General features: G+C 60.7%; 51 protein-coding genes and 5 tRNA genes (1 of these 56 cut by a window edge). 36 read left to right on the top strand and 20 right to left on the bottom strand.

Annotated features, from left to right (window positions below):
• Window positions 1–46 precede the first annotated feature (46 nt).
• Window positions 47–122 (bottom strand) — tRNA-Val (locus ENGE1_RS00005).
• 43 nt (window positions 123–165) lie between these two features.
• Window positions 166–241, bottom strand: a tRNA-Val gene (locus tag ENGE1_RS00010).
• A gap of 258 nt (window positions 242–499) precedes the next feature.
• Between ENGE1_RS00010 and gltX the strand changes: the two genes are divergently transcribed.
• On the top strand, window positions 500–1915 hold the full coding sequence (gltX, locus tag ENGE1_RS00015; protein ID WP_045290889.1) for a glutamate--tRNA ligase: 1416 nt from the start codon (window positions 500–502) through the stop codon (window positions 1913–1915).
• 46 nt (window positions 1916–1961) lie between these two features.
• Here the strand turns inward: gltX and ENGE1_RS00020 are convergent, their stop codons facing one another.
• The gene (locus ENGE1_RS00020; RefSeq protein ID WP_048254136.1) at window positions 1962–2357 is read right to left on the bottom strand and encodes a YfeC-like transcriptional regulator; all 396 of its coding nucleotides are present in this window, start codon (window positions 2355–2357) and stop codon (window positions 1962–1964) included.
• A complete protein-coding gene (locus tag ENGE1_RS00025; RefSeq protein ID WP_043082624.1) occupies window positions 2354–2719 on the bottom strand; it encodes a YfeC-like transcriptional regulator in 366 nt (121 codons plus the stop codon). The genes ENGE1_RS00020 and ENGE1_RS00025 overlap by 4 nt, the downstream gene beginning before the upstream one ends.
• 219 nt (window positions 2720–2938) lie before the next feature.
• On the opposite strand from ENGE1_RS00025, the gene ENGE1_RS00030 reads away from it, so the two are divergent.
• Both ENGE1_RS00030 and ENGE1_RS00035 read left to right on the top strand, forming a co-directional pair.
• Window positions 2939–3014: transfer RNA gene (locus tag ENGE1_RS00030), tRNA-Ala, on the top strand.
• Window positions 3015–3054: 40 nt separating this feature from the next.
• A tRNA-Ala gene (locus tag ENGE1_RS00035) sits at window positions 3055–3130 on the top strand.
• 121 nt (window positions 3131–3251) lie between these two features.
• On the opposite strand, the gene ENGE1_RS00040 is transcribed toward ENGE1_RS00035, so the two are convergent.
• Window positions 3252–4454, bottom strand: a complete 1203-nt coding sequence (locus ENGE1_RS00040; protein WP_043082625.1) for a NupC/NupG family nucleoside CNT transporter — start codon at window positions 4452–4454, stop codon at window positions 3252–3254.
• Window positions 4455–4800: 346 nt separating this feature from the next.
• Here ENGE1_RS00040 and ENGE1_RS00050 point away from each other — a divergent pair, with 346 nt between their 5' ends.
• On the top strand, window positions 4801–6039 hold the full coding sequence (locus tag ENGE1_RS00050) for an Nramp family divalent metal transporter (RefSeq protein ID WP_048254137.1): 1239 nt from the start codon (window positions 4801–4803) through the stop codon (window positions 6037–6039).
• 35 nt (window positions 6040–6074) lie between these two features.
• Here ENGE1_RS00050 and ENGE1_RS00055 read toward each other — a convergent pair whose 3' ends face one another.
• Complete coding sequence (locus ENGE1_RS00055; RefSeq protein ID WP_048254138.1) at window positions 6075–6389, bottom strand: DUF2502 domain-containing protein; 315 nt, start codon at window positions 6387–6389, stop codon at window positions 6075–6077.
• Window positions 6390–6508: 119 nt separating this feature from the next.
• A complete protein-coding gene (mgrA, locus tag ENGE1_RS00060; protein WP_048254139.1) occupies window positions 6509–7501 on the bottom strand; it encodes an L-glyceraldehyde 3-phosphate reductase in 993 nt (330 codons plus the stop codon).
• Window positions 7502–7674: 173 nt separating this feature from the next.
• Here mgrA and ENGE1_RS00065 point away from each other — a divergent pair, with 173 nt between their 5' ends.
• On the top strand, window positions 7675–9336 hold the full coding sequence (locus ENGE1_RS00065) for an alpha-keto acid decarboxylase family protein (RefSeq protein ID WP_048254140.1): 1662 nt from the start codon (window positions 7675–7677) through the stop codon (window positions 9334–9336).
• Window positions 9337–9490: 154 nt separating this feature from the next.
• A complete protein-coding gene (gene glk, locus ENGE1_RS00070; RefSeq protein ID WP_043082631.1) occupies window positions 9491–10456 on the top strand; it encodes a glucokinase in 966 nt (321 codons plus the stop codon).
• Window positions 10457–10480: 24 nt separating this feature from the next.
• On the opposite strand, the gene ENGE1_RS00075 is transcribed toward glk, so the two are convergent.
• Window positions 10481–11221 carry a LytR/AlgR family response regulator transcription factor gene (locus tag ENGE1_RS00075; protein WP_043082632.1) on the bottom strand — a complete coding sequence of 247 codons (741 nt, stop codon included), beginning with the start codon at window positions 11219–11221 and terminating at the stop codon, window positions 10481–10483.
• Window positions 11218–12927 carry a sensor histidine kinase gene (locus ENGE1_RS00080; protein WP_043082633.1) on the bottom strand — a complete coding sequence of 570 codons (1710 nt, stop codon included), beginning with the start codon at window positions 12925–12927 and terminating at the stop codon, window positions 11218–11220. Before ENGE1_RS00080 ends, ENGE1_RS00075 begins: the two co-directional genes overlap by 4 nt.
• Window positions 12928–13313: 386 nt before the next feature.
• Between ENGE1_RS00080 and alaC the strand changes: the two genes are divergently transcribed.
• Entirely contained in the window at window positions 13314–14555 is a 1242-nt protein-coding gene (gene alaC, locus ENGE1_RS00085) for an alanine transaminase (RefSeq protein ID WP_043082634.1), read from the top strand.
• A gap of 63 nt (window positions 14556–14618) precedes the next feature.
• Here alaC and ypdK read toward each other — a convergent pair whose 3' ends face one another.
• The 4 genes from ypdK to nfrB form a co-directional block, all read right to left on the bottom strand.
• Window positions 14619–14690 carry a membrane protein YpdK gene (ypdK, locus tag ENGE1_RS28200; RefSeq protein WP_077777854.1) on the bottom strand — a complete coding sequence of 24 codons (72 nt, stop codon included), beginning with the start codon at window positions 14688–14690 and terminating at the stop codon, window positions 14619–14621.
• Window positions 14691–15009: 319 nt separating this feature from the next.
• Entirely contained in the window at window positions 15010–15891 is an 882-nt protein-coding gene (locus ENGE1_RS00090) for a DUF4434 family protein (RefSeq protein ID WP_048254141.1), read from the bottom strand.
• Window positions 15891–18848, bottom strand: coding sequence for an NfrA family protein (locus tag ENGE1_RS00095; RefSeq protein WP_048254142.1), 2958 nt, complete (start codon window positions 18846–18848; stop codon window positions 15891–15893). Before ENGE1_RS00095 ends, ENGE1_RS00090 begins: the two co-directional genes overlap by 1 nt.
• Window positions 18845–21082, bottom strand: a complete 2238-nt coding sequence (gene nfrB, locus ENGE1_RS00100) for a cyclic di-3',5'-guanylate-activated glycosyltransferase NfrB (protein ID WP_048254143.1) — start codon at window positions 21080–21082, stop codon at window positions 18845–18847. Before nfrB ends, ENGE1_RS00095 begins: the two co-directional genes overlap by 4 nt.
• 957 nt (window positions 21083–22039) lie before the next feature.
• On the opposite strand from nfrB, the gene ENGE1_RS00105 reads away from it, so the two are divergent.
• From ENGE1_RS00105 to ENGE1_RS00115, 3 genes are read left to right on the top strand one after another with little or no spacing between them, the layout of a single operon-like run.
• The gene (locus ENGE1_RS00105; RefSeq protein WP_043082638.1) at window positions 22040–22717 is read left to right on the top strand and encodes a CsgG/HfaB family protein; all 678 of its coding nucleotides are present in this window, start codon (window positions 22040–22042) and stop codon (window positions 22715–22717) included.
• Between the two features lie 12 nt (window positions 22718–22729).
• A complete protein-coding gene (locus ENGE1_RS00110; RefSeq protein ID WP_043082639.1) occupies window positions 22730–23089 on the top strand; it encodes a DUF4810 domain-containing protein in 360 nt (119 codons plus the stop codon).
• Window positions 23086–23751: a DUF799 domain-containing protein gene (locus ENGE1_RS00115; RefSeq protein WP_048254144.1), complete on the top strand. Its 666-nt coding sequence runs from the start codon at window positions 23086–23088 to the stop codon at window positions 23749–23751. Before ENGE1_RS00110 ends, ENGE1_RS00115 begins: the two co-directional genes overlap by 4 nt.
• Window positions 23752–23838: 87 nt before the next feature.
• Here the strand turns inward: ENGE1_RS00115 and ENGE1_RS00120 are convergent.
• Both ENGE1_RS00120 and ENGE1_RS00125 read right to left on the bottom strand, forming a co-directional pair.
• Window positions 23839–23913, bottom strand: a tRNA-Arg gene (locus ENGE1_RS00120).
• A 70-nt stretch (window positions 23914–23983) separates the two neighbouring features.
• Complete coding sequence (locus tag ENGE1_RS00125) at window positions 23984–24904, bottom strand: formate/nitrite transporter family protein (protein ID WP_043082641.1); 921 nt, start codon at window positions 24902–24904, stop codon at window positions 23984–23986.
• A 170-nt stretch (window positions 24905–25074) separates the two neighbouring features.
• Here ENGE1_RS00125 and mlaA point away from each other — a divergent pair, with 170 nt between their 5' ends.
• Window positions 25075–25833, top strand: a complete 759-nt coding sequence (gene mlaA, locus ENGE1_RS00130; protein ID WP_043082642.1) for a phospholipid-binding lipoprotein MlaA — start codon at window positions 25075–25077, stop codon at window positions 25831–25833.
• A gap of 64 nt (window positions 25834–25897) precedes the next feature.
• Here mlaA and fadL read toward each other — a convergent pair whose 3' ends face one another.
• On the bottom strand, window positions 25898–27217 hold the full coding sequence (gene fadL / locus ENGE1_RS00135) for a long-chain fatty acid transporter FadL (protein ID WP_043082643.1): 1320 nt from the start codon (window positions 27215–27217) through the stop codon (window positions 25898–25900).
• Between the two features lie 371 nt (window positions 27218–27588).
• On the opposite strand from fadL, the gene ENGE1_RS00140 reads away from it, so the two are divergent.
• The 4 genes from ENGE1_RS00140 to sixA all read left to right on the top strand — a co-directional run bounded on the left by ENGE1_RS00140 (window position 27589) and on the right by sixA (window position 32166).
• Window positions 27589–27873 carry a YfcZ/YiiS family protein gene (locus ENGE1_RS00140; RefSeq protein WP_043082644.1) on the top strand — a complete coding sequence of 95 codons (285 nt, stop codon included), beginning with the start codon at window positions 27589–27591 and terminating at the stop codon, window positions 27871–27873.
• 160 nt (window positions 27874–28033) lie between these two features.
• Entirely contained in the window at window positions 28034–29344 is a 1311-nt protein-coding gene (gene fadI, locus ENGE1_RS00145) for an acetyl-CoA C-acyltransferase FadI (RefSeq protein WP_048254146.1), read from the top strand.
• Window positions 29344–31506 (top strand): fatty acid oxidation complex subunit alpha FadJ, encoded by a 2163-nt coding sequence (gene fadJ, locus ENGE1_RS00150; RefSeq protein WP_043082646.1) that lies wholly within the window; start codon window positions 29344–29346, stop codon window positions 31504–31506. Before fadI ends, fadJ begins: the two co-directional genes overlap by 1 nt.
• A gap of 174 nt (window positions 31507–31680) precedes the next feature.
• Window positions 31681–32166, top strand: a complete 486-nt coding sequence (sixA, locus tag ENGE1_RS00155; protein ID WP_043082647.1) for a phosphohistidine phosphatase SixA — start codon at window positions 31681–31683, stop codon at window positions 32164–32166.
• A 42-nt stretch (window positions 32167–32208) separates the two neighbouring features.
• Here sixA and smrB read toward each other — a convergent pair whose 3' ends face one another.
• Window positions 32209–32760 carry an endonuclease SmrB gene (gene smrB, locus ENGE1_RS00160; RefSeq protein WP_048254147.1) on the bottom strand — a complete coding sequence of 184 codons (552 nt, stop codon included), beginning with the start codon at window positions 32758–32760 and terminating at the stop codon, window positions 32209–32211.
• Window positions 32761–32913: 153 nt separating this feature from the next.
• Between smrB and prmB the strand changes: the two genes are divergently transcribed.
• Genes prmB through ENGE1_RS00190 form a run of 6 tightly spaced genes read left to right on the top strand, consistent with a single transcriptional unit; the run spans window position 32914 to window position 37444 of the window.
• Window positions 32914–33846: a 50S ribosomal protein L3 N(5)-glutamine methyltransferase gene (gene prmB, locus ENGE1_RS00165; RefSeq protein ID WP_048254148.1), complete on the top strand. Its 933-nt coding sequence runs from the start codon at window positions 32914–32916 to the stop codon at window positions 33844–33846.
• A 22-nt stretch (window positions 33847–33868) separates the two neighbouring features.
• Window positions 33869–34954 (top strand): chorismate synthase, encoded by a 1086-nt coding sequence (aroC, locus tag ENGE1_RS00170; protein ID WP_048254149.1) that lies wholly within the window; start codon window positions 33869–33871, stop codon window positions 34952–34954.
• A 19-nt stretch (window positions 34955–34973) separates the two neighbouring features.
• Window positions 34974–35798, top strand: a complete 825-nt coding sequence (gene mepA, locus ENGE1_RS00175) for a penicillin-insensitive murein endopeptidase (protein WP_043082651.1) — start codon at window positions 34974–34976, stop codon at window positions 35796–35798.
• Window positions 35798–36607, top strand: a complete 810-nt coding sequence (locus ENGE1_RS00180; protein ID WP_043082652.1) for a sulfite exporter TauE/SafE family protein — start codon at window positions 35798–35800, stop codon at window positions 36605–36607. The genes mepA and ENGE1_RS00180 overlap by 1 nt, the downstream gene beginning before the upstream one ends.
• Window positions 36607–37152 (top strand): elongation factor P hydroxylase, encoded by a 546-nt coding sequence (locus ENGE1_RS00185; RefSeq protein WP_048254150.1) that lies wholly within the window; start codon window positions 36607–36609, stop codon window positions 37150–37152. The genes ENGE1_RS00180 and ENGE1_RS00185 overlap by 1 nt, the downstream gene beginning before the upstream one ends.
• Before the next feature lie 13 nt (window positions 37153–37165).
• Window positions 37166–37444, top strand: a complete 279-nt coding sequence (locus ENGE1_RS00190; protein WP_048254151.1) for a YfcL family protein — start codon at window positions 37166–37168, stop codon at window positions 37442–37444.
• Here ENGE1_RS00190 and ENGE1_RS00195 read toward each other — a convergent pair.
• Window positions 37437–38000, bottom strand: a complete 564-nt coding sequence (locus tag ENGE1_RS00195) for a DJ-1/PfpI family protein (RefSeq protein WP_048254152.1) — start codon at window positions 37998–38000, stop codon at window positions 37437–37439. The two genes, ENGE1_RS00190 and ENGE1_RS00195, sit on opposite strands and share 8 nt — an antisense overlap.
• 118 nt (window positions 38001–38118) lie before the next feature.
• Here ENGE1_RS00195 and ENGE1_RS29095 point away from each other — a divergent pair, with 118 nt between their 5' ends.
• Together ENGE1_RS29095 and ENGE1_RS00205 are read left to right on the top strand one after the other, a co-directional pair.
• On the top strand, window positions 38119–38244 hold the full coding sequence (locus ENGE1_RS29095; RefSeq protein WP_255265507.1) for a hypothetical protein: 126 nt from the start codon (window positions 38119–38121) through the stop codon (window positions 38242–38244).
• Window positions 38245–38365: 121 nt separating this feature from the next.
• On the top strand, window positions 38366–39976 hold the full coding sequence (locus ENGE1_RS00205) for an OFA family MFS transporter (RefSeq protein ID WP_048254154.1): 1611 nt from the start codon (window positions 38366–38368) through the stop codon (window positions 39974–39976).
• A gap of 38 nt (window positions 39977–40014) precedes the next feature.
• Here the strand turns inward: ENGE1_RS00205 and mnmC are convergent, their stop codons facing one another.
• Window positions 40015–42015 (bottom strand): bifunctional tRNA (5-methylaminomethyl-2-thiouridine)(34)-methyltransferase MnmD/FAD-dependent 5-carboxymethylaminomethyl-2-thiouridine(34) oxidoreductase MnmC, encoded by a 2001-nt coding sequence (gene mnmC / locus ENGE1_RS00210; protein WP_048254155.1) that lies wholly within the window; start codon window positions 42013–42015, stop codon window positions 40015–40017.
• A 158-nt stretch (window positions 42016–42173) separates the two neighbouring features.
• Here mnmC and fabB point away from each other — a divergent pair, with 158 nt between their 5' ends.
• A complete protein-coding gene (fabB, locus tag ENGE1_RS00215; protein ID WP_045288613.1) occupies window positions 42174–43391 on the top strand; it encodes a beta-ketoacyl-ACP synthase I in 1218 nt (405 codons plus the stop codon).
• Between the two features lie 74 nt (window positions 43392–43465).
• Window positions 43466–44644, top strand: coding sequence for an MFS transporter (locus tag ENGE1_RS00220; RefSeq protein WP_048254156.1), 1179 nt, complete (start codon window positions 43466–43468; stop codon window positions 44642–44644).
• Here the strand turns inward: ENGE1_RS00220 and flk are convergent.
• Window positions 44641–45642, bottom strand: coding sequence for a flagella biosynthesis regulator Flk (gene flk / locus ENGE1_RS00225; RefSeq protein ID WP_048254157.1), 1002 nt, complete (start codon window positions 45640–45642; stop codon window positions 44641–44643). The genes ENGE1_RS00220 and flk overlap by 4 nt on opposite strands.
• A gap of 106 nt (window positions 45643–45748) precedes the next feature.
• Here flk and pdxB point away from each other — a divergent pair, with 106 nt between their 5' ends.
• From pdxB to argT, 11 genes are all read left to right on the top strand, one after another.
• Window positions 45749–46885, top strand: coding sequence for a 4-phosphoerythronate dehydrogenase PdxB (gene pdxB / locus ENGE1_RS00230; RefSeq protein ID WP_045288610.1), 1137 nt, complete (start codon window positions 45749–45751; stop codon window positions 46883–46885).
• 63 nt (window positions 46886–46948) lie between these two features.
• Window positions 46949–47962: an aspartate-semialdehyde dehydrogenase gene (locus ENGE1_RS00235; protein ID WP_045288609.1), complete on the top strand. Its 1014-nt coding sequence runs from the start codon at window positions 46949–46951 to the stop codon at window positions 47960–47962.
• A complete protein-coding gene (truA, locus tag ENGE1_RS00240; RefSeq protein ID WP_043082665.1) occupies window positions 47962–48762 on the top strand; it encodes a tRNA pseudouridine(38-40) synthase TruA in 801 nt (266 codons plus the stop codon). The genes ENGE1_RS00235 and truA overlap by 1 nt, the downstream gene beginning before the upstream one ends.
• Window positions 48763–48788: 26 nt before the next feature.
• Window positions 48789–49445: a DedA family protein gene (locus ENGE1_RS00245; RefSeq protein WP_043082666.1), complete on the top strand. Its 657-nt coding sequence runs from the start codon at window positions 48789–48791 to the stop codon at window positions 49443–49445.
• Between the two features lie 177 nt (window positions 49446–49622).
• Window positions 49623–50537: an acetyl-CoA carboxylase, carboxyltransferase subunit beta gene (gene accD / locus ENGE1_RS00250; protein ID WP_043082667.1), complete on the top strand. Its 915-nt coding sequence runs from the start codon at window positions 49623–49625 to the stop codon at window positions 50535–50537.
• A gap of 85 nt (window positions 50538–50622) precedes the next feature.
• Complete coding sequence (gene folC, locus ENGE1_RS00255) at window positions 50623–51891, top strand: bifunctional tetrahydrofolate synthase/dihydrofolate synthase (protein WP_048254158.1); 1269 nt, start codon at window positions 50623–50625, stop codon at window positions 51889–51891.
• On the top strand, window positions 51881–52570 hold the full coding sequence (dedD, locus tag ENGE1_RS00260) for a cell division protein DedD (RefSeq protein ID WP_048254159.1): 690 nt from the start codon (window positions 51881–51883) through the stop codon (window positions 52568–52570). The genes folC and dedD overlap by 11 nt, the downstream gene beginning before the upstream one ends.
• 265 nt (window positions 52571–52835) lie before the next feature.
• Window positions 52836–53324: a colicin V production protein gene (cvpA, locus tag ENGE1_RS00265; RefSeq protein ID WP_043082670.1), complete on the top strand. Its 489-nt coding sequence runs from the start codon at window positions 52836–52838 to the stop codon at window positions 53322–53324.
• A 32-nt stretch (window positions 53325–53356) separates the two neighbouring features.
• The gene (gene purF / locus ENGE1_RS00270) at window positions 53357–54874 is read left to right on the top strand and encodes an amidophosphoribosyltransferase (RefSeq protein WP_043082671.1); all 1518 of its coding nucleotides are present in this window, start codon (window positions 53357–53359) and stop codon (window positions 54872–54874) included.
• 94 nt (window positions 54875–54968) lie between these two features.
• On the top strand, window positions 54969–55538 hold the full coding sequence (locus ENGE1_RS00275; protein WP_048254160.1) for a UbiX family flavin prenyltransferase: 570 nt from the start codon (window positions 54969–54971) through the stop codon (window positions 55536–55538).
• 274 nt (window positions 55539–55812) lie between these two features.
• On the top strand, window positions 55813–56287 hold the 5' portion of the coding sequence (argT, locus tag ENGE1_RS00280; RefSeq protein ID WP_043082673.1) for a lysine/arginine/ornithine ABC transporter substrate-binding protein ArgT. The gene runs 308 nt beyond the window's last position; the window shows 475 of its 783 coding nt (coding positions 1–475); the start codon lies at window positions 55813–55815; the stop codon falls past the right edge of the window.

Raw genomic sequence — 56287 nt, forward strand, 5'->3', positions numbered from 1 at the left:
ACTTCGGTACTGCATATTGTAGTAAGAGATCCAGCTGGTGAGAAAGTGGTGGGTGATGACGGGATCGAACCGCCGACCCCCTCCTTGTAAGGGAGGTGCTCTCCCAGCTGAGCTAATCACCCACTTCTCAATATCTCTTACTTTACTGCTTCACACGGCGGAGTTTGGTGGGTGATGACGGGATCGAACCGCCGACCCCCTCCTTGTAAGGGAGGTGCTCTCCCAGCTGAGCTAATCACCCCCGCTGTGTGGAGTCGCATTATAGGGATACGCGGAAATGAGTCAACGCATTTTCCAAAGTTTTTGCGCGTTCGTCGTAAATTTAGGCAATGCGATCGTAAAACGATCCGTGACGTTTGATTTGTAAACAAAAACCGCTATGGAGACGCTTTAGCAGGCAACAACATTGAGGAATCAGTGGGGAGTGATAGAATATTGGCCACTCAAATATTCCAGGATTTGCCGGTTGTCGGCATCTTTCTAAACGTAAGGCCAATTCATGAAAATCAAAACTCGCTTCGCGCCCAGCCCGACAGGCTATCTGCACGTCGGCGGTGCACGTACCGCACTCTATTCCTGGCTTTTTGCACGCAACCACGACGGCAAGTTCGTGCTGCGCATTGAAGACACCGATCTGGAGCGCTCAACGCCGGAAGCGATCGAAGCCATCATGGACGGAATGAACTGGCTGAATCTGGAGTGGGACGAAGGCCCTTACTATCAGACTAAGCGTTTTGACCGCTACAACGCCGTTATTGATGACATGCTGGAAGCGGGCACCGCCTACCGCTGCTACTGCTCTAAAGAGCGCCTGGAAAAGCTGCGCGAAGAGCAGATGGAGAAAGGCGAGAAGCCGCGCTACGACGGCCACTGCCGCCACGACCACAGTGAACACGCCGCCGATGAGCCGCACGTGGTACGCTTTGCCAACCCGCAGGAAGGTTCGGTCATCTTTGACGACCAGATCCGCGGCCCTATCGAGTTCAGCAACCAGGAGCTTGACGATCTGATCATCCGCCGCACCGACGGCTCGCCGACCTACAACTTCTGCGTGGTTGTTGACGACTGGGATATGGAGATCACCCACGTGATCCGCGGTGAAGATCATATCAACAACACCCCGCGCCAGATCAACATCCTCAAAGCGCTCAACGCGCCGGTGCCGGTGTACGCCCACGTATCAATGATCAACGGCGATGACGGTAAAAAGCTCTCCAAGCGCCACGGCGCGGTGAGCGTGATGCAGTACCGCGACGACGGCTATCTGCCGGAAGCGCTGCTCAACTACCTGGTGCGCCTCGGCTGGTCCAGCGGCGACCAGGAGATCTTCAGCCGCGAAGAGATGATTAAGCTCTTCTCGCTCGGCGCGGTCAGTAAATCCGCCAGCGCCTTTAATACCGAAAAGCTGCAGTGGCTGAACCACCACTACATCAATACGCTGCCGCCGGAGTACGTGGCAACGCACCTGCAGTGGCACATCGAACAGGAAAATATCGACACCCGCAACGGTCCGCAGCTCTCTGAGCTGGTGACGCTGCTGGGCGAGCGCTGCAAAACCCTCAAAGAGATGGCCGCCAGCTGCCGTTACTTCTATGAAGAGTTTGACGCCTTCGACGCCGACGCGGCGAAAAAACACCTGCGTCCGGTGGCCCGTCAGCCGCTGGAAGTGGTGCGCGATAAGCTGAACGCCATCACCGACTGGACCGCAGAGAATGTCCATCACGCCATTCAGGCGACCGCCGATGAGCTTGAGGTCGGCATGGGCAAGGTCGGGATGCCGCTGCGCGTGGCGGTGACCGGCGCGGGCCAGTCGCCGGCGCTGGACGTTACCGTTCACGCGATTGGCAAGAGCCGCAGCGTAGCGCGTATCGAAAAAGCGCTGGCGTTTATCGCCGAGCGTGAAAGCCAGCAGTAAGCCGATGGCAGAATAAAAAGCGGCGGGCGAGGGCCCGCCGCTTTTTTTATGCCTCGTCGTCGGCGATGTTCAGCCTGGCGAGAAAGCCGCTCAGCCCCTCGCGCACCAGCAGCTTGTGCAGGCGCGCTTTCTCTGCGGGCGTCATCATCACCAGCGCATCCTGGATTTGCCGCCACGTCGGGTCCTGTTCGCGCGCATAATCGGTCACGACCGGCTCGGCGGCGTGCAGCGACAGCGTCAGGTGGCGCAGCTTTGGCGTGGTGGCGAGAAATTCGCGCACCTGGTCATCAATGTGAATGAGGCGGGCTCTGCCGCCCTTTACGCCGGGGATCGGCTCGGTGACCCAGTTCTGCTCTCTGATCCAGCGGTTAATCGTCTGCCGGGCCATGCCAACGCAGTTGGCAAGCTCGTGGGTGGTCATTTTACTGTGCAGTATTTTCATGCTGGCTCTTGCGTACGAATGCCCAGACGTTGAAGTAAACCGGTGATACCTTCCCGCAGCAGCAGGCTGGTCAGCAGCCGCTGTTCCTCAGGCGACATCTCCTTTGCCAGCGAGAGCAGCAGGGCGTCAAAGCCATCCTCTGCGAAGGCACATTCCGGCGTCGGTTCTTCGCTTATTCGCTGGGCGCTGTGAATAAATTCGCGAACATCGTCGTTGATGTGAACCACTCTCGCCTTACCGCCCTGGACGCCCGGACGCGGCGACGTCTGCCATCCCTCTTTTCGGACCCACTTATTAATGGTCTGGCGGCTGTAGCCGGTCAGATGGGCAAGTTCCTCGGGGGTCATTCGTTCCTTGAGCATGCTATTTCCTGAGTACCTGTATGGGAATTAGTGACTTATGTTATAGCACCGTTTTAGGCGAAAACGTGATGCGTTTAACTCCTGACTGCGAGAATGCTCGCAAACTCATCTGGTTGCATGCTTTTTCAGCGGTTAAACAGGGAGTTGATATTTTGCCGTTGACACCCGGCGAGGGAATTCATATTATGCCGCCCGTCAACACGACACGCTTTACGTTACGGGGCTATAGCTCAGCTGGGAGAGCGCCTGCATGGCATGCAGGAGGTCAGCGGTTCGATCCCGCTTAGCTCCACCAAATCCTGTCCCATCAGGAATTGGAAACGTAAAACGACTGTGGGGCTATAGCTCAGCTGGGAGAGCGCCTGCATGGCATGCAGGAGGTCAGCGGTTCGATCCCGCTTAGCTCCACCACATTCGAAACCCTCGCCTCTGGCGGGGGTTTTTGCTTTTCTGCGTTCGTCAAATGCGTTCGTCAAATGCAGGCATAAAAAAGCCGGAGCAGTTGCCCCGGCTGATTCAAAGATGGCTTAAGTTACAGCACCAGCGCCGCAATAGATGCCGACAGTACGCTCACCAGCGTCGAGCCGTAGACCAGCTTCAGTCCGAAGCGCGATACCACGTTACCCTGTTCTTCATTCAGGCCCTTAATCGCCCCGGCAATGATGCCGATAGAGGAGAAGTTGGCGAAGGAGACGAGGAAGATAGAGAGAATGCCGACCGCGCGCGGAGAGAGCTCTGCCGCCACTTTCTGCAGATCCATCATCGCCACGAATTCGTTGGAAACAAGCTTGGTTGCCATGATGCTGCCCACCTGCAGCGCTTCGCCCGCCGGGACGCCCATCATCCACGCCACCGGCCAGAAGATATAGCCGAGAATGCCCTGGAAAGAGATACTGTGACCGAACCAGCCGGTCACCGTGGCGAACAGCGCGTTCAGCGCGGCAATCAGGGCGATAAAGCCGATCAGCATTGCTGCCACGATCACCGCCACCTTAAAGCCCGCCAGAATGTACTCGCCCAGCATTTCGAAGAAGCTCTGCCCTTCGTGCAGGTTCGACATCTGCAGGTTCTCTTCGCTGCCGTCAACATGGTAAGGGTTGATCAGCGACAGTACGATAAAGGTACTGAACATGTTGAGTACCAGCGCCGCTACCACATACTTCGGCTCCAGCATCGTCATGTAGGCGCCCACAATAGACATCGACACCGTCGACATTGCCGTCGCTGCCAGAGTGTACATACGCTGGCGCGACATCTTGCCGAGGATATCTTTATAGGCGATAAAGTTTTCCGACTGGCCGAGGATCAGGGAGCTGACGGCGTTGAAGGACTCCAGCTTGCCCATGCCGTTCACTTTCGACAGCACCGTACCGATCGCGCGGATAACGACCGGCAGAATGCGGATATGCTGCAGAATACCGATAAGCGCAGAGATAAAGATAATCGGGCACAGCACCTTCAGGAAGAAGAAGGCCAGACCCTGTTCGTTCATTTTACCGAAGACAAAGTCCGTACCGTCATTGGCAAATCCGAGAAGTTTTTCGAACATCTCGGAGAATCCCTTCACGAAGCCGAGACCAACGTCCGAGTTCAGGAAGAACCAGGCCAGCAGGACTTCAATGACCAACAGCTGAATAATGTAGCGAATGCGGATTTGCTTGCGGTTATGGCTAACCAGCAGAGCAAGGATCCCCACAACCGCAAGCGCGAGGACAAAGTGTAGGACGCGGTCCATATCTACTCCAAATATGAGGGAGATTAAATTTCCGTGCACATTCTATGTAACAGCACAAAAGAAAACGAGATCTGAAGCGCACTATAGTAACAACCTGTGAGCAAATTCAAAAAAGGGGATCTGTCATACAAAATCATTATGTTATGTAAAAGTTCTAAAAGTTGGTTTTTTGTATTAATCTGACAGAAAGGCGCGCAGTGCTTTGACATCTCCCACCCGCGCGCCGCCATCCGGCTATTGTTCCCGTCTATCGCAGCAATCATTATCATCATTACAAATGCTCTTGATAATCATTCGCATGTTGGTAGCATGAAACATAGCAAAGGCTATATTTCAGAGGCAGAAAATGACAAACGGTCGCGTTGAGAGTAGCAATAGCAGGGCGGCGCGCAAAATGCGGTTTGCATTAATGGGACCTGCGTTCATTGCTGCCATCGGCTACATCGATCCGGGTAACTTTGCCACCAACATTCAGGCGGGGGCCAGCTACGGCTATCAGCTGCTGTGGGTCGTGGTATGGGCCAACCTGATGGCGATGCTTATCCAGCTTCTCTCCGCCAAGCTCGGTATCGCTACCGGCAAAAATCTCGCCGAGCATATCCGCGACCATTACCCGCGCCCGCTGGTGTGGTTTTACTGGGTGCAGGCGGAAATTATCGCCATGGCGACCGATCTGGCCGAGTTTATCGGCGCGGCCATCGGCTTTAAGCTGGTTTTCGGTATCTCGCTGCTGCAGGGGGCGGTGCTGACCGGCATTGCCACTTTTCTGATCCTGATGCTGCAAAGCCGCGGACAAAAGCCGCTGGAGAAGGTTATCGGCGGCCTGCTGCTGTTTGTGGCTGCGGCCTATATCGTTGAACTTGTTTTCTCTCAGCCCGCGCTGGCGCCGCTGGTGAAGGGCATGATTATTCCCGCGCTGCCGACGTCGGAAGCGGTCTTCCTGGCCGCCGGCGTGCTGGGTGCAACCATTATGCCGCACGTTATCTATCTCCACTCCTCCCTGACGCAGCACGCCGGCGGCGGCACCCGCCGGGAGCGCTACAGCGCCACCCGCTGGGACGTGGCGATAGCGATGACCATCGCGGGCTTTGTCAACCTGGCGATGATGGCCACCGCGGCGGCGGCCTTTCATTTTCACGGCCATACCGGCATTGCCGATCTCGATCAGGCCTATCTGACCCTGGAGCCGCTGCTGAGCCACGCGGCGGCGACCATCTTTGGCCTGAGCCTGCTGGCGGCCGGGCTCTCCTCAACGGTGGTTGGCACTCTGGCGGGACAGGTGGTAATGCAGGGCTTTATCCGCTTTCATATTCCGCTCTGGTTCCGTCGCCTGGTCACCATGCTGCCCTCCTTTGCGGTGATCCTGATGGGGCTCGATCCGACCCGAATCCTGGTGATGAGCCAGGTGCTGCTCAGCTTCGGAATTGCGCTGGCGCTGGTCCCGCTGCTGCTGTTCACCGGCAACGCCGGGCTGATGGGCGATCTGGTCAACAGTCGGCGGGTGAAGTGGACGGGCTGGGTTATTGTGGCGCTGGTAGTAGCTCTCAACGGCTGGCTGCTGGTGGGGACCCTCGGCGGGCAGTAGCGGCGCTCCCCGGCACGTCGTGCCGGGGAGCGTGATTAATGGTGGTGGTCGTGATGGTGGTCCCAGCCGCGGCGGTCGCTTCTGTCGTGCCAGCCCTCGCGGTAGCCGCGTTCATAGGCGTTACGCCTGTCGTAGCCTCTGTCATGGTGGCGCCAGCGGGCGTCCCGCCACTCATAGTGCCTGCGCCAGTAGTCGCGGTCCCGCCAGCGGCCGCCGTCCCAGTAGTTGCCGTGGCCGTCGCGATCGCCAACCTGTAATTTTACCGACGGCAGTAGCGTAATCTCACCGGCGTTCGCCACCAGCGGAGCGGAGGCCAGCAGTACTGCGGCCAGAATCAGTGACCTGAACATTTCTCTCTCCTCACGATCGGATCTTATCGACCTTGGGCGAGATATTACGAAATGGTGAAAATGGGCCACATTGGTGCAACTCCTAAAGCGATGCCGACAGCATGATTTGCGAAAAATACCTATTCGCGAAGAACGGCATCGATCGCGGCGCGCTCTTCGGCGCTGAATGTTCTGTTATCCAGCATGCCCGCAGCATCACCCAGCTGCGACGTTTTACTGGCGCCGATCAGCACCGACGTTACGCTGTCGTCGCGCAGCACCCAGGCCAGCGCCATCTGCGACAGCTTCTGCCCGCGCCGCTGCGCGAGAGCATTCAGGCGGCGGATTTTGCCGAGCTTCTCTTCGGTGAGCTGCTCGGGGCTGAGGAAGCGGCTGCCGCTGGCCGCCCGCGAGTCTGCCGGGATGCCGTGCAGGTAGCGGTCGGTCAGCTGTCCGCCTGCCAGCGGCGAGAAGGCGATGCAGCCCACGCCCTGTTCTGCGAGCAGCGCCAGCAGCTCCGCTTCCGGCGCACGCTCAAACATTGAGTATTTCGGCTGGTGGATAAGGTAGGGCGTCCCCAAATCATTGAGAATGGCGAACGCTTCGCGCGCCCGCTCTGCCGGATAGTTGGAAAGTCCGACGTACAGCGCCTTTCCCTGACGCACGACGTGGTCCAGCGCGCGCATCGTCTCTGCCAGCGGCGTGTCCGGGTCCGGGCGGTGGTGGTAGAAGATATCCACGTACTCCAGCCCGGTACGCTTCAGGCTCTGATCGAGGCTGGCAATCAGGTACTTGCGCGATCCCCAGTCGCCGTAGGGGCCGTCCCACATGGTATAGCCCGCTTTCGTGGAAACGATTAACTCGTCGCGCCAGGGCAGCAGATCCTCTTGCAGCAGCCGGCCAAAATTGCGCTCCGCCGATCCCGGCGGCGGCCCGTAGTTATTGGCCAGATCGAAGTGGGTAATGCCGAGATCAAACGCGCGGCGCAGCATCTGGCGGCTGGTCTCCAGCAGCGTTTCATCGCCAAAGTTGTGCCACAGGCCCAGCGAAATCGCCGGAAGCTTCAGGCCGCTGCGCCCGCAGCGGCGATAGATCATCTTCTTATAGCGGTCGGGATCGGGTTGGTAAGACATTGAAATCTCCGATGATGATGAATATGTATGCGTTTACACTAGCCGATCGCCAACAGCAGGTACAGGATGAATGTCTGTAAATTCTACTTTCCACTAAGAAATTTTTATACTTCTGGACAGGCCACAGGCATGCCTGATACTCAGGATGTCTATGCACAAAAAGGATAATAGCTATGCAGACTACCTACACCATCGCAGATTATCTGGTTGACCGGCTGGCGGAGTGCGGTATTGCGGATCTTTTTGGCGTCCCCGGCGACTACAACCTGCAGTTTCTTGACCACGTGATCGCCTCCCCGCGCCTGCGCTGGGTCGGCTGCGCGAACGAGCTGAATGCCGCCTACGCGGCCGACGGCTACGCCCGGCTGAACGGCGCCGGGGCGCTGCTGACGACCTACGGCGTCGGTGAACTCAGCGCCCTCAACGGCATTGCCGGCAGCTATGCGGAATTTGTTCCGGTGCTGCACATCGTCGGCGCGCCGGTCACCTCGTGTCAACAGCGCGGCGACCTTGTGCACCACACTCTCGGCGACGGCGACTTCGGCCACTTTTACACCATGAGCCAGCAGATAACCGTCGCCAGCGCCCGGCTGCTGGCGAGCAATGCCTGTACGGAAATTGACCGCGTGCTGCGCGAGATGCTGCTCCAGCGCCGCCCGGCCTACCTGATGCTGCCCGCCGACGTAGCGAAGGCCCCGGCTTCTGAGCCCGCCGCGCCTCTGACGCCTGCGCTCGGCAGCGTTGACGACAACGCCCTGGCGGCGTTTACCGACGCCGCGCGCGACCTGCTGGCCCCGGCCCGCCGGGTCTCGATGCTGGCCGACTTCCTCGCCTACCGCTACGGCCTGGCGCCGATGCTGCAGGCGTGGGTCAGCGAACAGCCGCTGCCGCACGCCACCATGCTGATGGGCAAAGGGCTGTTTAACGAGCAGCACCCGGGATTTGTCGGCACCTACAGCGGTAAAGCCAGCGAAGAGCCGGCCCGCCGGGCGATCGAAGACGCCGACGTCACGCTGTGCATCGGCACGCGCTTTACCGATACGCTCACCACCGGCTTCAGCCACCAGATAGCGGCGGAGAAGAGCATTGAGCTACAGCCTTTCGCGGCCAGGGTCGGCAGGCGCTGGTTCAGCGGCGTGGCGATGGCGCAGGCCGCAGAGGCGCTCAGAGGCGTGGCCAGCAGCCTGGCCAGCGGCTGGGAGCCGGTATCGCCCCGCACCGCGGTGAAGGCGGAGCCCGCCGGCGGCGCGCTGACCCAGAGCAGCTTCTGGCAGACCCTGCAGGCCTCGCTGCGTCCGGGCGACATCCTGCTGGCCGATCAGGGCACTGCCTCCTTCGGCGCCGCTGGCCTCACCCTGCCGGAAGGCGCGGTACTGCTGGTGCAGCCGATCTGGGGCTCCATCGGCTACACGCTGCCCGCCGCTTACGGAGCGCAGATAGCCAGGCCAGGACAGCGGGTGGTGCTGATCATCGGCGACGGCGCGGCCCAGCTGACTATTCAGGAGATGGGCTCGATGCTGCGCGACGGTCAGAAGCCGGTGATCCTGCTGCTCAACAATGATGGCTATACCGTCGAGCGCGCCATTCACGGCCCGGAACAGCGCTATAATGACATTTCGGCCTGGAACTGGACGCTGCTGCCGCAGGCGCTGAGCGTAGATGGCCAGGCCCAGAGCTGGCGCGTATCGCAGCCGGTGCAGCTGCACGAAGCGCTGGAGCGCGTCGTCACGCCGCCGCAGCTGACGCTGATTGAAGTGATGCTGCCAAAACAGGACATTCCGCCTCTGCTGCGGGCGATCACCCAGGCGCTGGAGGCCCGCAACTGTGAGGATTAGGCGCGCGCCGTAATGACATAGCTGAAACGGTATTAGTGATAGTGTGACCTGGATCGATAAATCATCGGCGCCGGCGCGCAGCCTGTTGTTGTTAACGCGCCATAAACTTACAGTGTGCCAAAGATTTATGCTGACTTAATGGAGCCGTGACAGTATGACAACGTTTGCTTTAACCGGAGATATCGGCGGAACCAACGCCCGGCTGGCGCTGGTGGATACCGCCAGCGGTGAGATCTCCCGCGCAAAAACCTACTCCGGGCTCGACTATCCGAGCCTGGAGGCGGTGGTCAGGGTTTATCTGGATGAGATAGACGAAGAGATAAAAGACGGCTGCATCGCCATTGCCTGCCCGATCACCGGCGACTGGGTGGCGATGACCAACCACACTTGGGCCTTCTCGATCAAAGAGATGAAAGAGAGCCTCGGCTTTGAGCACCTGGAGATCATTAACGACTTCACGGCGGTATCGATGGCCATCCCGATGCTGAAAAAAGAGCACCTTATTCAGTTTGGCGGCGGCGAGCCGGTGGCGGATAAGCCGGTGGCCGTTTACGGCGCGGGCACCGGGCTCGGCGTTGCGCACCTGGTGCACGTCGACAAGCGCTGGGTAAGCCTGCCGGGCGAGGGCGGCCACGTCGATTTCGCGCCGAACAGCGAAGAGGAGGGGATTATCCTCGAACACCTGCGTGCCGAACTGGGGCACGTTTCGGCGGAGCGCGTGCTCTCCGGCTCCGGGCTGGTCAATCTTTATCACGCTATCGTCAAGGCCGACGGCCGGCTGCCGGAAAACCTGCAGCCGAAGGACGTCACCGAGCGGGCAATCAACGATACCTGTATCGACTGCCGCCGCGCCCTGTCGCTGTTCTGCGTTATTATGGGCCGCTTTGGCGGCAACCTGGCGCTGACGCTCGGCACCTTCGGCGGCGTCTATATTGCCGGCGGCGTGGTGCCGCGCTTTATGGATTTCTTTAAGGCCTCCGGCTTTCGCGGCGGCTTTGAAGATAAGGGGCGCTTTAAGGCCTACGTCGAGGATATTCCGGTTTACCTGATCGTCCACGATAATCCGGGCCTGCTCGGCGCCGGGGCGCACCTGCGGCAGGTGCTGGGGCACGAACTCTGATCAAAGGCGCCGCGGCGCCTTTTTTTACAGCTGCATCAGCTGGCGAAACTCCTTCACCTTGCTGCGGCTCACCGGCACCTGAAAATCCAAATCCTTGAGCCGCAGAATATAGGTATTGTTAAACCACGGCTCAATTTCGCGAATTTTATTCAGGTTCACGCAGTAGGAGCGGTGGCAGCGGAAGAAGTGCGCCGCGGGCAGCTTGCTGCAGAACTCGGTGATGTTCATCGGCATCACCCACGACTCCCGGCGGGTATAGACGAAGGTCATCTTCTCGTGGGCCTCCGCATAGTAAATATCGTGGATGCTGGTGACGTAAATCTTCTCATCGCGCACAAGATTAATGGTCTCGCTTTCGCGCGGCGCGCCGGCGGCGGGCGCCGCCGCATCGACCTGCTGCTGCTGTTGCCAGGCGTTTTGCAGCTTCTCCAGCATATTGACGATCCGCGCCTCCTGATAGGGCTTGAGAATGTAGTCAAACGCCTCCAGTTCGAATGCCTCCACCGCGTGCTCTTTCCACGCGGTGATAAACACGATAAACGGCCGGTGGGCGAACTGGCTGATGTTCTGCGCCAGCAGCACGCCGTCGAGCGAAGGAATATTGATGTCGAGAAAAATGGCGTCCACCCGGTTGTGCTGAAGGTATTTCAGCACGTCGAGCCCGTCATCAAAGGTGCCGACAATCTCCATCTGGCTGTGCTCTTTGATAAGCCAGCTCAGCTCCTGCTGGGCCAGCACCTCATCCTCAACAATAATCACTTTCATAATAGCTCCCTGGATAACAGCGTCGTCGGCGGGGCCACCGGGGTGCGCCGGTTGGGGACATAAAAGGCGATCTCCGTCCCCGGCTCCAGGCGGCGGATGTGCAGCCCCTCGCCGTACAGCAGCTTGACGCGGTGGTGAACGTTGAGCAGGCCGATTTTATTGCCGGGCATCTCGTCCGCCTCGACCCGGGCAATCACCGCCGGATCGATGCCGTTGCCGGTATCGCGCACGCTGATGCGCACCCGGCTGCCGCTCTCGGCGACGCCGATGGTTACCACGCCTTTGCCCTTGCAGGGCTGAATACCGTGAACGATAGCGTTTTCCACCAGCGGCTGGATCAGCAGGCTGGGAATGACGCAGTTCACCTCTTCATCAATATCGTAGATAACGGTCAGCTTGTCGCCAAAGCGCGCCTGCTCGATGGCGATATAGTCTTTCACCTGGTACAGCTCTTTGCGGATATCAATCTGCTCATCGTCTTTTAATTCAATGTTATAGCGCAGGTAGCGCGAGAGATTGAAAATCAGCTGCCGGGCGGTGTCCGGATTGAGGCGAATCGAGGATGAAATGGCGTTAAGGGCGTTAAACAGAAAATGGGGATTTATTTTGCTCTGCAGCGCCCGCAGCTCTGCCTTGTTTGCCATCTCCCGCAGCTGCTCGGCGCGGGAGACCTCCAGCTGGGTGGAGATAATTTGCGACAAGCCGACGGCCATCTCCTGCAGGGCGGAGGTGATCTGGTGGGCGTGGCAGTAGTAGATTTTCAGCGTGCCGGTGGCCACGCCTTTCTCCCACAGCGGGATCACCAGCATGGAGTGTATCTCCGGCGTCCGGTGGGCCTCATCGTTGTTCTTGATGATGATCCTGCCGCTTTCGATCGCTTCGCGGGTCGTCGGGCTGACCAGATCGTCGTGATTCTGATAATTCTGCTCGCCGACGCCGACGTAGGCAAGCACGTGGTTGGTATTGGTGATGGCCACCGCATCGGCCACGATGTCCCGGCGAATGATGTCGCACACCTGGCGCAGCGACTCAACGTTGACGTGGCGAAACAGCGGCAGCGTTTTGTTGGCAATGTCCAGCGCAACGCGCGCCTGGCGGCCGGCGATATCCTCTTTCTCTTTCTCCACGCTCTGCACCAGCAGGACGATAAAGCCGATGCAGACGCTGCCGAGGATCATCGGCAGGCCAATCTTGGAGACGATATCAATCCCCAGCGCCGTGGTCGGCGCCCAGACAATCACCAGGATCATGGTCAGGGTTTCGCACAGCATGCCCGCGAGGATCCCTACTTTCCAGTGCTGGGCCTTCGGCACCCGACGGCTGATAACGCCGGAGAGGACTCCGGCGATGATGCTGGTGATAAAGCAGGGAATGGCCGTCACGCCGCCGATATCAATCAGGTAGCGGTGGGTGCCGGCAATGATCCCGGTAATGACCCCGACCCAGGGGCCGAACAGAATGCCCCCGGACATTACGGCGATGATGCGCACGTTGACCAGCGACCCTTCGACCGGCACGCCGGACCAGGTGCTGAACAGGGCGAACATCGAAAAGATGGCGGTGACCGCCAGCAGCTCTTTCGGCGTGTGGGCCTTTTTGTGCAGCAGCTCGCGGAACAGGCGGATGCGGATCAGGAAAAACAGGCAGATAAGCATCAGCGCGGCGCGATCGAACACCGCCAGCAGCATGTTAAAAATGTCGTGCATGGAGAGACCGTGAGGATTGCAGGAAATAGCTATGATAGAAAACCCTGGCCGCGAGCGCCAGCGGCGTGCGGCGGGGGCATAATCGGGAAAAACCACGTTTTATAAAGGGGATTATTGCACCTTTTCAACAAACTGAATGTTTTACTCATATCAGCGCGCAGTAATGTAAAAATATTGAGCGTATTTTGTGTCTGCTCATCGTCCTTTTCAGTGAAAAAGAGGATGCTAAAAGCGCTTAACCGAAGTCAGATTGCCTCTTTTAAGTGTGAAATTTTTTTTCGCAGCCTCTCGACAGGCGGCAGATTTTGCGGTTATTTAATAGACATGCCGCAGCAGCGGCAGCGTCGCTCGGACGGTCCGGGCGCTAACGTAAACCTGAGGAATCTATGGCCGAGTTCACCCCTGAACGCCGCTTTACGCGTATCGATCGTCTCCCGCCCTACGTCTTTAACATCACCGCTGAACTGAAGATGGCCGCCCGCCGCCGCGGTGAAGATATCATCGACTTCAGCATGGGCAACCCCGACGGGCCGACCCCGCCGCACATCGTCGAAAAACTCTGCACCGTGGCCCAGCGCCCGGACACTCACGGCTACTCGACCTCGCGCGGCATTCCGCGCCTGCGGCGGGCGATTTCGCGCTGGTATCAGGAGCGCTATCAGGTGGACATCGACCCTGAAACCGAAGCCATCGTCACCATTGGTTCGAAAGAGGGGCTGGCGCACCTGATGCTGGCGACCCTCGATCACGGCGATACGGTGCTGGTGCCCAACCCCAGCTATCCGATCCACATCTACGGGGCGGTGATCGCCGGGGCCCAGGTCCGCTCCGTACCGCTGGTGGAGGGCGTGGACTTCTTCAACGAGCTGGAGCGCGCCATCCGCGAAAGTTATCCCAAGCCGAAAATGATGATCCTCGGCTTTCCCTCTAACCCGACCGCCCAGTGCGTCGAGCTGGACTTCTTTGAGAAGGTGGTGGCGCTGGCCAGGCGCTATGACGTGCTGGTCGTGCACGATCTGGCCTACGCGGATATCGTTTACGACGGCTGGAAGGCGCCATCCATCATGCAGGTGCCCGGCGCCCGCGACGTGGCGGTGGAGTTCTTTACCCTGTCAAAAAGCTACAACATGGCCGGCTGGCGCATCGGCTTTATGGTCGGCAATCCGGTGCTGGTCAACGCCCTGGCGCGCATCAAGAGCTATCACGACTACGGCACCTTTACGCCGCTGCAGGTGGCGGCCATCGCCGCGCTGGAAGGCGAGCAGCAGTGCGTGCGCGATATCGCCGAGCAGTATAAGCGCCGCCGCGACGTGCTGGTAAAAGGCCTGCACGAAGCGGGCTGGATGGTCGAGATGCCGAAAGCATCGATGTACGTGTGGGCGAAAATTCCTGAGCAGTACGCGGCGATGGGCTCGCTGGAGTTTGCCAAGAAGCTGCTGCAGGAGGCTAAGGTCTGCGTCTCGCCGGGTATTGGCTTCGGCGACTACGGCGACACCCACGTGCGCTTTGCGCTGATCGAAAACCGGGACCGCATCCGCCAGGCGGTGCGCGGCATCAAGGCGATGTTCCGCGCCGATGGCCTGCTGCCGACGACAGCCCGCCCGGCGGCGGAGAGCGCGGAAGAGTAGTTCAGGGAACGCAAAATAAAACAGGAGCCGATGGGCTCCTGTTTTGCTATCAGGGACTGAACGCTAGATCATCAGGGCGAACGTACCGGCCCAGACGATGACCATAAAAGAGATGCCCATTAGAAAGTATTTCACGCTACATCACTCCACGTATTTTTGCACCCGGTTCAGGCCGGGCATCGGAAACCGCGCGCGCTGGCGCTGGCTTAAATTCAGGCGTATTTAACGCATCAGATGGCGCTAATGTACGCTTAAAAAAAACGGCTGGCAAGAGGCGTTTTTTTGTTATTTTTTAGTAACTTATAAGTGTCGTGGAACGGCGACAGAATGGTTTCACAGGGGAATAAATCGGCTTCCGGCGACGGGCGATGCAGCATATAGTACCGCGTTGAAAATCGTCGTTTTTTTGTCACAAATCGTGCCCGGACAGCGCAAACCGTCCGGGCACACTGTGCTATTCAGCCGACAGCACGCCCCGGGCGTCGGGCAGGTAGCGCAGGGAGAAGTAGAGGTTGTCTTTTCCGCAGGCCGATCTCTGCGCCCGCTGCGCGGCCAGCTCAGCGGCGGGAAGCGGCGCGGCGCTGAACGTCGCCCCGGGTCGGGTCGCGAACAGTTCGTAAACCACGCCGCCGGCGGGCGTGCGGCCGCCGCAGCCGGCGGCTTCGCTCAGGTAGCGCTGCCGCTCGGCGGGCGTCAGCGTACTGGCGCCGCGGCCGTCCTGGATCCACGCGGCCACCCCGGTATTGCGCACCTCGTCCACCAGCTGGCGATAGCCCTCCGGCGTCATGTTGCCGGCGAAGAAGCTACTGATATACACCGGCTGCGGACCGACCGCCGCCAGCTGGCGGCGGGTAGCGCTCAGCCAGGAGAGCAGCGCCCGGCGGGCGGCGGGGCCGCGCCAGTTCAGATCGTCGATTTCCGCGCTGATGTACCAGCCGTCGGCGGCGCTCGCCCAGCGCTTAGCCTGCGCGATATCGGCGACCCGCAGGCGGCCGAGATAGGCGCGCAGCGCGGCGGGAGGCTGCTTCTGACGCTGGAAGAAGTCCGGATCGGCGCGCAGGCCGACGATTACCCGCAGCCCCGCCGCGCGCGCGGCGGCGGCCCGCTGCTGCAGCGCCTGTCGGCGGGCGTCGCTATCGAAGGCGCTGCCCCAGGCGGTCCACTGCACGATCAGCGTATCAAAGCCGTCCCGGCGCAGCGTCTGCATCAGCGCCTGCCAGCGCGCGGCGCTGACGCTGCTGTCGCGCAGCTGCGGCTGCCAGAAAATACCGTTAACGGCGGCGGCGAAGGGGCTCGTCAGGGCGAGCAGCAGGAAAAGATGGCGAACTTTTAACATTACCAGTGAACTCCCACGGTCAGGAAGGTGTTGTTTCTCTCTCCGGCATCCTGGTTAATGGCCTTAAAGGTGCGCTGATACTCCAGGCCCAGGCTGATTTTATGCGGCCAGGCGTCGTAGCGCCGCTGGCCGGTCCAGATATTCCAGCGCACGCCGATGCCGCCGAGCTGTTTTCCCTCGCTGTGGCCGTCGCGGTTGCCGTTCACCTGCACGTGGGCATAAGGTTCCAGGGTCTGGGCGGACGCTATCTTCTGGTGCCAGCTGGTGCGGTAATCGGCGGTCCACGCCTGGGTATCGTCCCGCAGATACTGCGCCGCATCCAGATAGAGGTTATGCGCAAACCAGCCGCGGCCGTTCGGATGCCACTCATCGCTGTATTTACCGTTATTGAAAAACGATGCGCTGGCCCGCAGCATCGTATTGCGCCTGCCGTGGTGGTGATCCAGCGGGATTTGCTGCTCAATGGCCAGGAAGAAAGTGTAGTCGTACAGCGGCTTCCAGCGCAGGCCCGGGCCGAGGATCGGGTTCTTCACCGGTATGGCGACCCCGCTGTTGGCGGTATCGGCAAACACCCGGCTATAGGCTGAAAGAATATCGCCGTCGAGCAGGACGTTGCGGCCCAGCCGGTACTCGGCCTCCATCTGACCGAAGCTTCTGTAGCTCTGACCCGGCGAGCTGCTGCCCGGCTGCGTGCTTGATGAGCTGCTCTGGCCCGAGTTTAGCCCCACGGAGGTGTTGAAATTAAAGGTCCAGCGGCGGCCCATGTCCTCATGCAGCCGCCGCACGTCGAAGCGCTCCTGCCGCTGCGGCGGCGTCAGCGGCGCGGCGGCGGCATCGGCGTCCAGTTCGTCTATCACTTCCTGCGCGTAGCGCCGGGTCTGTGCGATATCGCCCAGCCGCTCGCTGACGTACATCAGCTGGCGCAGGACCTGCGGATCGTCGGGCGTCGCGCTGTGCGCTTTCTCCAGCGCCTGCCGGGCGCTGGCGTACGCTTTACGGCTCCAGAGGGCGTAGCCCAGCGATGCTTCCGTATCCGCGTTATGGGGATCGATGCGTAGCGCCTGGCGCAGATCGGCGATGGCTTCCGGCGTCTGCCCTAGCCTGCGGTGCAGGGCGGCGCGGGCGGTCAGCGCGCGCGGCGTTGGCGCAATGGCAATCGCCCGATTGAGCGCGTCCATCGCCTTCTCCGGCTCATCGGGCAGATAGCGCTGCGCGTGCAGCCACCACCAGGCCTCGCTGCTGTCCATACCGCGCCGCCGCGCCGCGTCCAGCCAGCTGTCTCTGGCCTGCGCATCGCCGGCGGCCTGGGCGGTCGTCGCGGCAGCCATGATGTCGGCTTCGCTCATCTGCGCGGCGGGCACGGCTCGCCAGGCCCGCAGGGCGGTCTGATAATCTTCGACGGCATAGGCCCGGTACGCCACGGCCCGCTGCTGATAGGCATCCGGCCGACGGCGCATGGCCTGCTGCTGAGCATACAGCGCCAGGCCCGGCAGACTGCTGCCGTAGCACGTCGCAAGCCGATCCCAGGCGGTGGCGCCGTAGCGTTCGGAGAGGTCTCCCAGCAGGCGGCGGGTCTGCGGGCAGCTGCCGGGCAGGCCGCTTTGCGCTTCGCGCAGCGCGGGCGTTGCCAGCGGGGCGCTCAGACGCGCTTCCTGCGCCGGGGTCGCCAGCTGCGGATACTGCTGCAGCAGTGTGCCCAGCCGCAGCACCAGCGCGCTCTGCTGCTCAGCGCCGCCGCTAAACGGATAGCGCTTCAGCAGCAGCTGCGCCGCCTCGCGGTCGCGACCGTTCTGCATCAGTTGCCAACTAAGGGCATCCAGCCGCGACGCGCTGCCGGGGGCGCGCTGGTAGAGGCGCCGCGCCAGCGCGAGAGATTGCCGGCGGTCGTGCGTGGCGGTACTGAGGGCGTAGCGCTCGGCCAGCATCTCGTCCTGCGGTACGCCGTTCAGCAGCCGCTGCGCTTCGGCATAATCGCCCCGGCGCATTGCCTGCGGCAGCGCTTCGCCAACCACGTAGCGGCGGTTAGCGGCAAACTGCGGCGCGTAGCCCGCCAGCATCTCCGGCGCGGCGGCGCCGGTCCGCGAGATCAGATACAGCCAGCCTTGCTCCTGCGCGGCCGTATCAAAGCGCGGCCGGTGCCCGGCAAGATAGCGCCGCAGCCCCGCGGTATCCCTTTTCGCCGCAAGCGCGCTGGCCCAGGCCAGCTGCAGGCGCGGCGAGGAAAACATCCCCCGCGCCTGCAGGGACGCAACGCGGGCGTTAAGATCGCCCGCCAGCAGAATATCGAACCACTGCTGCTGCTCTTCATCGCTCAGGGCGCGGCGCTGCGCCCGGCGGTCGTAGAGATTGTCCGCCATTGTCCACTGGCGAAGATAAATCGCCCGCTGCAGGAGATCTTTTTCCAGCGCGGCGCCCTGCGGCGAGGCGGCAAAGGCCGCATCATCGAGCTGGGTGAAGGCGATATCCAGCCTTTCCAGGCGCAGCGCATCCTGCCCCGTCTCGCTGCGGCAGCGGCTATCGGGCGCCCGGGCGCAGGCGCGCTGTTCGGCCAGCAGCGCCTCGACGGTGGTCACGGGGGCAACGGCGCGCGGTATGGCGTCCAGCCCCTGGCGCAGGCGGACGTCCTGCGGATGGCGCCTGAGCTGCTCGCTGAGGACCTCGCGGGCCAGCCGGTCGTGGCCGAAGTGGCGATAGGCCTCCGCCAGGTAGAGCGTCAGCGGTACGTTGTCCGGCGCCTGGTCGTGGGCGTGGCGAAACTCCGCCAGCGCCGTTTTCTCATCATTGGCCTTCTGCGCCCGCAGGGCTTTTTCCAGATGCGGATAGATAACGAAGTGGCGGTAGTCGCTCAGGCCCAGCGCGCTGGCGCTGGTACCCGTATCCTGCGCCAGCGCGCCGCTGCTCAGCAGCGAGGCGATAAGCAGGCCAAGCGCCTGTCGGGATCGTTTATGGTGATTCATCGTGACTCTCCGGCGCGCAGCAGTTCCCCCAGCTGGGCATCGGTTACGCCCGCCTGCGCTAATAAGGTCGTCATAGACACCTGCAGCTCCCGCTGGCGCTGCAGTACGGCATCGAGGGTCTGCTGCGTTACGACGCCTTCATCGACTAAAAATTTTCCCAGCGGCAGATTGCTGCGCTCGTGGCGCAGCAGCAGGGCGCTCATGGCGGAGTGGTTGATATGGCCAAGCGTGGTCAACACTTCGGCGAACAGCAACTGGCCGGAGACAAACGCCTGCCAAAGGCCGTCTGCCTGCGCAGCCGGGATCCATCCCTTAGCGGCAGCGGCCTGCAGCAGGGCACGATCGTCGCGACCGCGGATGCGGGCGTACCAGTGGCGCAGTCCGGTGACCACCTGGCCCCGGGGGACGATAACGTAGCGAATGCGCAGCCCCATCTTACGCTCAAGGGCGGCCAGCGAGACCGGGTCGATTCCCTCCTCGCTGGCGACGGTGAGCGTACCGCCCTCCCGGGATAGCGGCAGTACCGCATAGCGCAGGGCAACGGTGGCGGGCATGGTATCAATCAAATCGCGATCGATCTGCCAGGCGTCAATCGATGCGGTCTGCACGCCATTTTGTTCCGCCAGCGCGGCGGCGAGCTGAGGGGCGGTAATCACGCCCTGGCTGAGCAGCGAGCCGCCCAGGCGCAGGCCAATTACGCGATGCGTCAGCCCGTGCTCAAGCTGCCCGGCGTTAATCACCCCCTGTTCAAGCAGGATTTGCCCCAGCGGGCGCAGGGCGCGATTTTCGCCGGTAACGCTGGGAAAATCGTGGGTAGTTTTATCCCACGCTACGCGCCGCGGGTCGCCGTGCTGGATCACCTGACGCAGGGCGCGCCAGTTGGCCATAAAGTTAATCAGGTTGCCCCAGAACAGGCGCAGTACCGACAGCAGGCCCTGCAGCAGCCCGTAGTAGGTGGTCACAAAAATGACGCGCTGGAGCATGCGGTTCACCATCAGCACAAAGTTGCACCACAGCAGGGTGACCAGCCACGGGCCGCCGGTGAAAATCGACAGAAACTGCCACGCGTCCGGCCACAGGCGCTGGTAAATCAGCAGCAGTAGCAGCTGTATCATGACGATCATCGCCGCGAAGCTTAAAAAGTTGCTGATGGCCCCTTTGCGGTCGCGCCACAGGAAGTAGTTGAGAATCGGACTTTTTGTCCAGCGGTGGGTTTTAAAACCCTGAAAGACAATGCCGATGATCCAGCGGGATTTCTGGCGCATGGCGGTGGTGAAGGTGTCGGGAAAATACTCTCTGACGCAGATAACCGACGCCGCGCGGCGGCTCTGTAGAAAGCGGCGGCGCTGCTTTCGCGCGTGTTCATCCACGACCGGAAAGCGGACAAAAATCTCGGTCATGCCCTTCGCCTTCAGGCGAAAGCCGATATCGTAATCTTCGGTCAGGCTCTGGACGTCGAAGGCGATACCGTCGCCGTCCGCCAGCAGCGCCATCACCGCCCGGCGGCTGAAGCAGGTGCCGACTCCGGCGCTCGGTACCTGGCCGGCCAGCGCTTCGCGCACCAGCACGTCCTTACCGTGCAGCTCGGCAAATTCGTCGATGTAGGACATGCTGGTAAAGTGCGCCCACTCGCGCTCAAACGGATAGACCGGAATCTGAATCAGGTCCTTACGCTCTACCAGGTAGTTGAACAGGCGCAGCTCCATCGGCGAGATGACATCTTCCGAATCGTGCAGTATGAAGCCCGAAAAGGTGAAGTTGGCGCTGCGCTCGAACTGCGTGATGGCGTCGAGAATGTTATTCAGGCAGTCCGCCTTGCTGGTAGGGCCGGGGCGGGCGCAGACCACCTTATGCACGTTGGGGAAGCGGGCGCAGACGTCATCGACATCGCGCTGGGTGTCGGGATCGTTAGGGTAGGTGCCAACGAAAATATGGTAGTTCTCGTAGTCCAGCGTCATCGCCGCAAGCTCTGCCATATTGCCAATCACACCGGTTTCGTTCCACGCGGGCACCATGATGGCCAGCGGCTTCTCATCCGGTTGGTACAGCGTGCGGTGATCCATCGGCTGATGGCGGCGGTAGACCGTGACGGCGCGGATAACCCGCCGACACCAGTAGATAACGTCGATAAATAAGTCATCTAATCCGCTGATAAACATCATGATGGCGAGGGCTATCGCCACGACCTTCAGCCCATAAAGATAGGTTGAAAAAATATCTACAAACCCGATCATTGAACCACCAGACCCGCTGACATAAATTTACAGAAGTGCGCGGTAGAGTACATCAATTAGTGTTATATGTCGCAATAAATGATTTTGTATTTTTTATGTATCAAAAAAATAGCGTTAATGTAGAGATAAAGGCCGTGTAGTTTGATTTCTGCGACACATGATGCTTATGTGTTCTGCTGGTTAAATCATCATCCAGATGGCCGCGTGTCGAAAAATGTCCACTTTACTGTAATTATGGTATAGGTCGAGCATTGCGCCGGATGCGCGCTGGCTATTTAATGAACAAATTAATCAGGATCGATGAAAATAATGAACATCTCTTTTAAATGTATTTTACAGCTGCAAATAAACCTCATGTCATTTATATAACTGAAAAGCTTAATCAATAATTAAAAGGAATAAGTGGGAGCGACGGTGCGAGTCGCGCTGTGCTGGAAGGTTTTAATTCGCCGGGCAATAGCGGAAGCCAGTGACTGCGGGAGATAGAATACCGCACTGGACTCAGCGGCTATTGGACAATAAGACTGGAGATGCGGTATAAAAAGAGGCTATACTTTTATTGATAATTATGGCGTTAATGCAGCGGTATCGGATGTGGTTTTTGAATAAAAATTGACCCGATAAACTATTTTTTGCGGGGTGTTGCGATTACTTTCGCTCCTCGCGTTATCATGACGCGTTTACAATCCCCACTTCCGGTGTAGCCTCTTACCCGCTCCCTTCATGATATGAATTTACTTCTCCATTTAGTAATATGAACACTCAATAATAACGCGCAGTCATAGTCCCGCTGGCAATAGCGAGAGTAATGTCTCTTAACTTTTATTCATCAAAATTAATATTCCCTCTTCACATTTCTCTCGCATAGGTAGAAAATCGATCGCTGAAGCAGCCCTGATTGTTCTCCTGTTCAGCGCCGCTGCTTTATTCGAAATTTTAAAAGGAATTATCGCTATCATGTTTAAAAAAACAGTTGTAGGCTCACTCTGCCTCAGCGCGCTGGTGCTTGGCGGCTGTGCGACAGAGTCTTCGCGCTCGCTTGAAGTGGCTAAAGTCGCCACCTATCAACAGCCGTGGCAGGGGCAGCGCAGCCCGATCGCCGTGGGGAAATTTGATAACCGCTCTGACTACATGAACGGCATATTTTCCGACGGCGTTGACCGTCTCGGCAACCAGTCAAAAACCATTCTGATTACCCACCTGCAGCAGACCGGCCGCTTCAGCGTGCTTGACCGCATGAACACCCAGGAAATTAAGGCCGAAGCCGGCATCAGCGGGAAAAGCCAGCAGATTAAGGGCGCGAGCTGGGTGATAACCGGCGACGTGACGGAGTTTGGCCGCAAAGAGACCGGCGATAGAGCGCTGTTCGGCATTCTCGGTCGCGGCAAGTCGCAGGTGGCCTATGCCAAGGTAGCGCTGAACGTCGTCAATGTCAGAACCTCAGAAGTTGTATTTTCGTCGCAGGGCGCCGGGGAATATGAATTATCGAATCGCGAAATTATCGGCTTCGGCGGCACCGCCAGCTATGACTCAACGCTGAATGGCAAGGTGCTTGACCTGGCCATTCGTGAAGCCGTGAATAACCTCGTCGCCGGTATCGATAACGGCAGCTGGAATCCGTCTAACGTTAATTAAAAGGAATTAAATATGTCGCCATTCAATAAGTCCGCGTGCGCCGCGGCCGTATTACTGCTGGCCGGCTGTTCGACGAACAAGCCGCAGGAGATTTATACCTGGGGTGACTATCAGGATACGATTTACCAGTACTACAACCATGAAAGTAGTCCTCAGGAGCAGATTGCCGCGCTGCAAAAGCTGATTGAGCAGGCGCGCGCGGCCAATAAGCCCGTGCCGCCGGGCGTTCACGCCCAACTCGGCATGTTGTACGGCAATACCGGTAATAGCGGACTGGCGCGCGCAGAATTTAACGCTGAGAAAACGCAGTATCCGGAATCAGCGGCCTATATTAATTTCCTGCTGGCTAAAAAAGAGAGGGAGGTAAAATGAAAGGATTATTTACACTCGCGGCCCTGATGTTCACGCTGGTATTAACCGGCTGCTCGGGCAATAAAAAGCAGGCCACCGATTACTCCGCCTTCAGAGAGAGCAAGCCGCGCAGCATTCTGGTGCTGCCGCCGCAGAACGACTCGCCGGACGTGAAGGGCAGTTACGGCTTCCTGAGCACCGTCACCCTGCCGCTCGCCGAGTCGGGCTACTATGTTTTTCCGGTGGCGGTAGTGGATGAAACGTTTAAGCAAAACGGCGTGACTAACCCCAAAGATATCAGCGCGATCCCGCTGAAAAAGCTGCACGAGATCTTCGGCGCCGACGCGGTGATGTACATCACCGTCGAGCAGTACGGCACCTCGTATCAGGTAGTGAACAGCGATACGCGCGTCACCGCCACGGCGCGGCTGGTGGATTTGCGCTCCGGTAAGCAGCTGTGGTCCGGCGGCGCTACCGCATCAAGTAATGAAGGCAATAACAGCAACACCGGCGGCCTGCTCGGCGTTCTGCTGAACGCGGCGATTACCCAGATCTCCGATTCGGCCACCGATAAGGCCTACGACATTGCGAAAATTACCGCCGTGAGGATGTTTACCGCCGGCACCGACGGCAAGCTGCTCTATGGTCCCCGTTCGCCGAAATACGGGCAGAGCGTACAGTAAGGGCTGAGAAACAGGGGCCGCCGCGCGTCGGCGGCCTTCATTCATTCGGGCCAGCGTGATGCAGCAGAAGGGGAGATGAAGCGAAAATGGCGCTCCCTGCAGGAATCGAACCTACAACTAGCCCTTAGGAGGGGCTCGTTATATCCATTTAACTAAGGGAGCGAAGCGGCGGGATTATAACGTTTTTTACCCCGCCCGTTAAGCACCTGCCGCCCGATCGCTCAAACTATCGTCATTTCATCCCTGACTTACCATTTTCCTCGCGCTGCGCCTTCGCTTCGGCCTTGCGCTGGGTGCTCATATCGTTGCGGATCTGCGCGTGGCTCAGCAGGGCGAAGATAAAGGTGCCGCCGCAGATGTTGCCCGCCAGCGTCGGCAGCGCGAACGGCCAGAAGAAGTCCTGCCACGGCAGCGCGCCGGTAAATACCAGATAGAGGATCTCAATAGTGCCCACAATAATGTGCGTCGTGTCCGCCACGGCAATCAGCCAGGTCATCAGCACAATGACCGCCAGCTTTGCCGGGCCGGCGGCGGGGAACATCCATACCATGGTGGCGACCAGCCAGCCGGAGATAATCGCTTTGGTAAACATCTCGGTCGGACTGTTCTCCATCACCTTCATGCCGATGTTGTAAAAGGCGTCGCGGGTGGCCTCATCAAAAACCGGCATATAGCCAAACGCCCAGGCGGCGATAGCGGTGCCGATCATATTCCCCAGCAGCACCACGCCCCACAGACGCAGCAGCAGCATCACGTTGCTGGCGGTGGGATTTTGCATCACCGGCAGCACCGGCGTGATGGTGTTTTCGGTAAACAGCTGCTGATGGGCCATGATGACAATAATGAAGCCGAAGGTGTAGCCTACGCTCTCCAGCAGGATGCCGCCCGGCACGCCTTCCAGATGGACGTGGAAAAGGCCTTTTGCCAGCAGCGATGCCCCCATTGAGATCCCGGCGGCAATGGCGGACCACAGCAGGGCCCAGGCATCGCGCTCAAGCTCTTTCTCGCCCTCCTGGCGGATATGCTCGTGGGTAGCCATCGCCCGGGAAGGGAGATGCTCCTCATCGACTTCTATCTTCTCCCCGCGCTTGTTCTCTTCGCTGTCGACTTCCTGCTGCTCGTCGTACTGCTGGTTGTCCGCATTATCCTTCATACTACCTTCCTGTGATTATTGCCTTTTCATTAAGCGTAGCGGCTTTTCTTCCGGGGACTTAACGGCCATACTCTTATTTTTTTGCTGATACCATGAATAGTTCCTACGCTTGTTTCAGAATATGTATAAAATTAGGAAATCTGCGATTGCCATCCTTCAGGGAGACTTTTATGAATTTTCGTCTGTCAGCGCTCGCGCTGAGCTCGACACTGTTAATAGGTTGTGCCAGCTCGGCTGACCCGCAGCAGCAGGGACGTTCCGACCCGTTCGAAGGTTTTAACCGTACAATGTACGATTTCAACTTCAATGTGCTGGATCCTTATGTTGTGCGCCCGGTCGCCGTGGCGTGGCGTGATTACATGCCGCAGCCCGCGCGCAACGGCCTGAGCAACTTTACCAGCAACCTTGAAGAACCTGCCCAAATGGTCAACATGTTCCTGCAGGGCGACCCCTATCAGGGGATGGTTCACTTCACCCGCTTCTTCCTCAACACCATTATCGGTCTTGGTGGTTTAATCGATGTTGCCGGTAAAGCAAACCCGACACTGCGGCGCGTAGAGCCGCACCGCTTCGGCAGCACAATGGGCCACTATGGCGTCGGCTATGGCCCTTATATGCAGCTGCCGTTCTACGGCAACTTCACGCCGCGTGAAGATGTCGGTGATATGGCGGATGATTTCTATCCGGTGCTCTCCTGGCTGACCTTGCCGATGACTATCGGTAAGTGGATGGTTGAAGGCATCGAAACCCGCGCCCAGCTGCTGGACTCCGACGGTCTGCTCAAGCAGTCTTCCGATCCGTACATCATGGTGCGCGAAGCCTACTTCCAGAAACATGACTTTATTGCTAACGGCGGTAAGGTCAGCACTGAAGAGAATCCGAATGCGAAATCCCTTGAGGGCGATTTGAAGGATATTGATTCAGAATAATGTGCAGACGCTAAATAAAAGAGGGAGCCGATATCGGCTCCCTCTTTTTTCTTTTATGGGCTTATCAGAAGCGGTAATTAAAGTTAGAGCCGAACAGCCACGCTTTACCGTTAGAGCGGAAAGTATACGCATCTTCTTTAATGGTGACGTGCTGGCCGTGCATATATGAGGCACCAACGTCGATGGACGCATCTTCATTAAGCGCATAGGTTGCACCGGCGCTCAGCCAGACGCGGTCCTGATCCGGAATCGAGATAGAGCGGTTATCGGTCGGGACCGGGCTGTCATCAAAGGCGATACCGGTACGGAAGGTCCAGCTATCGTCGTAGTAGTAGCTGGTGCCCAGGGCGATACGCCACGCGTCTTTGAAGTTCTCTTTCTTATACAGCAGCGTATCGCCGTGACGGGTCGCTTTTAGCTGTTTGAAGTCGCTCCAGTCGGTGTAGGTCATGCTGTAGTGGATAGCCCACTTCGGCGCGACGCGGTTGTAGCCCGACGCTTCATACATGGCCGGCAGGTGCAGGTTCAGAGAGCCGCCGACGGTCTGGCCGTCGGTACCCATCGGCAGGCCGAAGTTGCCGAGGATCTGATTGTAGGCGGACGGCAGCTCGCTCTTATAATCGCCGTCAAAGTCGATTTTAACCTTGGAGCGGTAGGTAAAGCCCCAGCGGTTATTTTTATCCAGCTCGTACAGCATACCGGCGTTCCAGCCGAAGCCCCACTCGTCGCCCTTCAGGTGGGCGATTTTGGTGTCCTGCGGGATCTGTGATACCGGGCCCGCCAGGCGCGGCGGCAGTACGCCAGAGCCTGCGACCAGTTTACCCAGGTCGCCCGCGTAGCGGTCAATCTTGGCGCGGGCGTATACGGCGTTGAAGCCCAGGCCGAAGCTGAAGTGGTTATCCAGGCGGTAGGCGCCGCTCAGGTTGAGGTTCATGGTGCGCAGGTCGGTTTTGCCGCCCACGCTGCCCGCCGCATAGTTTTTATTATATTCGGTCGACAGGCCAAAGTTAGAGGTGACGGAAGCGCCAATACCGAACTGATCGTTAATCGGCATCACGAAGTGAGCATTAGGCACCCAGGCGCTGGGGGCAATATTTTCGGCATCGGTGCTTTGACCGCTTGGAGACTTACCGGAAATATCAACATCAGGGTCAACATAAATTGCGCCCATCGATAATTGCGGACGATCGAACATCATAATCAGGGCGGGGTTGCGGCTGACGTTACCCGGATCGTCGGCGATAGCGCCTTCACCAGAATAAGCACGTCCGAGACCTGATGCGGAAAATTCATTTAATGCAAAGCCTGCGGACCAGGCCTGAGTCGAAACGAGTGCCACTGCAACTGCGAGTGCAGATTGTGTAAAACGGGTTTTCTGGCTCATGACCACAACCTCATTGAGTTTTATTTATTCAATAAATGTTACATGCCGTAACAGAAGCGCGAAGTTTAGGGTCTGTTGCAACTTTCAGAAATCAGACCAGTGGCGTGAGTATAGGTCTGACCAGATGGTATGTTGCAAGTATGTTTATAAGTTTTTTCAATTGTGATCTTCGAAACGCGATCCAGTTGGCAAAAAATGGGCTACACCCTTTTATTAAGAAGGGTGATATTTGTTTTAGATCATTTTTAACTGTGATTTAGGTCACTTATTGGCGCTTGCTGAAATATGAACTGGAGAGGCCGGTAGCGGGGGCGTAAAATAGACACATTGTTTATCTGGCACCCTGGGTGCGTATACAGAGGAAATCTACGATGAGTAAATGCAGTGCTGATGAAACCCCGGTTTGCTGCTGTATGGATGTTGGCACCATTATGGACAACTCCGACTGCACCGCATCCTACAGTCGCGTCTTCGCGACCCGCGCGCAGGCTGAAGAGACCCTGGCGGCGCTGACTGAAAAGGCCCGCGGCGTTGAGTCTGAGCCGTGCAAAATTACCCCGGTCTTTAAAGAGGTTGACGGCGGCGTTCAGCTGGATATCGACTTCGTCTTTAGCTGCGAAGCAGAAACGCTGATCTTTCAGCTGGGCCTGCGTTAATATTCCTGCCAAAAGCGCCCCGTTATACGGGGCGTTTCTTTTTTTTCTTCAGTGTGTTTTAGCTCGCACTTTTTTGCTTCCCCGATTGGCTTGATGTAAAAAAATGGTTAAGACTGTTATCAGGTCAGACCACTTTTATTACATTTATCAGGGGAAGAATATGAGTCAGGCATCTCCGCTCACCGCCCGCAATGGCGATCGCATTGCCATTGTTTCCGGGCTGCGAACGCCTTTTGCCCGCCAGGCGACCGCTTTTCACGGCATTCCCGCCATCGATTTAGGAAAAATGGTGGTCGGGGAGATGCTCGCCCGCAGCGAAATTCCGCCGGAGGCTATTGAGCAGCTGGTGTTCGGCCAGGTGGTGCAGATGCCGGAGGCGCCCAACATCGCCCGCGAAATCGTGCTCGGCACCGGCATGAGCGTCCATACCGACGCCTACAGCGTCAGCCGCGCCTGCGCCACCAGCTTTCAGGCGGTGGCCAATGTGGCGGAGAGCCTGATGGCCGGCACCATCCGCGCCGGTATCGCCGGCGGGGCCGACTCCTCCTCGGTGCTGCCGATAGGCGTCAGCAAAAAGCTGGCGCGCACGCTGGTGGATGCCAACAAAGCCCGCACCCTCGGGCAGAAGCTGAAGCTCTTTTCCCGCCTGCGCCCGCGCGATCTCGCTCCCGTACCGCCCGCGGTCGCGGAGTACTCCACCGGCCTGCGCATGGGCGACACCGCCGAACAGATGGCGAAAACCTGGGGCATTACCCGCGAGCAGCAGGACGCCCTGGCGCACCGCTCCCACGTTCAGGCGGCCAAAGCCTGGGCCGACGGCAAGCTGCGCGAAGAGGTGATGACCGCCTACGCCGCGCCCTACCGCGCCCCGCTGGAGCAGGACAACAACATTCGCGGCAGCTCGACGCTTGCCGATTACGCGAAGCTGCGCCCGGCCTTTGACCGCAGGCACGGCACGGTGACGGCGGCCAACAGCACGCCGCTGACCGACGGCGCGGCGGCGGTGATCCTGATGACCGAATCACGCGCGAAAGAGCTGGGCCTGACGCCGCTCGGCTACCTGCGCAGCTACGCCTTTACCGCTATCGACGTCTGGCAGGACATGCTGCTGGGCCCGGCGTGGTCAACGCCGCTGGCGCTGGAGCGCGCCGGGCTGACGATGGCCGACCTGACGCTGTTCGACATGCACGAAGCCTTCGCCGCCCAGACGCTGGCAAACCTGCAGCTGATGGCAAGCGATAGCTTTGCCCGCGACGTGCTGGGCCGCAGCTGCGCCACCGGGGAAGTGGACGAAAGTAAATTTAACGTCCTCGGCGGCTCTATTGCCTACGGCCATCCGTTTGCCGCCACCGGCGCGCGGATGATCACCCAGACCCTCAACGAACTGCGCCGCCGCGGCGGCGGATTTGGTCTGGTTACCGCCTGCGCCGCAGGCGGACTGGGCGCGGCAATGGTTCTGGAGGCTGAATAATGACGGCGCAATCTGCATTTACCCTGACAATCCGCCCCGACAACGTGGCCGTTATCACTATCGACGAGCCGGGCGAAAAGATGAATACCCTCAAGGCCGAGGCCGGCGCGCAGGTACGCGAACTGCTCAGGCAGATCCGCGATAATAAAGAGGTGCGCGGCGTGGTCTTTATCTCCGCTAAACCGGACAACTTTATCGCCGGGGCCGACATTAATATGATTGGCCGCTGCGCCAGCGCCCAGGAGGCGGAGACGCTAGCCCGCCAGGGGCAGCAGATCATGGCGGAGATTAACGCTCTGCCCGTGCCGGTGGTGGCCGCTATTCACGGCGCCTGCCTCGGCGGCGGCCTGGAGCTGGCCCTGGCCTGCCATCGCCGGATTTGCACCGATGATGCGAAAACCGCGCTCGGTCTGCCGGAAGTGCAGCTCGGCCTGCTGCCGGGCTCCGGCGGCACCCAGCGGCTGCCGCGGCTGGTTGGCATCACCACGGCGCTGGACATGATCCTCACCGGCAAACAGCTGCGCCCGCGCCAGGCGCTGCGCGCAGGCCTGGTCGATGAAGTGGTGCCTCACGCTATCCTGCTGGAAGCGGCGGTAGAGCTGGCGAAAAAGCCGCGGCCCTCGGCGAAGGTGCTGCCGGTGCGCGAGCGCCTGATGGCCGGCCCGCTGGCCCGCAGCCTGGTGATGCGCATGGCGGCGAAGCAGACCGAGCGCAAAACCCACGGCAACTATCCGGCCACCGACCGTATTTTAAAGGTGCTGGAAACCGGCCTTTCCGAGGGCAGCAGCAGCGGCTACGCCGCCGAGGCCCGCGCCTTCGGCGAGCTGGCGATGACCCCGCAGTCAAAAGCGCTGCGCGGGATCTTCTTTGCCAGCACCGACATTAAAAAAGATCCCGGCGCCGATGCCGAACCGCTGCCGCTGCGATCCGCCGCGGTGCTCGGCGGCGGCCTGATGGGCGGCGGTATTGCCTATGTGACGGTCAGCAAGGCCGGGCTGCCGGTGCGCATCAAGGACATTAACGCTGCTGGCATCAACCACGCCCTGAAATACAGCTACGATCTGCTGGATCAGAAGGTGCGCCGCCGCCACATCCGCGCCGGCGAGCGGGACAGGCAGCTGGCGATGGTCACCGGCGCCACCGATTATCAAGGTTTTTCGCAGCGCGACGTGGTTATCGAGGCGGTGTTCGAAGACCTGGCGCTCAAGCAGCAGATGGTGGCCGACGTCGAAGCGCATTTTGCGCCGCAGACGATTTTTGCCTCCAATACCTCCTCGCTGCCGATTGGCGACATTGCGCAGAAGGCGCAGCGTCCGCAGCAGGTGATCGGCCTGCACTTCTTCAGCCCGGTGGAGAAAATGCCGCTGGTGGAGGTCATTCCCCACGCCGGCACATCGCCGCAGACCGTTGCCACGGTGGTTAAGCTGGCGAAGAAGCTCGGCAAGACGCCGGTGGTGGTCGCCGATAAGGCCGGTTTTTACGTTAACCGCATCCTTGCGCCCTACATCAATGAGGCGATTCGCCTGCTGACCGAAGGCGCGACCATCGAGCAGATAGACTCGACGCTTGTGAAGTTCGGCTTCCCGGTGGGGCCCATTCAGCTGCTCGACGAAGTGGGCATTGATACCGGCACCAAAATTATACCGGTGCTGGAGGCCGCCTACGGAGAGCGCTTTAGCCCGCCGGCAAATGTTATTAGCGCAGTTTTGAACGACGATCGCAAAGGCAGAAAAAATGGCCGCGGTTTCTATCTTTACGGCGCAAAAGGGCGTAAAAGCAAAAAGCAGCCCGACCCGGCGATTTATCCGCTGATCGGTCGCGGTGAAAAGCGGGAGGTTCCGCCATCGGAAATTGTTGAGCGCTGCGTGATGCTGATGCTCAACGAGGCCGCTCGCTGCTACGACGAGCGGGTGGTGCGCAGCGCGCGCGACGGCGACATCGGTGCCGTGTTCGGCATCGGCTTCCCGCCCTTCCTGGGCGGCCCGTTCCGCTATATGGACGCGCTGGGCGCGAATAATGTGGTGGCGACGCTACAGCGTCTGGCAAGTCGCTTCGGCCCGCGCTTTACCCCCTGCGAGGCGCTAATAATGATGGCAGAGCAGGGGCAGACCTTCTGGTCTGAGGCTTCGGATGTACAGAGTGAACCAACGCCAATCGACTGAACATAATGCTGTTGTGGCTATTTTATCGTCAGGGATTGACTATACTTACGCCATTGAGGTAAAAAACAGCGTTTCATTGATCGAATGGATAAGGCACAATGCCCGGTCATCGGGAAAGGCGGCGCATTCTGCGCTACGGTTCCCGATGCTTCTGGTTAACAAAAGCGGTGCAATATGCAAGTTTTTATCATGCGTCACGGCGACGCAGCCCTCGATGCAGCCAGCGACGCGGTGCGTCCCCTGACCCCCTGCGGATGCGATGAGTCGCGCCAGATGGCGGGCTGGCTGAAAGGTCAAAAAGTCGACATTGAGCACGTTCTGGTCAGCCCCTACCTGCGGGCAGAGCAGACGATGGGCGTAGTAGGGGAGAGCATGAACCTGCCCGACAGCGTCGATGTTCTGCCGGAGCTGACGCCGGGCGGCGATGTGGGTCTGGTGAGCGCCTACCTGCAGGCGCTGGCCAATGAGGACGTTGCGTCGGTGCTGGTGATTTCCCACCTGCCGCTGGTCGGCTATCTGGTCTCTGAACTTTGTCCGGGCGAAACGCCGCCGATGTTCTCGACCTCGTCCATTGCCTGCGTCACGCTGGGCAAAGACGGTCTGGGGCATTTTGACTGGCAGATGAACCCCTGCAACCTGAAAATGGCGAAAGCGATTTAAGCCATTCCGGGCTGCCTTCAGGCGGCCCGCGCTATTTCTGCCTCACGGCAGCTCCGGCGGCTGCCACTCTTCCACTTCAATCAAGACCAGTAGCGCGGCATCGCCGCCGTACTCCTTTGGCGCCTGATGGAAGGCCATCACGTGCGGATGCTGGGCCAGCCACAGCGGCGTTTGCTGCTTAAGTACGTGCCGACCGTGGCCGTGCATTACGCAGGCGCAGAACACGTGCTCCCGGCGGCAGGCGGCAATCAGCGCCCCCAGCTCCTGCTTGGCCTGCAGCTGGGTCAGTCCGTGAAGATCGAGAAACAGCTCCGGCGAGTAGTCGCCGCGCCTGAGTTTTTTCGCCTCAAAGTGGCTCACGTCCTCGCGAACGTATTTTGCCGGACCGTCGCTGCTCAGCAGGGGCTGAAACTCATCGGAAAAGTAGTGGCTGTTATCCGCCTGCTCCTGCAGCAGACGCTTAACCGGTACCTCGCTGACTTTTTTGCGCTGCGGGCGGTGGACGATGGTGTCCTGTTTAATCTGCCGGGTGCCGGTCATCAGCTGGCGAAATAGCGCCTGATCCTCGTTGCTCAGCGTCGGTTTCTTCTTCATGAGCTCTTCTCAATGCAATTTTGCGACAGTTTACCCGACTCGCTGCAGAAAACACATTTTCCTCGCGGCCAGCGACGCAAGAGTGCTGATTTATCGCCGTCTTCATGGCAAACTAGCCGCCGAATTTAACGCGCAGGTGCCCTGGAGGGGAAAGTGGATAAAATATTTGTCGATGAAGCCGTCAACGAGCTGCATACCATTCAGGATATGCTGCGCTGGGCGGTCAGTCGCTTCAGCGCGGCCGGCATCTGGTACGGGCACGGCACGGACAATCCGTGGGACGAAGCGGTGCAGCTGGTGCTGCCGTCGCTCTATCTGCCGCTGGATATTCCGGAAGATATGCGCACCGCGCGCCTCACCTCCAGCGAAAAGCACCGTATCGTTGAGCGCGTGATCCGCCGCATTAACGAGCGGATTCCGGTCGCCTACCTGACCAATAAAGCCTGGTTCTGCGGCCACGAATTTTACGTTGACGAGCGGGTGCTGGTGCCGCGTTCGCCGATTGGCGAGCTTATCAACAACCGCTTCGCCGGCCTGATTGACCATCAGCCGCAGCACATTCTCGACATGTGCACCGGCAGCGGCTGTATCGCGATTGCCTGCGCCTACGCCTTCCCGGAGGCGGAAGTTGACGGCGTCGATATCTCCGCCGACGCGCTGGCGGTGGCCGAGCACAACATCGAAGAGCACGGCCTGATCCACCACGTGACGCCGATCCGCTCCGATCTGTTCCGCGACCTGCCGAAGATGCAGTATGACCTGATCGTCACCAACCCGCCGTACGTCGATGAAGAGGACATGGCGGATCTGCCGAACGAATACCGCCACGAGCCTGAGCTGGGCCTGGCCTCCGGCTCTGACGGCCTCAAGCTGACCCGCCGCATTCTCGGCAATGCGCCGGACTACCTGACCGATGACGGCATTCTGATTTGTGAAGTCGGTAACAGCATGGTACACCTGATGGCGCAGTATCCTGACGTTCCGTTCACCTGGCTTGAGTTTGATAACGGTGGTGACGGCGTCTTTATGCTCACCAAAGCGCAGCTCGTGGCTGCCCGCGAACACTTCAGCCTCTATAAAGACTAATTAAAACTCGAACGGAGCCGTGATGGCAGGAAACACAATTGGACAACTCTTTCGCGTAACCACCTTCGGCGAATCCCACGGCCTGGCGCTGGGCTGCATCGTTGACGGCGTGCCGCCCGGCATTCCGCTGACCGAGGCGGACCTGCAACACGATCTGGACCGCCGCCGTCCCGGCACCTCGCGCTATACCACCCAGCGCCGGGAGCCGGATCAGGTGAAGATCCTCTCCGGCGTGTTCGAGGGCGTAACCACCGGCACCAGCATCGGCCTGCTGATTGAGAATACCGACCAGCGCTCGCAGGACTACAGCGCCATTAAAGACGTGTTTCGCCCGGGCCACGCCGACTACACCTACGAGCAGAAATACGGCCTGCGCGACTACCGCGGCGGCGGCCGCTCTTCGGCGCGCGAAACCGCCATGCGCGTGGCCGCAGGCGCGATCGCCAAGAAGTATCTGGCAGAGAAATTTGGCATCGTTATCCGCGGCTGCCTGACCCAGATGGGCGATATTCCGCTGGCGATTAAAGCCTGGGACCAGGTAGAGCAGAATCCGTTCTTCTGCCCGGATCCGGATAAAATCGCGGCGCTGGATGAACTGATGCGCGGTCTGAAAAAAGAGGGCGACTCCATCGGCGCGAAGGTCACCGTGGTGGCCGACGGCGTACCGCCGGGCCTCGGCGAGCCGGTATTTGACCGTCTGGACGCCGATATCGCCCATGCGCTGATGAGCATTAACGCCGTGAAGGGCGTGGAGATTGGCGAAGGCTTCGGCGTCGTCGGCCTGCGCGGCAGCGAAAACCGCGACGAGATCACCGGCGCCGGGTTCCAGAGCAACCACGCCGGCGGCATCCTCGGCGGCATCAGCACCGGCCAGCAGATCGTCGCTAACCTGGCGCTTAAGCCCACCTCCAGCATTACCGTACCGGGGCGCACCATCAACCGCGACGGCGAGGAAGTGGAGATGGTTACTAAGGGGCGTCACGATCCGTGCGTCGGCATCCGCGCGGTGCCTATCGCCGAAGCGATGCTGGCTATCGTGCTGATGGACCACCTCCTGCGCCAGCGCGCGCAGAACGCGGACGTCACCACGACCATTCCACGCTGGTAACTTCTCAATGCGGGGGCATATGAAAAAATGCGTTATCGGCCTGCTGGCGCTGCTCGCCAGCGGCTCTGCCTTTTCGGCCACGCCGTGGCAGAAAATTACCCATCCGATCGCCGGCAGCAGCCAGTCGATCGGCGGCTTTTCTAACGGCTGCATTATCGGCGCCGAGCCGCTGCCCCTCAACGCGGACAGCTACCAGATCATGCGCACCGACCAGCGTCGCTATTTCGGCCATCCGGACCTGGTGCAGTTTATTCAGCGCCTCGCCGGCCGGGTGCATAGCCAGGGGCTCGGCACGATGCTGATTGGCGATATGGGGATGCCGGCGGGCGGGCGCTTCAGCAGCGGCCACGCCAGCCACCAGATTGGGCTCGATGTCGATATTTTCCTGCAGCTGCCGCAGACCCGCTGGACCTCCGCCCAGCTGCTGAGGCCGCAGGCGCTGGATCTGGTCTCCGCCGACGGCAAGCGGGTGGTGCCCTCCCGCTGGTCGCCGCAGATTGGCCAGCTGATTAAGCTGGCGGCGCAGGATAGCGACGTGACCCGCATTTTCGTCAATCCGGCCATCAAGCAGCAGCTGTGCGAAGACGCGGGCAGCGACCGCGACTGGCTGCGCAAGGTGCGCCCGTGGTTCCAGCACCGCGCCCATATGCACGTGCGCCTGCGCTGCCCGGCGGGTAGCCTGGAGTGCCAGGATCAGCCCGCGCCGCCGCCGGGCGACGGCTGCGGCGCCGAGCTGCAGAGCTGGTTTGAACCGCCGAAGCCTGGCGCAACCAGGCCGGTGAAGAAAACGCCGCCGCCGCTGCCGCCGTCCTGTCAGGCGCTACTGGACGAACATAAACTCTGATGGAACATTTTGCCGAACTTTTTTCTGTCTCTCCGCTGTTCCTGACCGCGCTGTTTTTTATTGCGCTGCTTGCCGGTTTCATTGATTCGCTGGCCGGCGGCGGCGGGCTGCTGACGGTCCCGGCGCTGCTGGCCGCCGGCATGTCGCCGGCCAACGCGCTGGCCACCAATAAGCTGCAGGCTTGCGGCGGGTCGCTCTCCTCCTCGCTCTATTTTATCCGCCGCGGGGTGGTGAGCATCAAAGACCAGAAGCTGAACATCGCGATGACCTTTATCGGCTCCACCAGCGGCGCGCTGCTGGTGCAGCACGTGCAGTCCGACATTCTGCGCCAGATCTTACCCCTGCTGGTGATCGGCATCGGCCTCTACTTTTTGCTGATGCCGCGCCTGGGCGAAGAGGATCGCGTTCGCCGCCTGCACGGCCTGCCCTTTGCCCTGGTCGCCGGCGGCTGCGTCGGCTTTTATGACGGCTTTTTCGGCCCCGGCGCAGGGTCGTTTTACGCTCTGGCGTTCGTCACTCTCGCGGGGTTTAATCTCGCGAAATCGACGGCCCACGCCAAGGTGCTGAACGCCACCTCCAACGTCGGCGGCCTGCTGCTGTTTATCGTTGGCGGAAAAGTGGTCTGGGGAACCGGATTTGTGATGATGGCCGGACAATTTTTAGGTGCGCGGATGGGATCGCGGCTGGTGCTGAGCAAGGGGCAGTCGCTGATCCGCCCGATGATCGTCATCGTCTCGGCGGTGATGAGCGCAAAGTTACTTTACGATAGCCACGGCGCGGAAATTGCGCAGTGGCTGGGACTCCATTGATGCAACAGCAACACCACTACCAGCAGCTGATCGACCTCTTTGACGGCTGCTTTTATGACGAATTTAACACCCGGCTGGTAAAAGGCGATGATGAACCGATCTACCTGCCCGCCGACGACGAAGCGCCTTATAACCGCATCGTTTTTGCCCACGGCTTTTACGCCAGCGCGCTGCACGAAATCTCCCACTGGTGCATCGCCGGCGCAGAGCGCCGCAAGCGGGTGGACTTCGGCTACTGGTACTGCCCGGACGGGCGCGATGCGCAGACCCAGTGCCGGTTCGAGGACGTTGAAATAAAGCCTCAGGCGTTCGACTGGCTGTTTTGCGCGGCGGCGGGCTTTCCGTTTAACGTCAGCTGCGACAACCTGGAAGGGGATTTCGAACCGGACCGCATCGCCTTTCAGCGGCGGGTGCACGCCCAGGTGATGACCTACCTGGAGCAGGGGATTCCGGCCCGCCCGGCGCGCTTTATCGCCGCGCTCCAGGACTATTATCAGACCCCGGCGCTGACGGCGGAGCAGTTTCCGTGGCCGCAAGATCTTTAACAGAGGAAAAAAGATGATCGCAGAATTTGAATCGCGCATTCTGGCGTTAATTGATGACATGGTTGAGCACGGCAGCGACGATGAGCTGTTCGCCGGCGGTTATCTGCGCGGCCACCTGACGATTTCGGTCGCCCGCCTGGAGGAGGGGGACGACCACTCTGCCGGGGCGGTGTATCAGCAGGTCAACCACAGCCTGGAAAAGGCCATCGCGGCCGGGGAGCTTAATCCCCGGGATCAGGCCCTGGTGCTGGAGATGTGGGATAACCTCTACCGGCAGGCCAGCGTTAACTAGGCCACGGATAGTAAATATGCTCCGCCTGGAAACGGGCGGACGCGTCGTCTTCCGCCAGCCTCGCCGCCAGGGTGAAGGCAAAATCAAATACCCGCCCCAGCCCCTTGCCGCTCAGCAGATTACCATCCTCCACCACGTCAGCCTCCACGTACGTGCCGTCGGTCACCTGCTGCCACAGATCGCCCGAGCAGACATAGCGGCGGCCCTTCAGCAGGCCGTTGGCGCCCAGCACGCGGGCGGCGGCGGAGCAGATAGGGCAGATCCATTTTCCGGCCTCGTCGTGGCGCGTCACGAAGGCCAGCACCGCCTCGCTGCGGCCGAGAAACAGGCTGCCTTCAGGCCCGCCGGGCAGCACCACGGCATCGTAGGTTTTATCGAACCGGTCGCTGAGGACGGCGTCGGCCTCGACCGGGATCTGATGATAGCTCAGCACCGAACGGTTTTCGCTGCAGGAGAGGGTCTCCACGCCGATGTCGAGGCGGCGCAGGATGTCGACAGTGACAATGGCCTCCGCCTCTTCAAAGCCGGGGGCCAGCAGCACGGCAACAGTTTTCATTTACGGACTCCTTACCGGGAAGAAAACCCTATCCTGACTGCGGGGCGGGCATATGTGAAGCGAATAAAGCAATAAATTGAACCTGTGTTTCATTTTTTATTTTAATGGCGAAAATTTTGTGAAAAATAGCGCCGTCGCGCAAGAAAATGGTGTCATTCTGAGAGAGAAGTTTCTCATTATGACAACCGGCGGACGGGTGGGCGGTGCGGATTTTTTGAACGGCCGTTTCATCGCCGCGGGCTGATACGATCCCTCTCGCAAAACCCCGCCTCATTTTCCTCCGCAGCCTCGCCTGGCGCATTTTTCGCCACGAATGGCATATGCCTTGCTCAGCTCCTCTCTCTTACTCACTGACAGAGGTCATTATGAGACAAGGAACGACGGCAGGCTTTTTTGAGAAAAAACGCATTATTGCTAAACCCGGCTTTAACCGCTGGCTGGTCCCGCCGGCGGCGCTGGCTATTCACCTGTGCATCGGCATGGCCTACGGATTCTCCGTGTTCTGGCTGCCGATGTCGCAAATCGTCGGCCAAACCTGCCCGGCGGACAGCGGCTTCTGGCACCAGCTGGTAACCACCGACTGCGACTGGCGCATCTCGATGCTCGGCTGGACCTACACGCTGTTCTTTATCTTCCTCGGCTGCTCCGCCGCCCTGTGGGGGCAGTGGCTGGAGAAGGCCGGGCCGCGGCTGGTCGGCATGGTGGCCACGCTATGCTGGAGCGGCGGCCTGGCGCTGGCGGCGCTGGCCATTTACAGCCACCAGCTCTGGCTGCTGTGGCTGGGGGCAGGCGCCATCGGCGGCACCGGGCTGGGGCTTGGCTATATCTCGCCGGTCTCGACGCTGCTGCGCTGGTTTCCCGACAAGCGCGGCATGGCCGCGGGCATGGCGATCATGGGCTTCGGCGGCGGCGCGATGGTCGGCGCGCCTTTTGCCAACATGCTGATGGGCATCTTCGCCGATAGCGGCCACGCCGGGATCTGGCAGACCCTGCTGGTGCTGGCGGGCATCTACTTCGTCTTTATGCTCGGCGGCACGCTCTGCTACCGAATTCCGCCTATCGGCTGGCATCCGCTGGGCTGGCAGCCGAAAGAAGAGCAGGCGAAAGGATCGTCGCAGATGGTGCACGTCAGCGTTGCCTGTCGCACCCCGCAGTTCTGGCTGCTGTGGCTGGTGCTGTGCCTCAACGTCTCCGCCGGGATCGGCATTCTCGGCATGGCGTCGCCGATGCTGCAGGAGGTGTTCGCCGGCAGGCTTATCGGCAACGATCTGAGCTGGGGCGCGCTGAACGCCGGGCAGCTGGCGCAGATTGCCGCCATCGCCGCCGGCTTTACCGGTCTGCTGAGCCTGTTTAATATCGGCGGCCGCTTCTTCTGGGCCTCGCTGTCGGACTATATCGGCCGCAAAGCGACGTTTGCCATCTTCTTTGCGCTGGGCATGGTGCTGTATGTCTCCACCGTTTACGCCGCCGGAATGGGCAGCGTGGTGCTGTTCGTGGTGCTGTTCTGCGTGATTATTTCGATGTACGGCGGCGGGTTTGCCACCATTCCGGCCTACCTGGCGGACATGTTCGGCACCCAGATGGTGGGCGCAATCCACGGGCGGCTGCTGACGGCGTGGTCGGTGGCGGGCATCCTTGGCCCGGTGCTGGTGAACTACCTGCGCGAATATCAGCTCTCCATCGGTACGTCGCCCGCCAGAACCTACGAAATTACCCTCTACGTGCTGGCGGGGCTGCTGGCGGTCGGTTTTCTCTGCAACCTGGCGGTGCGCCGGGTACCGGCGAAATACGCCATGAGCGACGAGGAAATTAAGCAGGCGGCGTCGGTCTACAAGCGCGATCCCAATATGCCTCTGGCGTGGGCGCCGGCGCGCAGCAGCTATCTGCCGGTGGCGCTGGCCTGGCTGGTGGTCGGCATTCCGATGCTGTGGGGGATTGTGGTGACCGTGCAGCAGGCGGCGCATCTGTTTAGCTGAACAAAGGGCGGGCTGGCGCCGCGGCGCCGCCCTGGCCCTTAGCCCTTCACCTCCCGCCCCTTCAGCAGCTTCCTGACCCACAGGCGGTTCGGATTGAGCGCCGCCAGCGTCGGCGCGTCGAGCGGCAGCGGCTCGCCGCTCATCTGCGAGGCCAGCACCTCCGCCGCCAGCGGGGCGGAGCAGAGCCCGCGCGAGCCCAGCGCCCCCAGCATAAACAGGTCCGGATACGCCGGCGCCACCGCTGCGCCATCGCGATCCTCCGCCAGCTGCGCATAGGCCGCAAGCGTCGCGTCATAGTCCGGCACGCTGCCGACCATCGGCAGGTGGTCGCGGGTGGCGCAGCGCACGCCGCAGCGGGCCTCGCCGCCGCTGACGTCCACGCTTTGCGCCCAGTCAGCCTCCGGCAGACAGTCCAGCAGCCGCCGGCGGTTGTGCTGCTGGTCCGCTTCGCGGTAGGCGGCGTCGGTGCTGCCGCGATGGTAGCTGGCGCCGATGCAGTGCTGATGGCGGTTCGGGTCCTGCGGCGTCAGGTAGCCGTCGTAGCACAGCACCTGCTTCAGCGCCGCCAGCGCAGGCGTCGTGGGGATATGGCTCACCTGGCCGCCGACGGCGTAGACCGGCAGCGGGGCGGTCTGGGCAAAGCCGCCGATCTGATGACCATTGGCCAGCACCGCGCAGGCGTGATCCTGCGGCCCGCCGTTGGCGAAGTGCAGTCTCCAGCCGATCTCCTGCTGTTCGAGTTTTTCACAGCGCCTGTTCCAGCGCACGTTCAGCCCCTGCCGGACGGCCAGTTCGATCGCGGCGGCGGTCAGCTCTGCCGGGCACAGCCAGCCGCCGAGCGGGTACTGGATGCCGCCGCAGCCGGTTTCCACGCCGGCGCTTTTATATACCTCCTCCGCGCCGGCGGGCGAGGCGATCTCCGGCGGCAGGCCGAGGCTCAACATTTGCGCTATTTTATGAGCGCTTTTTTCGTCCCAGGCGAGCTGGGTGACGCCGCACCAGTCGTGGCTAAAAGTCAGCGGCAGGCTATCGTACAGGCGGCGGGCGAAGGTAAAGGCCGCCGGAAAGAAGGCGGCCAGCGCCGGGTCGTGGGCGTTGAGCAGCGGATAGAGCGCGCCCTGGCGATTGCCGGAGGCGCCCTGCGCCGGGGCCGCGTCCTCGCAGTAGAGCGTAACCTTAAAGCCGCGCTTCAGCAGCGCCAGCGCCAGCAGGGCGCTGGCGACGCCGCCGCCGATAATTGCCGCGTCGCGCGCCGGGGTCGCGCGGCGGGCAAACCACGGCTGGCGGCAGACCGCCGGGCCGGCGGGCATCTCGCCGGTAAGCATTTCGCGCTTGCGGCCATAGCCCTTGCTTTTACGCATAGTGAAGCCCGCCTCCTGCAGCCCGCGGCGCACGAAGCCCGCCGAGGTGAAGGTGGCCAGCGTGCCGCCGGGGCGGGCGGTTCGTGCCATGGCGTTAAACAGCGTCGGGGTCCACATGTCGGGGTTTTTGGCGGGGGCAAAGCCGTCGAGGAACCAGGCGTCTACGCGCTGATTAAAAGTATCGTCGAGCGTATCGACCAGCGTATTGATATCGCCAAACCACAGATCCAGCGTTACGCGCCCCTCGTCCAGCAGCAGGCGGTGACAGCCGGAGAAGGGGAGGGGCCACTGGGCCTGGAGCTGTACTGCGAAGTCCGCCAGCTCGGGCCAGCGCCGGTGCGCGAGCCTGAGGTCTTCCGCGCGCAGCGGGAATTTCTCAAAGCTGACAAAGTGCAGCCGCCGCAGCGCGGCATCGGGATAGCTGTCGCGAAATGCCGCAAACGCCTGCCACAGCGTCAGAAAATTGAGGCCGGTACCGAAGCCGCTCTCCGCCACCACAAAATGCGCGCGGTCGTGGCGAATAAAACGCAGCGGAATATTGTTTCCGTCGATAAAAACATAGCGCGTCTCTTCCAGCCCATTATCATTAGAAAAATAGACGTCATCAAAATCTCGGGAAACAGGTGTACCCTCAGTGTTAAATTCGAGGTTGGCAGGTTGTATGGCGGTTTGTTTCACGTAAGTTACTCGTTGTGCAAGGCGTGCGGCGATCTTAGCGAGGTGCGCCAGAGGGCGCAAATTTATGCATTAAATTGCTGATCGGACTTGTTCGGCGTACAAGTGTACGCTATCTTGCGACACGAAACTTAAAATAGTGCGAATTACAGAGGTATTGAATGAAACGTGCAGTGATTACTGGCCTGGGCATTGTTTCCAGCATCGGTAACAACCAGCAGGAAGTCCTGGCATCTCTGCGTGAAGGACGCTCCGGGATCACTTTCTCTCAGGAATTTGTGGACGCCGGTATGCGCAGCCACATCTGGGGTAACGTTAAGCTGGACACCACCGGCATGATCGATCGCAAAGTGGTGCGTTTCATGAACGATGCCTCCATCTACGCTTTCCTTTCTATGCAGCAGGCCGTGCAGGACGCGGGTCTGAGCGAAGACGTATACCAGAACAATCCGCGCGTCGGTCTGATTGCCGGCTCCGGTGGTTCCTCCAAGTCCCAGGTGATGGGCGCTGACGCGATGCGTACTCCGCGCGGCCTGAAGGCGGTTGGTCCGTATATCGTGACCAAAGCGATGGCCTCTGCCGTTTCCGCCTGCCTGGCGACGCCGTTTAAAATCCACGGCGTGAACTACTCCATCAGCTCCGCCTGCGCCACTTCCGCCCACTGCATCGGCAGCGCGGTTGAGCAGATCCAGCTCGGCAAACAGGACATCGTCTTTGCCGGCGGCGGCGAAGAGCTGTGCTGGGAGATGGCCTGCGAATTTGACGCTATGGGCGCCCTGTCCACCAAATACAACGACACGCCGGAAAAAGCCTCCCGCACCTACGATCAGAAGCGCGACGGTTTCGTGATCGCCGGCGGCGGCGGCATGGTAGTGGTTGAAGAGCTTGAGCACGCCCTGGCGCGCGGCGCGAAAATCTATGCCGAGGTTGTCGGCTACGGCGCAACCTCTGACGGCGCCGACATGGTTGCCCCGTCCGGCGAAGGCGCGGTGCGCTGCATGAAGATGGCGATGGACGGCGTTGATACCCCGATTGACTATCTGAACTCCCACGGCACCTCCACGCCGGTCGGCGACGTGAAAGAGCTGGGCGCCATCCGCGAAGTGTTCGGCACCAATACCCCGGCTATCTCCGCAACGAAAGCCATGACCGGCCACTCCCTGGGCGCTGCCGGCGTGCAGGAGGCCATCTACTCCCTGCTGATGCTGGAGCACGGCTTTATCGCCCCGAGCATCAATATCGAAGAGATGGACGAGCAGGCGGAAGGCCTGAACATCGTGACCGAGCCGACCGAGCGTCAGCTGACCACCGTGATGTCCAACAGCTTCGGCTTCGGCGGCACTAACGCCACGCTTGTGATGCGCAAGTACGGCGCATAAACTATTGTCAGACCTGAAAAGGAGCCTCCCGGCTCCTTTTTTATATCCGATGAATACCTGATCCGGCACAACGCATGTCTTCTGCTACACACACTGAGTCCCGCGCCAGCGCCAACGCCTCGCTGTTTCGCATCGCTTTTGCGGTTTTTCTGACCTACATGACTATCGGCCTGCCGCTGCCGGTCATTCCGCTGTTTGTCCACCACGAGCTGGGCTACGGCAATACGATGGTCGGCGTCGCCGTCGGCATCCAGTTTCTGGCCACCGTGCTTACCCGCGGCTATGCCGGGCGGCTGGCCGACCAGTACGGCGCCAAGCGCTCGGCGCTGCAGGGGATGCTGGCCTGCGGGCTGGCGGGCGGCGTAATGCTGCTGGCGGCGCTGCTGCCGGTGGCGGCGGCGTATAAGTTTGCGCTGCTGGTGGTAGGGCGCCTGCTGCTCGGCTTCGGCGAAAGCCAGCTGCTGACCGGGACGCTGACCTGGGGCATGGGGCTGGTGGGCCCCCGGCGCTCCGGAAAGGTGATGTCCTGGAACGGGATGGCGATTTACGGCGCGCTGGCCGCCGGGGCGCCGCTGGGGCTGGTCATTCAGAGCCACTTCGGCTTTGCGGCGCTGGCGGCAACCACTATCGCGCTGCCGCTGCTGGCCTGGGCGTTCAACGGGACGGTGCGCAAAGTGCCGCCGCAGGCCGGGGAGCGCCCGTCGCTGCTGAGCGTGATCGGGGTCATCTGGAAGCCGGGCATTGGCCTGGCGCTGCAGGGCGTGGGCTTTGCGGCGATCGGCACCTTCGTGTCGCTCTACTTTGTCAGCCGCGGCTGGCCGCTGGCGGGCTTCACGCTCACCGCCTTCGGCGGCGCCTTTGTACTGATGCGCATTCTGTTCGGCTGGATGCCGGACCGCTTCGGCGGCGTGCGGGTGGCCGCCGCATCGCTGGTGGTGGAAACGGCGGGCCTGCTGCTGCTGTGGCTGGCGCCGAACGCCTGGGTGGCGCTGGCCGGGGCGGCGCTGACCGGCGCCGGGTGTTCGCTTATCTTCCCGGCGCTGGGCGTTGAGGTGGTGAAGCGCGCGCCGGCGCAGGTGCGCGGCACCGCGCTGGGCGGCTACGCCGCCTTTCAGGATATCTCCTACGGCATCACCGGACCGCTGGCCGGACTGCTGGCGACCTCATGCGGCTATCCGTCGGTGTTTCTCGCCGGCGCGGTGTCGGCGGTGGTCGGCATTATCGTGACGCTGCTGGCTTTTCGCCGCCGTTAGATAACGATCCACAGCAGGATAACCGCTACCGCCAGGGCGATAAGCAGCAGGCCGGGCCGGGCTGAGACCGTCTTCAGGCGCTCGAAAAACGGGATCTGCGGGTTATAAATCGGCTGGATATTGCGAATATCCAGCGTGTCCTGGGAGCGCTCCACGCGCCGCAGGAATACCTGATTAAGCAGAGCCTGCACCTGGGCCTGGGTCAGTACCGTCTGCGGCGTCGCCTGCCAGTTCTGGCGGGCGTAATCGTACAGCGCATTGCACTCTCCGGCATCCAGCGGCTGCTTCAGCACGGTCTGCAGCAGCTCCGGCGTTGGCGCCCTGTGGCCGCTGAGGGCTTGTCGCGCCTGCAGCCAGGTCACCAGCTGGTTGAAGTGGCTCGCGGGGATGAGTTCCCCGGTTTTCACGCCGGACAGCTCCAGCATCGACTGCCAGATCATCTTCCCGGATTCACCCGTCGCCGCCGCCAGCTTCGTCACCAGCTGATTGAGGGTGTTGTGCTCGGCGGGCAGCAGCGGGCGGCTGGTACCGGGGCGCTGCTGCGGCTGCGGAATCGCCATCTGGTTGCTCTGCAGCAGCTCCAGCACGCTTTTTAGCTGCCCGGGCGTCAGCTGGCTCAGGGCCGTCTGGCCGTACTGCTGGCGAATAAAGTCGCTGACCGCCTGGCGGTTGTTGCCCTGGCCGAGCAGGCCGTTGAGCTGGGCCATTATCTGGCGCGACTCGCGGTTCTGACCGGCGGCGCTGATGCGCTGATTGAGGTTCTGCTCCGCCGCCGGAAAGTGGCGGGAGAGCAGCGGTTCATCATTGCGTAAACCCAAATCGTGTTTGATCCCTGACCACACCTCCGCGCTCTGCTGCGAGGTAAGCGCCACGAGGCGAACAATCAATCTCTCCAGCACGGTGCGCTGCTGGGTGGAGAGCGGCTGATTGCCAATAGTCGAAGGGGCCGCTGCCGCTCCAGGAGGCTGGGCGGGCGTGCCGGAAATGGGTTGCGTCATGATTAATCCTGAATATACGTGGTGTTCGCCAGTCCCTCGGTGTTCCTGGCCGCAAGATTATGGCACACTTCCCCGGTTAACTCCCGTTTCAGACAGGTACTGTACCGTGAAAATCCTTGTTGATGAAAATATGCCCTACGCCCGCGAGCTTTTTAGCCGCCTGGGTGAGGTAGAGGCCGTGCCCGGCCGTCCGATCCCGCAGCAGGCGCTCGATGATGCCGATGCCCTGATGGTGCGCTCGGTCACCAAAGTGAATGAAGCGCTGTTGGCCGGGAAGGGGATTAAATTTGTCGGAACGGCGACGGCGGGAACTGACCACGTCGATGAGGCCTGGCTGCAGCGTGCCGGGATCGGCTTTTCGGCGGCGCCCGGCTGCAACGCCATCGCCGTGGTGGAGTACGTCTTTTCCGCGCTGCTGATGCTGGCCGAGCGCGACGGCTTTGCCCTCAAGGACCGCACCGTCGGCATCGTTGGCGTCGGCAACGTCGGCGGCCGTCTGCAAAAGCGCCTTGAGGCGCTGGGCATTCGCACCCTGCTGTGCGATCCGCCGCGCGCCGAACGCGGCGACGAGGGCGATTTCCGCGCCCTCGACGCGCTGGTGCAGGAGGCCGATGTACTGACCTTCCACACGCCGCTGTATAAGGAGGGTCCTCATAAAACCCTGCATCTCGCCGATGAGGCGCTGATTGCCAGGCTGAAGCCGGGAACCATTCTGATTAACGCCTGCCGCGGCCCGGTGGTGGATAACGCCGCGCTGCTGAAGTGCCTGGAGGCCGGACAGCGCCTCAGCACGGTGCTCGATGTCTGGGAGCCGGAGCCGGAGCTGAACACGGCGCTGCTGGCAAAAGTCGATATCGGCACGCCGCACATCGCCGGCTACACCCTTGAGGGCAAGGCCCGCGGCACCACCCAGGTGTTCGAGGCCTACAGCGCCTTTATCGGCAAGCCGCAGCAGGTGGCGCTCTCGACCCTGCTGCCCGCGCCGGAGTTTGGCCGCATTACCCTGCACGGCGCGCTGGATCAGACCGTCCTGAAAAGGCTGGTCCATTTGGTGTATGATGTGCGCCGCGATGATGCGCCGCTGCGAAAAGTGGCCGCCATTGCCGGCGAGTTCGATAAGCTGCGCAAAAACTACCTTGAGCGGCGGGAGTGGTCGTCGCTGGAGGTGCTCTGCGACGACGCCGATACCGCCGCACGGCTCAGCGCCATCGGCTTTAGCGCCGTGCATCACGCCGCACACTAATGATGTTTTATTGCGCCCGGACCATCAGGCCCGGGCGGAGATTTCTTTCTGGAGTAAACCACCATGTCTGAAGGCTGGAATATTGCCATCCTGGGCGCAACGGGCGCCGTAGGTGAAGCCCTGCTCGACACCCTTGCCGAGCGTCAGTTCCCGGTGGGCGAGATCTTTGCCCTGGCGCGCAGCGAAAGCGCCGGAGAGTCACTGCGCTTTGGCGGGAAAACCGTACTGGTGCAGGACGCGGCCGAATTTGACTGGACCCAGGCCCAGCTAGCGTTTTTCGCCGCCGGTGCTGAGGCGTCCGCCGCGCACGTGGAAGAGGCGACCAATTCAGGTTGCCTGGTTATCGATCTCAGCGGGCTGTTTGCCCTCGAGCCGGACGTGCCGCTGGTGGTGCCGGAGGTCAATCCGTTCGTGCTGGCCGATTACCGCAACCGCAACCTGATTGCGGTCCCGGACAGCCTCACCAGCCAGCTGCTGGCGGCGCTGAAGCCGCTGGTGGACGCCGGCGGCCTGTCGCGCATCGCCGTAACCAGCCTGATGTCCGCCTCGGCGCAGGGTAAAAAAGCCGTGGACGCGCTGGCGGGGCAGAGCGCGAAGCTGCTCAACGGCATTCCGATTGATGAAGAGGACTTCTTTGGCCGCCAGCTGGCGTTCAACATGCTGCCGCTGCTGGCCGATCGCGAAGGCAGCATCGTCGAAGAGCGCCGCATCGTCGATCAGGTGCGTAAGATCCTGCAGGACGACGGGCTGATGATCTCCGCGACCTGCGTGCGCGCGCCGGTGTTTTACGGCCACGCGCAGATGGTGAGCTTCGAGGCGCTGCGCCCGCTGGCCGCCGACGAGGCCCGCGACGCCTTCGCGCGCGGCGAAGATATAGTGCTCTCCGAAGAGGGCGACTTCCCGACCCAGGTCGGCGACGCCTCCGGCAGCGCGCATCTTTCGGTTGCCTGCGTGCGCAACGACTACGGCATGCCGGAGCAGATCCAGTTCTGGTCCGTTGCCGACAACGTTCGCTTCGGCGGCGCGCTGATGGCGGTGAAAATCGCCGAGAAGCTGACCCAGGAGTATCTGTACTGATGTCGGAAGCGCCGTTTAAAATCGCCCTCGGCATCGAGTACGACGGCAGTAAATACTACGGCTGGCAGCGTCAGAATGAAGTGCGCAGCGTGCAGGAGAAGCTGGAGAAGGCGCTGTCGCAGGTGGCGAACGAGCCGATTAACGTCTTCTGCGCCGGGCGCACCGATGCGGGCGTGCACGGTACCGGGCAGGTGGTGCACTTTGAAACCCGCGCCGAACGTAAAGACGCCGCCTGGACGCTGGGCGTCAACGCCAACCTGCCGGCAGATATCGCCGTGCGCTGGGTTAAAGCGGTGCCGGAGGACTTTCACGCCCGCTTCAGCGCCACCGCCCGCCGCTATCGCTATATTATCTATAATCATCGCCTGCGTCCGGCGGTGCTCGGCCACGGCGTGACCCATTACCATCAGCCGCTGGACGCCGATCGCATGCAGCGCGCCGCCCAGTGCCTGCTCGGCGAGAACGACTTTACTTCGTTCCGGGCGGTGCAGTGCCAGTCCCGCACGCCGTGGCGTAACGTGATGCACATTAACGTTGCCCGCTACGGAGCCTACGTGGTGGTGGATATAAAAGCCAACGCTTTCGTCCACCACATGGTGCGCAATATCGTCGGCAGCCTGCTGGAAGTGGGGGCCGGACACCAGCCGGAAGGCTGGATTGCCGAACTGCTGGCGGCAAAGGACCGCACGCTGGCCGCCGCCACGGCGAAAGCCGAGGGGCTCTATCTGGTAGCCGTGGATTACCCCGCGCGCTTTGCGCTGCCGCAATCACATATGGGCCCGCTGTTTCTGGCGGACTGAATGCCGTTATTTAAGGTTAAGCGACTATGGAACTGATTAGCTTTCTGATTGATTTTATCCTGCACATTGATGTGCACCTTGCCGAGCTTGTTGCCCAGTACGGCGTATGGATCTACGCCATTTTGTTTCTGATCCTGTTCTGCGAAACCGGCCTGGTGGTGACGCCGTTTCTGCCGGGCGACTCGCTGCTGTTTGTGGCCGGCGCGCTGTCGGCGCTGCCGACCAACGATCTCAACGTTCACCTGATGGTGGCGCTGATGGTGATTGCCGCCGTTATCGGCGATGCGGTCAACTACACGATTGGCCGACTGTTCGGTGAAAAGCTGTTCAGCAATCCGAACTCGAAGATTTTCCGCCGCAGCTATCTCGACAAGACCCACCGGTTCTACGAAAAGCACGGCGGAAAAACCATTATCCTGGCCCGCTTTGTGCCCATCGTGCGTACCTTCGCGCCGTTTGTCGCCGGGATGGGGCACATGTCCTACCGCCACTTTGCCGCCTATAACGTCATCGGCGCGCTGCTGTGGGTGCTGCTGTTCACCTACGCCGGCTATCTGTTTGGCGATCTGCCCATCGTGCAGGAGAATCTCAAGCTGCTGATTGTCGGCATCATCGTGGTTTCCATCCTGCCGGGCGTGATTGAAATTATCCGCCACAGGCGTGCCGCGCGCGCTGTGAAGTAGCCGCTGGCGCCGGAAAAGGTGGTTGAAAAGCAACCGGTTCGACCACTTTTTTATCCCATGCGCCGAAGTCTTATGTTTTAATGTGCAACATTTCATGGTCTGTAAGCCCCAAAAATGGCATTATTCGCCGCTTACAGCAAAACTGGCATCGACCAGGTTCAGGCAGAAAGGTTATCAATGAGCTGGATTGAACGAATTAAAAGCAACATCGCCCCGACCCGCAAGGCAAGTATTCCGGAAGGCGTATGGACCAAGTGCGACAGCTGCGGACAGGTTCTGTACCGCGCCGAGCTGGAGCGCAACCTTGAGGTGTGCCCGAAGTGCGATCACCACATGCGTATGTCAGCGCGCAACCGCCTGCATAGCCTGCTGGATGAAGGATCCCTCGTGGAGCTGGGCAGCGAGCTTGAGCCAAAGGATGTGCTGAAGTTCCGCGACTCTAAAAAGTATAAAGACCGCCTGGCGTCAGCCCAGAAAGAGACCGGCGAAAAAGATGCGCTGGTGGCAATGAAAGGGACGCTGTTCGGTATGCCTGTCGTGGCCGCGGCTTTTGAGTTCTCCTTTATGGGCGGCTCAATGGGCTCCGTCGTCGGCGCGCGCTTCGTTCGCGCGGTTGAGCAGGCGCTGGAAAACCACTGCCCGCTGATCTGCTTCTCCGCTTCCGGCGGCGCGCGTATGCAGGAAGCGCTGATGTCGCTGATGCAGATGGCGAAAACCTCCGCCGCGCTGGCAAAAATGCAGGAGCGCGGGCTGCCGTATATCTCCGTGCTGACCGACCCGACCATGGGCGGCGTCTCCGCGAGCTTTGCGATGCTGGGCGATCTCAACATCGCCGAGCCGAAGGCGCTGATCGGCTTCGCCGGCCCGCGCGTTATCGAGCAGACCGTGCGCGAGAAGCTGCCGCCGGGCTTCCAGCGCAGCGAATTCCTGATCGAGAAGGGCGCGATTGACATGATCGTCCGCCGCCCGGAGATGCGCTTCAAGCTTGCCAGCATTCTGGCGAAGCTGATGAACCTGCCGGCGCCAAACCCGGATGCGCCGCGTGAGCCCATTGAGGTTCCGCCGGTGTCAGAACAGGAACCAGAGGCCTGACAGAGAATCAACAAGGGCAGGGCCATCAGGCGCTGCCCTTTTACTTTGCTGAGACCTGAGTTAACGGTAAAGAGTAACGGGCATCATGGAAAAAACATCACCTCCTCTCGCCACGTCGCCCCTGGCCACGTGGCTTTCTTATCTGGAGCACCTGCACAGCACCACCATTGAGCTTGGCCTTGACCGGGTAAGCCGGGTGGCTGAGCGCATGGCGCTGCTGAAGCCTGCGCCGTTCGTTTTCACCGTCGCGGGGACCAACGGCAAGGGCACCACCTGCCGTACGCTGGAGTCGATGCTCCTTGCGGCCGGCTATCGCGTCGGCGTCTACAGCTCGCCGCACCTGGTGCGCTATACCGAGCGGGTGCGGGTGCAGGGCGCGGAACTGGATGAAGCGGCGCACGTCGCCTCGTTTGCCGATATTGAGGCCGCGCGCGGCGAGATCTCGCTGACCTACTTTGAGTTTGGCACCCTGTCGGCGCTGTGGCTGTTTAAGCAGGCGCAGCTTGACGTGGTTATTCTTGAGGTCGGGCTGGGCGGGCGGCTGGACGCCACCAATATCGTCGACGCCGACGCGGCGGCGGTGACCAGCATCGCACTGGATCACACCGACTGGCTGGGCCCGGATCGCGAGAGCATCGGCCGCGAAAAAGCGGGCGTGTTCCGCCGCGGCAAGCCGGCGGTGGTGGGCGAGCCTGATATGCCGCACAGTATCGCTGAGGTGGCCGGCGAGAAGGGCGCCGCGCTGCTGCGTGTCGGCCACGAGTGGCGCTACGAGGTCGGCCCGCAGGGCTGGCGCTTTAGCGATCCGCAGGGCGTGCTGGACAACCTGCCGCTGCCGCAGGTGCCGCAGCCCAACGCCGCCACGGCGCTTGCCCTGCTGCGCGCCAGCGGTCTGGCGGTAAGCGAGCAGGCGATCCGCGACGGTATCCGCAATGCGACGCTTCCGGGGCGCTTTCAGACCGTGAGTCTGTCGCCGCGCGTGATCCTCGACGTGGCGCACAATCCCCATGCGGCGGGCTATCTGGCCGGGCGGCTTGAGGCCGAGCCGTCTGCCGGGCGCACGCTGGCGGTGATCGGCATGCTGCACGACAAGGACATCGCCGGCACTCTGGCCTGCCTGACGCCGGTGGTCGATGCGTGGTACTGCGCGCCGCTGGAGGGCCCGCGCGGGGCGACGGCGGAACAGCTGGTGGAACATTTGCGCAGCGGCAAAGTCTGTGCCACTGTAGCGCAGGCGTGGCGCGCCGCAATGGCGGATGCCCGCCCGCAAGATACGGTGCTGGTGTGTGGATCGTTCCACACGGTGGCCCATGTGATGGAAGAGATGGACGCGGGGAGAGCCGGTGGCGAGTAAGTTTCAGAATCGTTTAGTCGGAACCATTGCGCTGGTCGCGCTCGGGGTGATCGTGCTCCCCGGGCTGCTTGACGGCCAGAAGAAGCACTATCAGGACGAATTTGCGGCGATCCCGCTGGTGCCGAAGCCGGGCGACCGGGAGGAGCCGGACATGCTGCCTGCGGTGACGCAGGCGCTGCCGTCCCAGCCGCCGGAGGGCGCGGCGGAAGAGGTGCGCGCCGGCGATGCCGCCGCGCCGTCGCTGGATCCCAGCCGCTACGCGGTGAACGGCGCGGGCAGCGATATCGATCAGATCCCGCAGCCGGACCCGGAACCGGCGCCGAAGCCAAAACCGGCGCCGGTGAAGCCTAAGCCGGCACAGAGCCCGCCGCAGACCGCCGCGACGCCGCCGCCTGCCCAGACCCGGCCGGTGGCGGAAGAGAAGCCGGCGCCGACCGGCAAGGCATATGTTGTCCAGCTGGGGGCCCTGAAGAATGCCGATAAGGTCAATGAGATCGTCGGCAAGCTGCGCGGGGCGGGGTATCGGGTTTATACGGCCCCGTCGACGCCGGTGCAGGGTAAAATCACCCGCATTCTGGTTGGCCCGGACGCGTCGAAAGAGAAGATGAAGGGTTCGCTTGGCGAGCTGAAGAGTCTTTCCGGGCTGAGCGGGGTGGTGATGGGGTATACGCCGAACTGATGATACCCTCATCCCGGTCCTCTCCCTGACGGAGATGGGGAAAAGCGCCGGACTCCGTCCCGTGGAAGGAGCAAAAGATCGCACAACCTATCCCCTCTCCCTGTGGGAGAGGGTTAGGGTGAGGGTAAAAAATGCATGGCGTTGAATCTTTTTTCAGCGCCGTTTTTATTTGAGCAGGGGCAGGAAATCCCTACGCAAACGTTTTCTTTTTCTGTTAGAATGCGCCCCGAACTGGACGACAGGGCGTAACAATTGTGGGACAAATATGGTCTGGATTGATTATGCCATCATTGCGGTGATCGGTTTTTCCTGTCTGGTAAGCCTTATCCGCGGCTTTGTTCGTGAAGCGTTGTCACTGGTAACCTGGGGCTGTGCCTTCTTTGTTGCCAGTCACTACTACACTTACCTGTCGGTCTGGTTTACGGGCTTTGAAGACGAACTGGTGCGCAACGGCATCGCCATCGCGCTGCTGTTTGTCGCAACGCTGATTGTCGGCGCTATCGTTAACTACGTTATCGGTACGCTGGTTGAAAAGACGGGCCTGTCGGGAACCGATCGGGTGCTGGGGATCTGCTTTGGCGCGCTGCGTGGCGTGCTGATCGTCGCCGCCATCCTCTTCTTCCTCGACACCTTTACCGGCTTTTCCAAAAGCGAGGACTGGCAGAAGTCGCAGCTGATCCCGCAGTTCAGCGTTGTCATCAGGATGTTTTTTGATTACCTGCAAAGCTCGTCGAGTTTCTTGCCCAAAGCATAAGCGGCGGGTGTACTGAACGAGGAAAAAGACGTATGTGCGGTATTGTCGGGATCACCGGTTTCATGCCGGTAAACCAGTCTATTTATGACGCGTTAACGGTGCTGCAGCACCGCGGGCAGGATGCCGCAGGCATCATCACCATCGATGCAAACAACTGCTTTCGTTTGCGCAAGGCCAACGGCCTGGTGAGCGATGTGTTTGAAGCCCGGCACATGCAGCGTCTGCAGGGCAATATGGGGCTGGGGCACGTACGTTATCCCACGGCAGGCAGCTCCAGCGCCTCCGAGGCGCAGCCGTTTTACGTTAACTCCCCCTACGGCATTACGCTTGCCCACAACGGCAATCTGACCAATGCCCACGAGCTGCGTAAAAAGCTGTTTGAAGAGAAGCGCCGCCACATCAACACCACTTCTGATTCTGAAATCCTGCTCAACATTTTCGCCAGCGAGCTGGACAACTTCCGCCACTACCCGCTGGAGGCTGACAATATCTTTGCCGCCATCGCGGCGACCAACCGTCAGATCCGCGGCGCCTACGCCTGCGTGGCGATGATCATCGGCCACGGCATGGTGGCGTTTCGCGACCCGAACGGCATTCGCCCGCTGGTGCTCGGCAAGCGCGATCTCGGCGATGGCCGCACCGAATATATGGTGGCGTCAGAAAGCGTGGCGCTGGACACGCTGGGTTTCGAATTCCTGCGCGACGTCGCGCCGGGCGAGGCTATCTACATCACGGAAAAGGGCCAGCTGTTCACCCGCCAGTGCGCCGATAACCCGGTCAGCAATCCGTGCCTGTTTGAATACGTCTACTTCGCCCGCCCGGACTCCTTCATCGACAAGATTTCCGTCTACAGCGCCCGCGTAAACATGGGCACCAAGCTTGGCGAGAAGATTGCCCGCGAGTGGGAAGATCTGGATATCGACGTGGTTATCCCGATTCCGGAAACCTCCTGCGATATCGCGCTGGAGATTGCCCGCATTCTGGACAAACCCTATCGCCAGGGCTTCGTGAAGAACCGCTACGTTGGCCGCACCTTTATCATGCCGGGCCAGCAGCTGCGCCGTAAGTCGGTGCGCCGCAAGCTCAACGCCAACCGCGCCGAGTTTCGCGACAAGAACGTGCTACTGGTGGATGACTCCATCGTACGCGGCACCACCTCCGAGCAGATTATTGAGATGGCTCGTGAAGCCGGGGCGAAGAAGGTCTATCTCGCCTCCGCCGCGCCGGAAATTCGCTTCCCTAACGTCTACGGCATCGACATGCCGACCGCCACGGAGCTGATTGCCCACGGCCGCGAAGTGGAAGAGATCCGCCAGATCATCGGCGCCGACGGCCTGATTTTCCAGGATCTGAACGATCTCATCGACGCGGTGCGCGCCGAGAACCCGGATATTCAGCAGTTTGAGTGCTCGGTGTTCAACGGCGTCTACGTCACCCGCGACGTCAACCAGCAGTACCTCGACTATCTCGACACGCTGCGCAATGATGATGCCAAGGCCCTGCAGCTGCAGAACGAGGTGGAGAACCTCGAAATGCATAACGAAGGCTAAGCCGCGCGCCGCCCTCTCATCCGGAGAGGGCGGCTCTCCTTGCATCGCCGCCTGAAATACGGCACAGTCTGGCCAACGATTTACGGGGCCAGCTATGAAAAGACTTATCATCGGGATCTCCGGCGCCAGCGGCGCCATTTACGGCGTCCGGCTGCTGCAGGTGCTGCGCGACCTCGCCGAGGTCGAAACTCACCTGGTGATGAGCCAGGCGGCGCGCCAGACGCTCTCTCTGGAAACCGATCTCTCCCTGCGCGACGTGCAGGCGCTGGCCGACGCGGTGCACGACGCCCGCGATATCGCCGCCAGCATCTCTTCCGGTTCGTTTAAGACTGCCGGTATGGTCATTCTGCCCTGCTCGATGAAAACCCTCTCCGGCATCGTCAACAGCTATACCGACGGCCTGCTGACGCGCGCCGCCGACGTGGTGCTCAAGGAGCGCCGCCCGCTGGTACTCTGCGTGCGCGAAACGCCGCTGCACCTGGGGCACCTGCGGCTGATGACCCAGGCGGCGGAAATTGGCGCGGTGATCATGCCGCCGGTGCCCGCGTTCTATCATCGTCCGCAAACCCTCGATGATGTCATCAATCAGACGGTTAACCGCGTGCTCGACCAGTTCGATATTGAATTACCGGAAGATCTTTTCCAGCGCTGGCATGGCGCATAGGCCGGGGGTAGTGCATCTTTTTGGTGCACGCCCCGCCGGTAAGCGATTTTGCAATCCCGATCAAATCCTCAGCATTTAGTCCTCTTTTTGCGCGTTTAGCGCTGCGGTTTATTCTGCGAAGCTGTTATCTTTCATTTGCGAACAATTCTGCAACATATGCTTAACGTCTCGCCGCGTTCGGGCATATGGCATGAAACCTGCAGTACTGTTTTGCAACTGCACAACACCACTGACTACATAACACGCAAACGCATAAGACACTTAAGGGTAATGTATGAAGAAGACGGTTCTGGCTCTCTCTTTACTGCTCGGTATGGGCACTGTTTCGGGCGCATTTGCCGCGCTGCCGCAGACGGTACGTATCGGCACCGATGCGACCTATGCACCGTTCTCCTCCAAGGATGCGAAAGGGGACTTTGTGGGCTTTGATATCGATCTGGGTAACGAGATGTGCAAACGCATGCAGGTGAAATGCACCTGGGTCGGCACGGATTTTGACTCCCTGATCCCCTCTCTGAAGGCGAAGAAAATTGATGCCATCATCTCCTCGCTCTCCATCACCGAGAAGCGCCAGCAGGAAATCGGCTTCTCCGAGAAGCTGTATGCGGCGGATTCGCGCCTGATTGCCGCCAAAGGTTCGCCGATCGTGCCGACCATTGCGTCGCTGAAGGGTAAACACGTCGGCGTGCTGCAGGGCTCCACCCAGGAGGCCTATGCCAATGACAACTGGCGCAGCAAGGGCGTGGACG

The sequence above is a fragment of the Pluralibacter gergoviae ATCC 33028 = NBRC 105706 genome (assembly GCF_001598855.1).
GTDB classification, from domain to species: domain Bacteria; phylum Pseudomonadota; class Gammaproteobacteria; order Enterobacterales; family Enterobacteriaceae; genus Pluralibacter; species Pluralibacter gergoviae.

Bases quoted from the DNA above. Each gene is read 5' to 3' on its own strand.
- gltX (WP_045290889.1), top strand. From the start codon at position 500: ATGAAAATCAAAACTCGCTTCGCGCCCAGCCCGACAGGCTATCTGCAC.
- ENGE1_RS00020 (WP_048254136.1), bottom strand. From the start codon at position 2,357: ATGAAAATACTGCACAGTAAAATGACCACCCACGAGCTTGCCAACTGC.
- ENGE1_RS00025 (WP_043082624.1), bottom strand. From the start codon at position 2,719: ATGCTCAAGGAACGAATGACCCCCGAGGAACTTGCCCATCTGACCGGC.
- ENGE1_RS00040 (WP_043082625.1), bottom strand. From the start codon at position 4,454: ATGGACCGCGTCCTACACTTTGTCCTCGCGCTTGCGGTTGTGGGGATC.
- ENGE1_RS00050 (WP_048254137.1), top strand. From the start codon at position 4,801: ATGACAAACGGTCGCGTTGAGAGTAGCAATAGCAGGGCGGCGCGCAAA.
- ENGE1_RS00055 (WP_048254138.1), bottom strand. From the start codon at position 6,389: ATGTTCAGGTCACTGATTCTGGCCGCAGTACTGCTGGCCTCCGCTCCG.
- mgrA (WP_048254139.1), bottom strand. From the start codon at position 7,501: ATGTCTTACCAACCCGATCCCGACCGCTATAAGAAGATGATCTATCGC.
- ENGE1_RS00065 (WP_048254140.1), top strand. From the start codon at position 7,675: ATGCAGACTACCTACACCATCGCAGATTATCTGGTTGACCGGCTGGCG.
- glk (WP_043082631.1), top strand. From the start codon at position 9,491: ATGACAACGTTTGCTTTAACCGGAGATATCGGCGGAACCAACGCCCGG.
- ENGE1_RS00075 (WP_043082632.1), bottom strand. From the start codon at position 11,221: ATGAAAGTGATTATTGTTGAGGATGAGGTGCTGGCCCAGCAGGAGCTG.
- ENGE1_RS00080 (WP_043082633.1), bottom strand. From the start codon at position 12,927: ATGCACGACATTTTTAACATGCTGCTGGCGGTGTTCGATCGCGCCGCG.
- alaC (WP_043082634.1), top strand. From the start codon at position 13,314: ATGGCCGAGTTCACCCCTGAACGCCGCTTTACGCGTATCGATCGTCTC.
- ENGE1_RS00090 (WP_048254141.1), bottom strand. From the start codon at position 15,891: ATGTTAAAAGTTCGCCATCTTTTCCTGCTGCTCGCCCTGACGAGCCCC.
- ENGE1_RS00095 (WP_048254142.1), bottom strand. From the start codon at position 18,848: ATGAATCACCATAAACGATCCCGACAGGCGCTTGGCCTGCTTATCGCC.
- nfrB (WP_048254143.1), bottom strand. From the start codon at position 21,082: ATGATCGGGTTTGTAGATATTTTTTCAACCTATCTTTATGGGCTGAAG.
- ENGE1_RS00105 (WP_043082638.1), top strand. From the start codon at position 22,040: ATGTTTAAAAAAACAGTTGTAGGCTCACTCTGCCTCAGCGCGCTGGTG.
- ENGE1_RS00110 (WP_043082639.1), top strand. From the start codon at position 22,730: ATGTCGCCATTCAATAAGTCCGCGTGCGCCGCGGCCGTATTACTGCTG.
- ENGE1_RS00115 (WP_048254144.1), top strand. From the start codon at position 23,086: ATGAAAGGATTATTTACACTCGCGGCCCTGATGTTCACGCTGGTATTA.
- ENGE1_RS00125 (WP_043082641.1), bottom strand. From the start codon at position 24,904: ATGAAGGATAATGCGGACAACCAGCAGTACGACGAGCAGCAGGAAGTC.
- mlaA (WP_043082642.1), top strand. From the start codon at position 25,075: ATGAATTTTCGTCTGTCAGCGCTCGCGCTGAGCTCGACACTGTTAATA.
- fadL (WP_043082643.1), bottom strand. From the start codon at position 27,217: ATGAGCCAGAAAACCCGTTTTACACAATCTGCACTCGCAGTTGCAGTG.
- ENGE1_RS00140 (WP_043082644.1), top strand. From the start codon at position 27,589: ATGAGTAAATGCAGTGCTGATGAAACCCCGGTTTGCTGCTGTATGGAT.
- fadI (WP_048254146.1), top strand. From the start codon at position 28,034: ATGAGTCAGGCATCTCCGCTCACCGCCCGCAATGGCGATCGCATTGCC.
- fadJ (WP_043082646.1), top strand. From the start codon at position 29,344: ATGACGGCGCAATCTGCATTTACCCTGACAATCCGCCCCGACAACGTG.
- sixA (WP_043082647.1), top strand. From the start codon at position 31,681: ATGCAAGTTTTTATCATGCGTCACGGCGACGCAGCCCTCGATGCAGCC.
- smrB (WP_048254147.1), bottom strand. From the start codon at position 32,760: ATGAAGAAGAAACCGACGCTGAGCAACGAGGATCAGGCGCTATTTCGC.
- aroC (WP_048254149.1), top strand. From the start codon at position 33,869: ATGGCAGGAAACACAATTGGACAACTCTTTCGCGTAACCACCTTCGGC.
- mepA (WP_043082651.1), top strand. From the start codon at position 34,974: ATGAAAAAATGCGTTATCGGCCTGCTGGCGCTGCTCGCCAGCGGCTCT.
- ENGE1_RS00180 (WP_043082652.1), top strand. From the start codon at position 35,798: ATGGAACATTTTGCCGAACTTTTTTCTGTCTCTCCGCTGTTCCTGACC.
- ENGE1_RS00185 (WP_048254150.1), top strand. From the start codon at position 36,607: ATGCAACAGCAACACCACTACCAGCAGCTGATCGACCTCTTTGACGGC.
- ENGE1_RS00190 (WP_048254151.1), top strand. From the start codon at position 37,166: ATGATCGCAGAATTTGAATCGCGCATTCTGGCGTTAATTGATGACATG.
- ENGE1_RS00195 (WP_048254152.1), bottom strand. From the start codon at position 38,000: ATGAAAACTGTTGCCGTGCTGCTGGCCCCCGGCTTTGAAGAGGCGGAG.
- ENGE1_RS00205 (WP_048254154.1), top strand. From the start codon at position 38,366: ATGAGACAAGGAACGACGGCAGGCTTTTTTGAGAAAAAACGCATTATT.
- fabB (WP_045288613.1), top strand. From the start codon at position 42,174: ATGAAACGTGCAGTGATTACTGGCCTGGGCATTGTTTCCAGCATCGGT.
- ENGE1_RS00220 (WP_048254156.1), top strand. From the start codon at position 43,466: ATGTCTTCTGCTACACACACTGAGTCCCGCGCCAGCGCCAACGCCTCG.
- flk (WP_048254157.1), bottom strand. From the start codon at position 45,642: ATGACGCAACCCATTTCCGGCACGCCCGCCCAGCCTCCTGGAGCGGCA.
- ENGE1_RS00235 (WP_045288609.1), top strand. From the start codon at position 46,949: ATGTCTGAAGGCTGGAATATTGCCATCCTGGGCGCAACGGGCGCCGTA.
- truA (WP_043082665.1), top strand. From the start codon at position 47,962: ATGTCGGAAGCGCCGTTTAAAATCGCCCTCGGCATCGAGTACGACGGC.
- ENGE1_RS00245 (WP_043082666.1), top strand. From the start codon at position 48,789: ATGGAACTGATTAGCTTTCTGATTGATTTTATCCTGCACATTGATGTG.
- accD (WP_043082667.1), top strand. From the start codon at position 49,623: ATGAGCTGGATTGAACGAATTAAAAGCAACATCGCCCCGACCCGCAAG.
- folC (WP_048254158.1), top strand. From the start codon at position 50,623: ATGGAAAAAACATCACCTCCTCTCGCCACGTCGCCCCTGGCCACGTGG.
- cvpA (WP_043082670.1), top strand. From the start codon at position 52,836: ATGGTCTGGATTGATTATGCCATCATTGCGGTGATCGGTTTTTCCTGT.
- purF (WP_043082671.1), top strand. From the start codon at position 53,357: ATGTGCGGTATTGTCGGGATCACCGGTTTCATGCCGGTAAACCAGTCT.
- ENGE1_RS00275 (WP_048254160.1), top strand. From the start codon at position 54,969: ATGAAAAGACTTATCATCGGGATCTCCGGCGCCAGCGGCGCCATTTAC.